Genomic DNA, 57,671 nt, shown 5'->3' with positions numbered 1-57,671 from the left:
CACCTCGGATAAGAGCTTCACCATCTGGTCTATTTGCTACAATTGCCCCAAACAAATAGTTCGGATAATCGGTAAATGCTTGGACAAATGTCTGTTGTGGCTGCCTGTCTTTCTGACCGTCGGAATAATGAACTTGAGGATTTCCCGGGCCAGTTAAGACGTATTGCTATACTGTACCGAGAGCCGCCATTGGGGTAAGATATCCACTGAACTGCTGCAGAGCTAGCTCAGATTTTTCCCACAGCGATGCACTAGGTAATGAAGATGCGTATTTCACATCGTCAACAAACGTTTGAGCAGAACCTTTATCTTCTGGAACGACCAAAAATCCAAGCGGATTATCGATTTTTGGGGCATCGTCGCTTGGTGCCGAGTAAAGGGTGTATCCTTTTCCGCTTGTTGCAGACGCAATACCCGCGGAATTGTCAGAGTATGATATACTTGAGTTTGGGTTGATAACAAAATTACCCTTCCAGTCCTGCAGGAATGTGGCGGGCACAAACCCACCTCGAATATTTTTTACATAAAAAATTGTATTGTCAGACATGATTTACTCCAGAATCAAGATTTACAAGCGCGAGTTTGAATAAGCTTGTGGTTTTTCCGGATTATTGTAATGTTATCTTTTGCAAAGCTTCTTTTTCGAAACTCTAAATCCGATTTTTTAATTCCATCGCTCATTATAGAAAGTTGATATTCGCATTCATCAAATATATCGAATTTTATCAAGACAGTGCATATGTCATCGTTGCAAATTTCTTGTGTTTCTTTACTTAGTTCTGTCACATACTTGCACCCATTTAGGCCACAAATTGGCGCAATGTCGTAATTGTATAAAAATAACCATAAATTGCTCGACACGCCGATTTTTGAGTCTTGTGTGCTTATGGCGATTGAGACACACGCAATAGTAAGCAGTAATACGTTTATCTTACGGACTGCTCCTCCACGGAACAAATTCATTGCCAACCTGTAAGTCGAATACAATACAATTACTATAGAAGCGATAAAGTTGATACAAAAAACAATAACAGAATTAATGGATGACGGTGAAATGTGACCTGACAGCAACGATAAAGTCAAATTGAAAGCTAAAATAGCGAAAATTCCGGCGCGAATTGCAATGCAACGCAACATATTAGAATTATCCGCACGAGCGCCAAGCGTTTTATTGCTGCCAGCATCGACATTCTGAGAATTCACCTCTCCCTCCCGGCTTCCTGTACAGCCTGCACGACGGGCGAGAGCAAATACTCCAGTACCCGCCGCTCACCGGTCCGGATCCCCGCCGACACCCGCATTCCCGGGCGGATCGGCTCATGCCGCCCATCCACCAGCAGCAAGTCCCGGTCGAGGGTGACCTTGGCCGGATAGGCGAGATCCGCGGCGGCCGCCGTCGCCATCGCTGCTGCGGTGGAGCCTGGCGTCACGCCGTTCGGCCCCGCGCTCGCTGCGTCCCGCCCGAGCTTGCGGACGCGTCCCTTCACCAGCCCGTACCGTGTGAAAGGAAAGGCTTCGAGCTTCACCTCGACCGGTTGGCCCTCCGCCACGAAGCCGATATCGTCGTTGAGCACCTGGGCGTCGATCTCGACTCCGGCCCCATCCGGCACCACCGTCATCAGCACGTCCGCCGTCGTTACCACCGCGCCGGGCGTATGCACCTTCACGCCCTGCACCGCGCCGGAGACCGGCGCTCGCAGCCTCCGGCAGCTCTCGCGTTGGCGCGTCTTGGTGATGTCGTGGTCGAGCCCCGCGAGTTTCTGCAGCGCTTTGGTCCGCCGGTCCGTCGCGTCCGCGAGGAAGGCTGCCCGCATCTCGGCGAGCTTGGCCTCCAGCGAGCGAGCCTCCGCCTCGATCTGGCGGCGCGTGCCTTCCGCGGCCTTCAGGTCGGCGCGCTTCTCGACGAGCTGTTGCTCGGCATCGAGCACCGGAGGACGCGCACCGTACTGCTTGTCGTAGAGGCCCTTCAGGGTGGTGTAGCGCTCCTGCAGAAGCGGGAGCAGTACCCGCGCCCGCTCGACCTGCGCCTCGTTCGCCTCCAGGCCCGCGCGCTTCTGTGCAAGATCGGCTTCGATCCCCGCGACCGCTGCGAGGTGTCGCTCGATCTCCCGCTCGGCCTGTTGCCGGTTCTGGGCGGCGAGCGCCGGATCGACATCCGGCAGAACCCGGAACGGCTCGGCCGGATCGCGGGTGGCCAACACCCGCGCGACCTCAGCATCGAGCCCGGCCTGGGCTCGGTTGTAGAGCAATGTGCCGAGATCGGCCTGGGCCTCCGTCGGGTTGAGATCGACGAGGAGTTGCCCCTCGTCGACATGGTCCCCCTCCTCGACCCGGATGGCCCGGATCATCGCGGTCTCCAGCGGCTGCACCACCTTGACCTGACCCAGCGGCACCACCTTGCCCAAGGCCACCGCCACGGTGTCGACATGGGCGAGGTAGGACCAGGCCACCGTGCCGGCGATGAGCGCGCGGAGGGACAGCGCGGTCCAGCGCAGGGCTGGGGACGCGGGCGTCTCGACGATCTCCAGGGCTGCCTGGCAGGAACGCCCTTTCCTGCGCCGTCAATCGCGGGGCGGAATGCGGGACCAGCGGGTCGATCCGCCGGCCGAACCGTCCACGGATGACTTGGCCACCCCGGGCAAACCCGGTGCGGCGCGGGCGGTCGGGCGGGTTGGCGTCCGACGCGGGATGGAGGGGCACAGGATCGACCATTGCTCAGCCCGCCGCCTGTCGCACGAGGCCGGCATAGATGCCGCCCTGCTGGACCAAGGCCTCGTGCGTCCCCGCCTCGGCGAGCTCGCCCTTATCCATCACCAGGATGCGGTTGGCGCCGCGGACCGTCGAAAGCCGGTGCGCCTCGATCAGGACCGTTCGGTTCTGACAGATCGACCGCATGTTGGCCTGGATGATCCGCTCGCTCTCATAATCAAGCGCGGATGTCGCCTCATCGAAGATGAGGACGCGGGGGTTCGTCATCAGCGCCCGTGCGATGGCGATGCGCTGGCGCTGGCCGCCGGAGAGATTGGCCCCACGCTCCTCCAGCACCGTGTCGTAGCCCTGCGGCAGTTCGGTGATGAACTCATGCGCGCCGGCGAGCTGCGCCGCTCGGATCACTGGCTCGAGCGGCGCGGCCGGGTCCGCCAACGCGATGTTCTCCCGGATGGTACGGGCGAACAGGACGTTCTCCTGCGGCACCACCCCGATCTGCCGGCGCAGCCACGATGGATCGAGCAGGCCGACATCGATGCCGTCGACGAGCACGCGTCCGCGCTCCGAGAGGTAAAGGCGCTGCAGCAGCTTGGTCAGGGTCGATTTGCCGGAACCCGAGCGGCCGACGATGCCGACCACCTCGCCGGGACGGATCTCCACATCGAGGCCACGGAGGATCTCAGGTCCCCCTGGCCTGTAACGGAAGCCCACGCGCTCGAAGCGGATATGGCCCCGCAAGGGCGGCGGGCACTGCTTGATGCCCTCGCTGCCGGGCTCGACCGGCGTGTTCAGGATGTCGCCGAGGCGGTCGATCGACAGGCGAAATTGCTGGAAGTCCTGCCACAACTGGGCGAGCCGCAGGACCGGGCCGCTGATCTGGCCGGCGAGCATGTTGAAGGCCACGAACTCGCCGATGGTCAGGCTGCCGCCGATCACCGCCTGCGCCCCGAACCACAGGAGCGCCGCACTCGTGAGCTTACCGGTCAGCCCGACAAGATGGGATCCGGCCGCGCCGAGGGTTACACAGCGGAGCGCAGCGCCGATATAGCCGGCAAGCTGCTCCTCGTAGCGCGCGCGCACCTGAGGCTCGACCGCCATCGCCTTGAGGGTCTGGATGCCGCCGAGGCTCTCGACCAGCATCGACTGGTTGGCCGCCCCGCGCTGGAACTTCTCCTGCACGCGCGCCTTCAGCACCGGCGTCATCGACAGCGAAATCACCGCGTAGACTGGGATCGAGGCGGCGACGACGAGAGTGAGGGTCGTCGAATACCACGTCATTACCCCAAGAAAGGCGAGACCGAAGACCACGTCGATCACCAGCGTCAGCGCCGACGAGGTGATGAAGTTGCGTACATTCTTCAACTCGTGAACTCGCGCGACGGTTTGACCGGTGGCGCGGCTCTCGAAGTAACCGATCGGCAGGGCGACGAGGTGGCGAAACAACTGTGCGCGGAGGACTGCATCCATGCGGCTCGTGGTGTGCGCAAAGACATAGGTCCGCAGCCAATTCAAGGTTGCATCTGCGAAATTGACGGCGAGCAGCCCGACGACGAGCACTTGAAGCGTCGTCAACCCGCGATGCACAAGGACCTTGTCGATCACCACCTGAGTGAACAGCGGCGCCACGAGTGCCAAAAGCTGGATGAAGATCGAGAAGACCAGGATTTCAGCGAGGACTTTCCGAAAGCGCCGGATTACCGGGAGAAACCACGCCAGGCCGAACTTGACGGCGTCTGAGCCGGACCGGTCCCGGCGGACGGCGAACAGCACCTCGCCCGTCCAGTTCTTCGCAAGTTGCTCCAGTGACCAATGTGTCGGGCCACTCCCGTCTTCGCCCACGAAGACGCCGCCATCGCACCGACGCCCGATGACGAAGAAATTGCCGTCGGGCCGGCGAGCAATGAAGGGGAGAGAGAGGGCGCCGATCCGTTTCACGGACGAACGACAGAGCTTCGCCTTGTAGCCGTGCGCCCGGGCCACTCGGAGGAGGTCATCGGGCTCGCTGAGGTGGCCTGGGCGCACATACTCGCGTGCAGCACGCTCGACATCGAGCGCCTCGCCTGACAGTCCGAAGACAAGGGCAAGACTGCGCAAACCAGTATCCGCAGCCGGCAGACCCGGAGCGCTCGATAACACAGATTCCCCCTAAAAGTCGGTGAAAGTCGCGGAACTACCTGCGTAGTGCGGACCTTTTTGCCTCTTTAAGCGAAGATTAGTTATTCCGCGGAAGCATCGTCAACGAAATTCAAAGCATGCTAATCCCCGGCGTCGCGCTATGATATAAATCGTTTTATAAACGGCACAACCTGAGATGCGAGCCACTTGGACACGTCCTATCTCGCTGCTGCACCCTCGGTGACGGCCATCAACCAAATCGAGCGACATGACAGGCAGACTATTTTGGAGAGGAGCGTCCCATCCGACCGGAGCCGCCCGCGATCGCGTCGAGCGCGGCCGGCATGCTCGTTTGTGCTGATCCGGCTCAGTCTCGTTTGGTGTCTGGGCCCGTTGAGCGGGGAATGCGGCCATCTCTCAGGGCTGAGTTAGATGTCAGGCCAGAGCGGATCTTGCAGAACCCGTCTCACGCGGTCATCGCAGAGCTGGCGCAGAAAGTTGAGAAAGATGGGCCGGAAGATTCCGTTGTGCCCGTCGATGACCTCGGCCGAAGCCCTGACCACCCAGAAGGGGTTGTCCGGATGGCCGGCGACGTGCCGCAGGCTGGCTCCCGAGGTGTAGTCACGGGACCATCCATTCGGCAACGCCCCGTTCGTGCGGTAGCGCTTGTTGAACGCTTCGAATGCGGCGTCCTCCTCGGCGGCCGAGGGGTGCCAATTCCCGTTGATGGTCTTTTGCAGCTTCGCGTTCGCACCCTTCGGCGCCGTCAGCTCGTGCGTGATAAGCCAGGGGAGGTGCCCAATTGTGTTGAGGTTCGCCTGCCGCTGTGCGCCTGCGGGCAGTTTGGGATAGAGCACTGGCCGTGCATCCGGAGGTACATCCGGATAGACTTCGCGCCGGATGGACTGGAAACGCGATCCGAACCATCGGCCAAGTTCGAACGGAGGATGGCAAGTCCATCGGAGCCTCCGAAGCGAGGATGAAGCATAAGTTCGGTCCGGCAAGACACCCGGCATAAGCCTCGACCGAAGAGATCTCCCGGGCTACGCGCCGACAGTTTTCGGGCGAGAAGAAGATCCGCATCGTTCTGGAGAGTCGGCACAGTGAGGACAGCATCACCGATGCCGTGTTGGCGCGAGAACATCCCAGATCGATGTAATTCGGCTTACTTACGGAGCTCCTAGAAGCTGGCAAGAAGCGGCTGGCCGGTAGCACGGCCTGGGCGACTACTGCAGACGAGGTCGATGACTTGCGCCGCAGCGCGGGCTCGTCGAAAAAAGTCGTGGCCACCTTCGTCGAGCCCGCAAATTATTTCCGTGTTCACGAGAGCCTAAGGCAATGACATCCCAGTCGACGTCTCCATCTGCCGCGTCGAGGCTATCTTGCGAAGACAGCCGCAGATCGAACGCCAGACCTTCATCGATCGCCGCTTGTGCGACAGTACGCAGGCTACCTGACGTTTCGACCCAATTGGACCAGTGCCCCCGTTCCTGAGAACTTCAACCGGTCTCAAATTCTCTGACGACAGAGAGACTTGCGGGCGGCCGCATCCATCATCAATACCGCCTCAGTCGTCGGCTGTCATCTGCCGCGTATGCTGATCGACTGCGCGACCACCAAAGTCGGCATCGTCGCTTTGTCGAAAGCCCTGGCCGTAATGGCATGGTCGAACATCGCGAGGTCTACCCACCGCGCGTTCGTTCTATGCTTATTGTGACATCGAAGAGGTCACGATGAAGGAAGCAAGGCATGCCTTACTTCGGTTCTATATTCAGCTTTTTCCAAGCAATTAGTCGGCGCATGAACTTCCTTGAAACAATTTGATCGCATGTGTGGCGGCGATCAGGAGTCGCGCGTGAATGGCCACCCACAATTCACCCATCGCGCGGCCAGGAACACTGGTCCAGCATTGGCTCGATAGCCGCCGTCCCGGGCTCCCCCTGCCGAGTTACGAGAGAGTGGTTCTTGGGCGCCTGGGACGCCTCGCCGATCGCTGCGCCCTCGTGAACACGCGTGCGGACAGGGCCGAGACCATCATCTGGGCAGGTCCAGATTTTGGCGAATGGCTTCAGGATGGCCGCGCTGGTCTTTCTGTAGCGGATCTGCCGGATGAAACCCGCGAGCCCATCGAGACGATCGTCAACGCCGCTCTCGGCACCGGGGAGCCGGCCGTCGCCCACAGCCATCGCATGGCAGACGGCATCGTGATTTCGGATCGTCTGACTGGTGTCCCGCTCGCGCGAGAACGGTCCCACGAGCGCGTCGTTCTCCTCCACCTCGACCCGCAGGCCGAGCGAACCGAACTGGCCCGGGCCCTGTTTGGCGCGACCGAACTCGGGATGATGGCCCTCGCCCGTTTGCGGGATGCGGCCGGTCTTGTGACGGACTTCAAGATCGTTGCCCTGAACGACGGCGCCGCCCGGATGTTTCGGCAGCCCGCCGCCTCGCTCCAGTGGCGGCGGCTCGGGGAGGTGATTCCCGCGCGACCTGGGATCGATCCGGTCCGTCGTCTGGCGGAAGCGCTGGCGGCCTCGGACCGGGCCACCTATGAGATGAGCTACACGCGCTCAGATTCCATGGTCCTGCACCTCAAGGTCGAGGCCGGCGCGATGGGTGACCTCGTCGCCCTGACAGTGACCGACGTCGGCGACATCAAGCAGCGGGAGGCCTCGTTCCGCCTGCTGTTCGATCACAACCCAATGCCCATGTGGCTCGTCAATCCGGAGAGCGGGCGTTTCGCGGCGGTCAACGAGGCCGCCCTGGACCATTTCGGTCACGAACGGGACACCTTGCTCTCGCTCCGGCTTGCGGATGTGTCCGTGCCGGAAGCCGGCTCGATTCGGGAGGATGCGGCGTTGCGACGGCAGCGCCGGTCCGATGGCAGCCTCATCGAGGTGAACCTGTTTGAGCGGGCGATGGTGTTCGAGGGCCGTGCCGTACAACTCGGCGCGGCCGTCGATGTGACCGAGAGCCGGCGCAGCGCTGCCCGCATCGCCCATATGGCCCATCACGACGCGTTGACGGGGCTTCCCAATCGCCTTCGTTTCGCCGAGCGCCTCACGGAAGCGCTCGACCGACATCGTCGCGGCCACGGCTCGTTTTTCCTCCTGTGCCTGGACCTCGACAAGTTCAAGATCATCAACGACACCCTCGGCCATCCCGTGGGCGATGCGCTGCTGTGCGAGGCGGCGACGCGGCTCGGGGGGTGCTTCCGCGAGGAGGATTGCGTCGCCCGCCTGGGCGGCGATGAGTTCGCCGTCCTCGTGGCGCGGCCCGCGCGGCACGAGTTGATCCACGCTCTGGCCGACCGGATCATCGGCGAGATGGGGCGCTGCTTCTCCATCAGCGGCCATGATTGCCATATCGGAACCAGCATCGGCGTCGCCTGCATGGGGCAGGACGGGGAGGACCCGGATACGCTGCTGCGCAATGCCGACCTCGCCCTCTATCGGGCCAAATCCATGGGCGGCAACACGTTCTCGTGCTTCAAGCCGGAGATGGACGCTTGGGTACAGGCGCGGCGGAAGCGGGAGAACGATCTACGGGAAGCCCTCGTCCGCGGCGAGTTTGCGCTCGCCTACCAGCCGCAGATCGACTCGGCCACCGACAAGATCTGCGGATTCGAGGCCCTGCTGCGCTGGCACCATCCCGCCGACGGGTTGGTGCCGCCCACCGACTTCATCCCCCTTGCCGAGGAGACGGGCCTGATCAACCCCATCGGGGCCTGGGTCCTGCGGCAGGCTTGCAACGAGGCCGCCGGCTGGCCCGGCGCACTGCGCATCGCCGTGAACCTCTCGCCGATTCAGTTCCGCACCCGCGACCTCGTCGGCAGTGTCCAGAGCGCGCTGATGGCCTCCGGCCTCCCGCCCGAGCGCCTTGAGCTGGAGATCACCGAGGGTGTCCTCCTCGCCGACAATGAGGCCAACCTCGCGACCCTGCACGAACTCCGTGCCCTCGGCGTGCGGATCGCCATGGACGATTTCGGCACGGGCTACTCGTCACTCAGCTACCTGCGCAGCTTTCCCTTCGACAAGATCAAGATCGACCGCTCCTTCGTCAGCCAAGTCGGGGAGAGCCTCCACTGCACCGCCATCGTCCGGGCTGTCACGGGCCTCGCGGCGAGCCTCGGCATCGTCACCACCGCCGAGGGGGTCGAGACCGCTGCCCAGCTGGCGCATCTGCGGGCCGAGGGGTGCAACGAGGTCCAGGGTTTCCTGTTCAGCCGGCCGGTCGAGGCCAGCCAGGTTCTCGAACTCCTGTCCCAGGCCGAGTCTCAACCCCTCCCCACGGCGGCGTGACGCGCCCGCCGGAACACGGCGACGGAGACGCGCTCACGGCTCGGGTCTCCTGGCACAACTCTCGATGACGGACTGCCTCCCGGTGAAGCGCTGTGCAGGCGTCAGGCTCCGTCAGCGGGGAAGTCGGTCGCCAAGCTCGTCGCGCGCCACGTCTCGATCTCCGACAGGGTGGCCCGGAGCTTTGCCTCGACGGCGTCGACGCCCCACGCGCCGAGGACGAGATGGCGGGGCGGCTTGCTCTCCTGGGTCAGCGCTATCATCGCATCACCGGCCCTGACGGGATCACCCACCTGCGTGCCGCTCTTCTCGGCGGTATTCCGGAGGCGCGCCCCCGCGGTTTCGGCGTAATCTGCGATACGGCTTTGGGTCTGCTTCAGGGAGCGGCCGGCCCAATCGGTGCGAAACGGGCCTGGCTCGACGCAGGTGACCTTGATGCCGAGCGGCTCGACTTCGCTCGCCAAGGCATCCGACCAACCCTCGACGGCATGTTTGGTGGCCGCGTAGTAGCCGGAGCCGGGGAAGCCGACGAAGCCCGCAACCGAGGAGATGTTGAGGATGTGCCCGGAGCGGGCCTGACGCATGTGCGGCAGCACCGCGCGCGTCAGATCGAACAGCCCGAAGACGTTGGCTTCGAATTGCGCACGGATCTCGGCGTCGACGCCCTCCTCCACCGAGGACTGATAGCCGTAGCCCGCATTGTTCACGAGGACATCGATCCGGCCGAACCGGGCTGTCGTCGCCTGCACCGCAGCGTCGACCTGATCGTGCCGTGTGACATCCAGCGGCAGGGTAAGGACGCGGTCTTCTCCTGCCTCTGCCAGCGGCGCGATGGCCGCCACATCGCGGGCCGTCGCCACGACCCGCCAGCCGCGGGCCAGCACGCGCTCGGCCAAGGCGCGGCCGAAGCCAGTAGAACAGCCGGTGATGAACCAAACGGGGCTGGACGACGAATCCATGACCTGTCCTTGCGCGAGGGTAGACTGCAGAGCCGGACTGGGGTGGCATGGTCTCGGCCTGAGGCCACAAGCTCCGTCCGCTGAACCCTAGGTGGAGCGCGCGCCCCGGAAGACGAGGTCCCCGCGGGGATCGGGCAGCGCGTTCGCGCGGGTCAGGGTTTCGACCCGATCAGCACGAGAGGGTGACGTCGGAGCGACTTGAGGGAGGGCGTGGATCTTGCTCGTCCGACCCCCGCACATCCTTTGACACGCTCAGGATGTGCGACCGATGGCCAGCGTTTTCGCCCCCTCGGCCGCCATGGGCCGACCGGGCGGCCCGGACATCGCTCGTATCGAGGGCCGCTGCATCGCCAGCCCACCCGGCATTGGCCAGCGACTAGTCTCGGACGACTTTTGGCTCGGGCTTGGCGGATCGCGTGAGGCTGCGCACGATCCGAGGCGGCCGACCCGCCTTCTCTGCGATCTCGGCTTCCTGCTGTTCGATCAGCTGACGGGCAGGCTCATCGCCATCAAGCCCGCCGAGGATCTCCATCGGAATGCGCCGGTTGGATGTCCGACTCCCATCCTCGAAGACGACATCGAACAGGATCGTGCCCCGTTCCTGCGGGGTCGATTTCGCACGCTTGGCCATGCGGGTGCTGATAAGCCGCCTGCCCGGCGAGCGCTAGGCCGATCTGCCAGAAGAGCCGTGTGACATCTCACCGTCGACCTGACCGTGTGCCCCGGCGAGCGCTGATAGCCCGGCCTCGCAGCCGGGGCGAGCCGCGAGTCTAAATGCGAGACCATCGCCCCGTCCGCGCAGCCTGCGAGCTGCAGCCATTAAGGTTGTTCGATCGTTCACCACATTCGCAATCCTACGTTTCGCAAATCTCCGCGCTGCGGATATTACGACAACCTGAGATGTCAAAGTTAACTGTCGCTATGGATTTTGAGCATACTGTGACTTGCGGAATACCTGCGGAGAACGGGTCGTGAGAATTTGGCGGAGCACGCATCAAGAAAAATTATCGGCAAATATTCGACTGGAATTGCTCAAAAATTTCCTCAGCAGCTTGCCGCAAGCCGTCGGCATCAGCGCGACGACGACCATCGGTGCGGTGGTGCTTGCGCACCGGTCCGGCACGGCTGCCGATGTCAGCATGGCTGTCGCTTTTGCCATGATTGGTTTCTGGCGAGTGATGGTTTTGATGTGCTATCGGCGCCGCAGAAGCACTGCCCTGACCCTCGCCTCGCTCGCCCCGTGGTACCGTTGGCATGCCGGCGGTCTGGTGGCCCAAGCTGCCACTCTGGGTATCCAAAGTTTCAATGCCTTCACCGGCGGGGATACTGCCGCCGCGCTCCTGGCTTTGGGCTTCGTGATGGCATTCTGCGCCGGCGCCTGCGCGCGATTGTCGATGGTGCCTTGGGTCCCGATTACGACCGGGCTCCTGATGTTCGTTCCGACGATCTATGGCGCTTTGGGCAATTCAGAACTCCCCATAAACCTCGCGGGTGTCTTCCTTATCTGCTTCGTCCCGGTATTCGTTGAAGCGACCTTGTATCTCCATCGCCTCGTTCTCGATCGGCTGCTCGCAGTCCAGGACGCCACGCATAGGGCAAGTCACGACGGGCTCACCGGATTGGCCAATCGCACGTTCTTCCATCAGCATCTGGATCTCGCCTGCCATCGGCAGACAACATCGGCGCACCAGTTCATGGTTTTTTATCTGGATCTCGATGGTTTCAAGACAATTAACGATCAGCTCGGGCATGCCGCCGGTGATCTTGTTCTTGTCGAAGTCGCAGATCGGTTGCGTTTGTCGACCGGCACGGGCGACCTCGTCTCCCGCCTGGGAGGGGACGAGTTTGCGATCCTCCTCGATGCCGAGCCGCACGGGTCGGCGGCGAGAGATCTGGAAGATCGCCTGACGCGGGATATTGCCGCCCCGATCCGCCTTCCGATGGGTGTCGTCACGGTTGGCGTCTCGATCGGCGTGGCCCGTTCGTCCACGCATGCGACGACCGCGAGCGAGATCCTGGTTGCTGCCGACCAAGCGATGTACACCGCCAAAGCCAGGGGTAAGGAGTATCGCCAGGCAACGCCACCGGCCTTCGAATATTCAAAGGTTGCGTGATCGAGGTCCCCCTGCTGCCTCCAGCGACTTTTGATTTGGTGTCCGTCGCCTCACCGTGAGCAGGGTCACGGCAACGCCCACGGCCTCTCCACAAAGAGGATCGACGCGACGTTTAGCAACGCTCACAACGCTGGCGTCGATGGTAGACCTCGTCCGAAATCCGCCCCCCGAGGGGGAGCGGGTGGTGTCTTCCAACTGAGCTTCGGCGGAGACTTGGTCAGACCCGCTCGATCTCCAAGTAACCGATCGTGCCGGCGGCATCTTCCGTGTAGCGCGAAGTCCGGATTGCCGCAGGGTCGATCTCCTGCGCGAAACCCTCGATCTCGGCGGGGGTGCGGTAGAGCAGATACCAATCCATGAAGACTTCCATGTAGGCCTCCTCGCGGACGCCCCACAGGAAGTTCGGGATCACGAGCCTGCCTCCCTCGCGCAGGTGATCGAACAGCACCCGCGTGAGGCGGGCCGCCACCCTCGCATCGAGGTAATCGTACAGGCCGGCGGCATAGACGAGGTCGAACCGCCCCAGGTCGGTCCGGCCGGCCAGGATCTGCCGGACGGTCGCCTGCCGCGCCTCGATCACCGGTGAGACTGAACCGCGATAGCCCTCGACGACGGCCAAGCTTTCGGCGTCCTGATCGACGGCGAGCAGCCGCCCGACGCGCCCTCCCCTCAGGGCGATGCACAGTTCCGCCTCGCGAAGATGGCCGCAGGCGACGGAGAGGATCGCGGGCATCTCCCGGCGCGCGGCGGCCTCATCGATCTTCGCGGCGAGGATTGTGCGGCGGTGACGGACGGCCTCGCACGCCGTCACGTTGACGGTGAAGCCCATGACCGTCCGCCCGGCCTCCGTCGCCGCTTCCTGGGCCGGCCTCGCCGCGGGGTGGCGATAGACGAAGTCGATCAACCCGGCATCGCCCGGGTATCCGCGCGGCTTCTTGAAGGAATGACTGGTAAACGGGCATTCGTGGACCAGCCCAGCGATAGCATGTCCCCGTGCAGCGGGAAGCACGGCATTGTGCCAAGTCCGCTCGCTGAAAGTTCCCTTCAACAGACTCAAGAGATCGATCAGAGTATCCGTCATCGCGGTGTAGTCGCCGGGCGAAGCAAGACCGGCGACGTTGGTCAAGGACCGCTGAACGTCCTCGGCTACGACAGGATAAAGTGATTCCGGAACCGCGACAGGTAACCGGACTTCGCCGACCGGCCGCGGAGTGTCTTTTAAAGATCTGAATGTGCTTAGGAGGTCATTCTCCAGAAACAGCGAAAGTCCGCCGCTGGCCATCTTCAGCATCCCCGCGCACCAACGCACGGAAAAGCCCGGGGGTGCAATGGTTAAGCTTAACGAGCGGTTAACGCTTGTCCAGGGGGCTATGTAATCTTTCCCCGTGTCCATCGTGATTGACGATGCGGCCGCGACGGGTCCGAGGGTGCAGCCCCGGGCCCATCGCCATCAACCTCCGATCAACCCTAATTCGAGCTTGTTTCCTAACGCGGATGCGAAGGTGATTCGCCGGTCTTGAAGTCTGCGGCACCGCAACACAACGGATGACTGCTGTTTGTGAAACAATTCCGCCAGTAGACGCCCTTCAGACGATGGGAACAAGCTGATATTAATTCTATTAGGAGTTTGGGAAATCGGCCCTGCTACCAACTGGGGTGAGGTGCCAAAACGATGACGACCGAAACGCTAGATCTGCTCGACCGGGAACTCGATAAACGTTGGTTCGAACGCCGCTCACCCCAGCTCGATGCGGCCTTCAAAGTTCAACATTCCCGGGCCTTGCGCAACGAACTCAGCCGGGCGTGCCAACTTGTCGGCCTGTTGTACGTCGCGTTCGGAGCAATGGATGCCCTGCTGATCGACGACATGCTTCCCTACATCTTGCCGGCCCGCCTCGCCGTGGGTGTGCTCTATGTGTTGGCGATCGAGATTCAGGTTCGGCGCGGCGTCGAAACGCGAATCCTCGAGTTCCAATGCGCCATCGGGATCGTTCTGGGCTTCGCCGTTTGGCTGTTCCTCGCCTCGAAGAGTGCGGAAACCAAAGCGACCCTGTACTATGCCGGGTACGGGCTGATCTTCATGCTGGTCGCCAACCTGTTTTTCAATCTCAGCTTCGAATTTGCGCTCCTCTCGTCGGGCTTGATCGCCGCGACTTTCCTGGTCTGGGCGGTCGCGTTCGTCGGCGACCCGACCTACATCATCTGCTTCGGATCTCTCTACCTATTCAGCTTCATGCTGACGGTATTTCTCAACTTCAAGTATAATCGCGAGCGCTACCGCGTCCACCTGAATGCGTGCCGGGCAGAGCTTCGGCAGCAGGAGATCGTGAAGCGAGGCGAGGAACTCATTCGGCTATCGACGACGGACGCGCTGACCGGACTTGCGAACCGCCGGGCGATCGACGACCGCCTGCGCGACCTGTGGCTCGACAGCAAGGCGACGGGTCAAGCGTTCGGCATCGTCTTGATCGATGTGGACTACTTCAAGTCATACAATGACCGATATGGGCATCAGCAGGGCGATCGCTGTCTGACCGCCGTGAGCCAGGCGATGCGGAACGTGGCCGAGCCCCGGCGCTATACCCTCGGGCGCTTCGGCGGCGAGGAGTTCGCGGCCCTCTTCCGCGCCGAGTCCACCGAGCAGGTCGCCGCCTTCGCCGAGGAAATCCGGCGGACCGTCGAGGGTCTTCAGATCGCCCATGCGGCGCGGCGGGACCATCTCTCGGGCATCACCGTCAGCATCGGCGCGGCGTTCTCCGGGGATGTGGCCGGCGACAAGCCTGAACGGACGGTCACCGCGGCCGATGTCGCGCTCTATGCGGCGAAGGAAGAGGGACGCAACCGCGTCCGCACCTTCGATCGACGGATGCTCGAATCCGATGCGGGCGATACGCTCACGGCCGAGATGCTGCGGTCGGCGGTCACGGACCAGCGGATCTCGGCGGTCTTCCAGCCCATCGTTGACGTGACGTCGGGGATGATCTGGGGGGCCGAGGCCCTGATGCGCCTCAAGGATCCCCAGGGGCGGCCCCTGTCGCCGGAAACCTTCATCCCCGTGGCCGAGCGGACAGGGGTCATCCTGGAGCTCGGTGAATGGATGCTGCACGAGGCGTGCAATCTGCTGGCCAACGAACCCGCGCTTCCGGTCGTCAGCGTGAACGTGTCCTCGCGGCAGATCGAGGATCCGAACTTCGTCGGGACCGTCGCGAAGATCGTCCGCGCGGCCGGGATCGCCCCCTCCCGCCTGGCCCTCGAAATCACGGAGGGCGGGGAAATCAGTGGAAACCCCCGCGTCGCGCTCCTGATGGATGAGCTGGCGGCGATCGGGATTCGCGTCTGGCTCGACGATTTCGGGACGGGTTTCGCCGGCTTGACCTGCCTCAGCGAACTGCGGTTCGACATGGTCAAGATCGATCGGTTCTTCGTTCAGAGTTGCGACACGCCGCGGGGCGCGAAGCTCCTGAAGAACATCATCGATCTGGTTGGCAGTTGCGCGCAGAAGACCATCGTCGAGGGCGTCGAGGAAGCCCATCAGGTCGAACTCGTCGCCTCCTTCGGCGTCGACCTGTTCCAGGGGTACCATCTCGGGCGCCCGATGCCGAAGCACGAGCTCGTCTCGCGGCTGGCCAACTAACCCGCGGTCGCGTGACCGCGCCTTGCATCCGCGACGGGCGTCAATTCCCCCGACGGGCGACGGTATCGCCATCGAGGGCGAGCATCGCACGATTGACCTGCTCGGCGATCTCGACGCAGGACCCGGCGACCCGGTCGCTCAGGCGGCCGTCGAGGAACAGGCTCGCGAGGCCGTGGGTCAACGACCAGCAGCCGAGGATCAGCGCCTCGTGCGGCTTGTCGGGATAGGCACGGGCTACCGTCGACGAGAGAACGGCATAGGTGGCGTCGCGTGCCGCACGCAGACCCTGGTCGCCGGAGCAACACTGCGATCCGAACATCAGCCGGAACAGGGCCGGGTGATCCACGGCGTAGGAGACGTAGGCGACACCGATGGCCACGAGCCGCTCCCGGGGGTCTTCGCCAGACGCCGCCCTCCGCATGGCAGCGGCGAGATGCTCGAAGCCGTGCCGGGCGACAGCAGCCATGAGTGCGGATTTATCGGAGAAGTATCGGTAAGGCGCCATGGCGGAGACGCCGACACGGCGGGCGACCCCCCGCAGGGACAAGGCGTCCACGCCCTCCTCGGCCAGGAGTTCCAGGGCCGCATCGATCAGAGCCGGACCGAGATCGCCGCGCTGGCGCTGGACCGGTTCGGCTTGGCTCATCGCGTTTCCCCCCGCCGGCCGCGCTGCTTCACCGCGCGGGCCTGGCGGGTCATTCCTGTCACGGGCGGAGCCGGCGGGCGAGGTCACGTTCCGCCGCGCCCCTGACACCGCAGCGGATCATTGACCCGTATAGCCAAGCGGATTGATCGGGCTGAGAAGGCCCGGGCCGCGGCGGCCCCAATTCGCCTAATCACCCGCCAGCCCGAAATCCTGGCTTGGGGTCCTCCCGATGCTGCCCGTGGTCCGAAGCGAGGTGACGGCCTCTGTCCCGACGGCCCGGGCCGGGCGATGGGACGTGTGATGCGGAGCGGCGGACGCGATGAGCGTGCCGGCGAAGACGAAGCCGATGGCGAGGACGGTGGTGCGCGTGGGAGCCTCCTTCGAACGACGGCCGACCCAGCGGGTCCGCTCCCGTTCGCTTACAATGTAAGCTAGAAGCCACGACTTATGTACAGTGTATAGTTAGGCGATGTGCGGTGCCGCACGCGCGTGCCCTGACCAAACAATGAGTGCGAAATTCGGAGGAGTTTTTGAACGCTGATCGTCATTGCGAGCGCAGCGAAGCAATCCAGGGCAACGGGACGCCTCAGGACGTGGCGGATCCCTGGATTGCTTCGCTTTGCTCGCAATGACGGGAGGGTGTCGTCGATGGTGGAGAAACCTCGTCTCCGCCGGAGGATCTTGTCCAGAGGCTGCTAGCGACGGCTGCGCGTCAGGCGTTGCACGACCCGCCAGTAATGGACCGGCATGAGACGCTCGATTACGGAGACGATGGTTGCGTCGGACCCGACGAGGACGCGGCGGCGTCGATGCTCGACCGCGCGGACGATGATCTCGCCGGCCTGCGCCGGGGGCAGCCTGAGAAGCTTGTTGGTCGCCCGGCGACCCTGCTCGCCCTCGTCGGCCGAGATGCTCGAGGGTAGGCGGGCCGAGTTGGCGATGGAAGTCGCCACGCCGCCGGGATGGACGACGGTGACACCCACCGGGCCGTCCTCCAGCTCATGGGCGAGGGCTTGCGAAAAGCCCCTGACGGCGAACTTGCTCGCGGAATAAGCCGTCTGGCTCGGCGGCGCGATGAGGCCGTACAGGCTCGACAGGTTGACGATCCGTGCCTCAGGCCGCTCCAGCAGCATCGGCAGGAAGGCGCGGGTCATCCGCACGACACCCCAGAAGTTGATATCCAGCAACCACTCGAAATCGGACTCGCTCACCTGCAGGAAGGTACCCCCGAGGGCCACCCCCGCATTATTGACGAGGAGATCGAGGCTGCCGTGCTCCGCCGCCACGACGGCGGGAAATGCCGCCACCGCCTCCCGGTCCGCGACGTCGAGGCGATGCTGGGAGACGCGCAGGCCCTGGGGCAGCAGCCGCGCGGTCTCGGCGAGGCCCGCCTCGTTCACGTCGGCCAGGGCGAGATGGCAGCCGCGGCGGGCGAAGGAGACCGCGATGGCCCGGCCGATGCCGCTGCCGGCGCCGGTGATGAGGGCGGTCCGCCCCTGGAGGTCGAACATGGCTCGGTGTCCCTCAAGCAACGCGGGAGGCGGGCGCCTCGCCGCCGTCAGGCTGCGCGGCGGGCGTCGTGGCTCCGGCCGCCGAACTCCATCGTCCCGTCGTCGAGCCGGCCGAAGCGAAGATTGGCGAGGTCGAGCACGTAGTTCTGGTGGAGCTTCCAGGGACGCGAGGCGCCCTGTTTGGGCATGAGATGCCGGGCCCGCTCGATGTAGCCGGAGGTGAACCCGATCATGGGCTCCTCGCCGACGGCATCGCCCCGGCGGGGGACGCACCACGTCTCGCCCTTGGCTTCCATCCGGTTGAGGAGGCGGCAGACGTACCCCGCCGTCAGCTCGCATTTCAGCGTCCAGGAGGCGTTGGTATAGCCGAGCGCCAGGGCGAAGTTGGGCACCCCGCTGAACATCATGCCCTTGTAGAAGTAGGCTCCCGCCGGATCGAATGCCGTGCCGTCGATCGTGAGGTGCACGCCGCCCATCATCTTGATCTTCAGCCCCGTGGCGGAGACGACGATGTCGGCGGGCAGGGTCTTGCCGGACGCCAGCCGCAGCCCGGTGGCGGTGAAGGTCTCGATCGTGTCGGTCGCGACCGAGGCTTGGCCCGCCCGGATCGCCTTGAACAGATCGCCGTCCGGCACGAGGCAGAGGCGCTGGTCCCACGGCTTGTAGCGCGGCGTGAAATGGGTGCCGACATCGTAGCCCGTGCCGAGCTGCGCCTGGATGCCGCCGAGGATCCGGCGGGTCATGGCCTCCGGCTTCCGGCGGGCGAACTGGTAGAAGAAGATGGTGAGTCCGATGTTCTTCCACCGGGCGAGGCGGTGGGCGAGGGCAGCCGGGAGACGTCGCTTCAGCCAGTGGGCGATGCGGTCCTTCGCCGGCAGCGCGACGATATAGGTGGGCGAGCGCTGGAGCATCGTCACATGCGCCGCGGTCTTCGCCATCGCCGGCACCAGGGTGACGGCGGTGGCGCCGCTGCCGATCACCACGACACGCTTGCCCGCGTAATCGAGATCGTCCGGCCAAGCCTGCGGGTGGACGATCCGGCCGGAGAATTCGGCGGCGCCCGGCCATTCCGGCGCGTATCCGCCCTCGTAATCGTAGTACCCGGCGCAGGCGTAGAGGAAGCGACAGGTGTAGGTGAGACGACGGCGCTCCGGCCCGGCCTCGACCTCCACGGTCCAGCGCGCGTCAGGCGTGCTCCAGGCCGCGGAGACCACGCGCTGCCCGAAGCGCATCCTGCGATCGATGCCGAACGCGGATGCCGTGTCCCGGAGATACGTCAGGATCGAGGCGGCGTCGGCGATCGACTTGTCCTCGGTCCAGGGCCGGAAGCTGAAGCCGAACGTATAGAGGTCCGAATCCGAGCGCAGGCCAGGGTAGCGGAACAGGTCCCAGGTCCCGCCCAGCGAGTCCCGGGCTTCGAGGATCGCGTAGCTCTTGCCGGGACAGCGGGTCTTGAGGGCGTAGCCCGCGCTGATCCCCGAGATACCGGCACCGATCACCAGGACGTCGAGATGCTCCACCGGGGATCCGATCCCGTCCTGCGCCGTGACCGCTCGGTCTTCCGCCGTCCGCATCGCAAGGCCCCCCGTGATCGCCACCCCATGTCTAAGGTGAACACCTTAAGTCGGTCAACAGGTAATCACCTTAATTGAGCGCAGGGCGACGAGCCGCTAAGGTCGGCACAGGGTGTGGGGTTCTGGACGGGATGGGGATGGCCGAGGCGGGCGGCACGGCGCGGCCGACGGCGCGCTCCACGGCGAAGCCCAGGCCCCCCCGCAGGACGCGCGCCGTGATCCTGGATGCCTGCCGTGTCCTCTTCAACGAGCGCGGTCCGGGGACCGTGACGACGGCCGAGATCGCCGGGGCGGTCGGCATCAACGAGGGCAACCTCTACTATCATTTTCAGCGCAAGGAGCAGGTGCTGGAGGCGCTGTTCGCCGAGTTCGAGCAGGCGTTGCGGGCCACGGCCACGGCCTACGCCGCCAGCGACGACGGCCCGGCGCGCTACCGTGCGTACCTCATGGGCTGGTTCCGCACGATGTGGGAATGGCGCTTCTTCTACCGGGATGGCGGTGTGGTCTTCCGCCTCGCGCCGCAGCTTCGCCCGCGCCTGAAGGTCCTCAGCGACGAGGGACAGGCCCTGACCCGCCAGGCCCTGGAGGCGATGCGGCGGGCCGGGCTCGTCGCCATCCCGGACGACGGGCTCGACCCGCTGGTGATCAACGCCTGGATCGTCTCCGCCTACTGGATCGATTACCTCCGCTCGCGGCGGGGCATCGACGAGGTGACGCCTGCCCATATCGATTGGGGCGCACAGCAGGTGCTGAACCTGTTCCAGCCCTACCTGACGCCGCAGGGCCGGGCCGCCGCCGAGATCGGCCCTCCCCGGGGGGCCTGAGAGGGGCGGGATTCACGGTGAGGTTGTCGGTGAGCGCCGCCGTCAGGTTGCCGCTGCCGTCTCGACAAAGGTCGTCAGGAAGCTCTGGCACAGGGTCGTCGAGGCGGCCTGAGGCACGAGGGGAGTCGCGGCAGCCGAGGCCGAGGGATCGAGACCGTCCGGGCCGTCATCGCGATCCCGCGCGACGGTTGAGGGCCGTCGTGGGGAGAAGCGCCATCAGGGACTGCAACGGCGCACTGGCCTCGCCGGACCAGACGAGATGCGTGTGGTTGACGCGCAGGTGCGGTGGCAGCGGATGGCGCTCGATGGCCGTGCTCAATACCGCATGATCCAGCACCTCCGCCGGCACGATGGCAGCCCCCGTCCCGGCGGCCACGCAGGCGACGATCGCGTGATACGAACTCATCTCCAGAACGCGCCGGGGCGATGCGTCTCCTTCCGCGAGCCACTCGATGAGGCGCTGGCGGTAGGAACAGCCATGCGGGAACGCCACGACGGTGCGCCCGCCCAGCTCGACCGCTTGGCGGACGGTCGGCGTCCCCTTGGCGGTGATCAGAACCAGTTCCTCGTCGAAGGCCGGCACCGAGGACAGGCTCCCTCGCTCGAACGGTTCGGACACGAAGGCCGCTTCGACCTCGAACCCCTCCAGCAGGCGCAGCATCGCGCGGGTCGTGCCGGTTTGCAGTTCGATGACGACGTTGGGGTTCTGCGCATGGAATGCCGACAGGATCGGCGGCAACCGTGCACCGGCCGCGCTCTCCAGGGAGCCGAGCCGCAGAACGCCGCGCACGACGCCGCTGCGCACCTCCTCCTCGGCGGCATCGGCCATCCGCAGCAACGTCTCGGCATGGCCGAGAAGGGTCCGCCCCGCATCGGTGAGGGCGAGGTTGCGCCCTTCCCGGCGGAAGAGGGCCACCCCTAGCCGTTCCTCGAACTGCTTGATCCGCGTCGTGACGTTGGAGGGCACACGGTGCAACAGGGTCGCCGCCCGCGTGACCCCGCCTTCCCGCACCACGCTGCGGAAGATGTGCAGGTCGTCGAGGTCCATCGTTCTCATATTGAGAAGCGTACGTCAGATTTATTCATTTTCCAAGAACGACCAAGTCCTGTCCTATGGGCCCACCTCATGCGCACGATCGGCCCCGTTCCCATGCCACCCAGCCGCCCACTCTGGCCCGTCATATTCAGCGGCCTCGTTGCCCTTGCCATCGCCATGGGGATCGGCCGGTTCGCCTTCACGCCGCTGATGCCGCTGATGATCCGCGACGGCACCCTCGATGCGACCGTCGGCACGGAATGGGCAGCCGCCAACTATGGGGGATATCTCGTCGGCGCCCTGACGGCCTCGTGGTTCGCCGGCAATCCGCGGGGCGGGCTGGTGCTGAGCTTGATCGGCGTCGCGCTCACGACCCTGGCCATGGCGGCCGCCGATGCCTTCCCCACTCTCCTCATCGGGGGCCTGCTCCGCGGGGCGGCGGGCATCTTCAGCGCCTGGGCGCTGGTCTGTGCCAGCAGCTGGTGTCTGGCCGAACTCGCCCGGCGCGGGGCCGGACGCCTGGGCGGGTGGATCTACACGGGCGTGGGCATCGGCATCGCGTTGGCCGGCCTGCTGGCTTGGCTCGGCGGGCGGCAACCGGCGGACCGGCTGTGGCTCGAACTGGGGCTGATCGCCAGTGCCGGCGGGCTGCTGGTCTGGGCCCAGGCCCGTGGGCAACACCCATCGCCCGCCGCGGTCGAGGAGCGCGAGGCCGCGGGCGTCGCCCCGAGGGACGAGAGCGGTCAGTCGGCCCTCATCCTCTGCTATGGAACCTTCGGGTTCGGATACATCGTGCCGGCGACATTCCTGCCGGCCATGGCCCGCGCGCTGGCTCCGGATCCTCTGGTGTTCGGGCTGGCGTGGCCCCTCTTCGGCCTCGCCGCTGCCGTCTCGGTCGCGACCGTGGCGCGCTGGCTGCCGGGCATACCCCGCCGCCGCCTCTGGGCGCTGTCGCAGGGCCTCATGGCGCTCGGGACGGCGTTGCCCCTGGTCGTTCAGGCCCTGTGGGCCGTCGCGGCATCGGCAGTGTTCGTGGGGGGCACGTTCATGGTGGCCACCATGGCGGGCCTGCAACTCGCCCGTGAGGCTCGCCCCGACAATCCGACACCGCTGCTGGCGCGGATGACCGCTGCTTTCGCGGCCGGACAGATTGCCGGCCCGCTGCTGGTGCGCATCCTCGGATCGGGTCGCTGGGGCGGGTGGGACGCCCTCGGTTGGACCGGCGCCATCGCCACACTGCTTCTGATTATGACGGCGCTTTGGCTCTGGCGCGATACAAAACCTTCCCCAGAAAGCCTCAAACTCGTCTAGAGGCCCCCTTATAAATTCCGATGTACTCCCGTTATTGTCAATGACGGCGAAGCAATTCAGAATAGCCGGATGCCCCAGGTTGGGGCGGATCCCTATATTGCTTCGCTCCGCTCACCGTGGCGGGTTTGGCAATCGGCGACGGTCATGGGCGGCGCCTCTCGGCGGGGCCCGGCACCGTCGGCTCCCGCGATCGCCGGAGATCGGAACGATGTGCGACGACGAGAGAGTAAAAGGCTACTTGCTCGAGGCGGATCAGCATATCTGCGGCGCAGAGAACCTTCTGCGTGACCTCTCGGATGCCGGGCCGACGGACATGCGGCAAATGCGGGCGGCCCTGTATCTCAAGGCCATGAGACGCCTGCGCCGCCTCATTGAGGTGCACCAGACGCTCCCCTGGAACCAAGCCGCCACCTCCGCCCCCGGCATTGGGACCGACCCGGGGCGCAGGGCGCGATGGCCGATCCCGTGGCGAGCCAAAGTCGCTCCCGATCAGACGAGCCGCATCGGCTCTGAAGGGTAGAGAGGTATCGGGGGGTCTACAGCCTTCACGCGGGCCGCCGGAGATCCCCGCACCCGGCATGCGCTCCCCTCCCTTCGACGGCACACACTCTCGGGAATGGCGGGGCACCACTCGCTTCGGAAGCGTCCGCCTCGACAAAAATAGGGTACCCCCCTATACGTCTCTCCGAGAGGTTGTCGCATGGCCCACACGATCAAGGAAAAGGCCAAGCTCCTGGCCCGGGTTCGGCGGATCAGGGGGCAGGCGGAGGCCGTCGAGCGGGCTCTGGAGGCCGAACTCGGCTGCGGCGACATCCTGATGCTGGTCGCCTCGATGCGCGGGGCCATCAATGGCCTGACCGCCGAGCTGATCGAAGATCACATCCGCCACCACGTCGTGAACCCGGATGCGGATCCGGACGCCGACCGCGCCCGGGGCGCGGCCGAGCTGATCGACGTGGTGCGGACCTACCTCAAGTAACGGGACGCCATGACACCGTTCGCCGACCTGCTTCAGCAGGGCACCGCCCATGCCTGGCTGTTCGTCCCGAGCGCGATCCTGCTCGGCGCCCTTCACGGCATGGAGCCCGGTCATTCGAAGACGATGATGGCCGCTTTCATCATCGCCGTGCGGGGCACGGTGATGCAGGCTGTCCTGCTCGGGCTGGCGGCGACGCTGTCACACACGGCCGTGGTGTGGATCATCGCCTTGGGCGGCCAGTGGCTCGGGCGGGAATGGGGCGGCGAGGCTGCCGAGCCGTATTTCCAGCTCGCCTCGGCCGTCGTCATCGTTGCCATCGCCCTCTGGATGGCGTGGCGCACGTGGCGCGAGCAACACCACGGGCATCACCACCACCACCACGATGAGATGAGGCAGGTCGCCACCGGGCGCGGCGTGCTTGCCGTGGAGGTGTGGGAGGACGGGTCGCCGCCCCGGTGGCGCGTGCGCGCCGCTGACGGGCCCCTCCCCGAAGCCGCGGACCTGACCGTGGAGACCCTGCGACCGGATGGGAGCGGGCAAACCTTCGCCGTCCTTCGCGAAGGCGACGGGTTGGTGAGCCGGGACGAGATCCCCGAACCCCACACCTTCACGGCCCGCCTGCACCTGACCGGGGCGGGCGGCAGCGAGATCCACGACCTTGTCTTCGCGGAGCACGACCACGGGCCCAACCCCATGAACCTCGGTGACGAGGACGACGCTCATGCCCGCGCCCATGCGGAGGACATCCGGCGCCGCTTCGATGGGCGCACGGTGACGACAGGCCAGATCGTGCTGTTCGGTCTGACGGGCGGCCTGATCCCCTGTCCGGCGGCCATCACCGTCCTGCTGCTGTGCATTCAGCTCAAGCAGTTCAGCCTCGGATTCGCGCTGGTCGTGTGCTTCAGCATCGGCTTGGCACTCACGATGGTCTCGGCCGGGGTTCTGGCGGCGCTGAGCGTGCGCCATGTGTCGACGCGTTGGTCGGGCTTTGGCGCCTTCGCCCGCAGGGCACCCTACGCGTCCGCGGCGCTCATCGTCCTGGTGGGCCTCTACACGAGCTGGCTCGGCTGGACGGGCCTCCGGCACGAGGCTCGGGACCATACCGCGTCCTCCGGTCCCATCCTCCGACCTTGAGGGAAGCCGCGCGCGAGCATTTCCCGCAAAGTGGACGCCGGTTCGGCACTATAAAATGCGGCAAAAATAATAGCGTAGAGCGTTTTCGAAAATCATTCGATCGCGTACTTTCCGTCTTTGCGAGCGGAGCGAAGCAATCCAGGGCAGCGGGACATCTCAGAACTGAGCGGATCCCTGGATTGCTTCGCCCCACCCGCAATGACCGTGGTGCTGACGTGATCCAAGTGTCCCGGAAGAAGCTCTAGCGCCGGGTCACGAGGACGATTGCGCCACTCGGCAGGGACTGCCCATCGCCACTGAAATCCTGCCTGCAACTTGGCTTTCCGAAGGTCTGCGCCCAGGGCAAGGTGATGATCTCAGCGGCCTCGCGGGGCTCCTCGCGGCGCATCCGGGCGGCGCGGCGCTGGGCGAAACCGATCCACCGCTTGATCAAAGGGCCCCGGCTCCGGCGCTCGCCCGGAACCTCCGATCCGCGCCCCTCCCGGGCCCAAGGCGGCCCCTTCGCCATCCACATCATACGAGCCCCCAACACCGGTCGGGGTTTCTGAGGCTTTGCTATTGATCATGCGATAGTCGCACGTCCCAATGTCTTAAGCCGGTGTCCCAAATCGTCGGGTCAGATGTCCAATTTGAGAACCCAATCGTAGAAATCGTCCCAGTCGCCCTCAGGCAGACCGGTGGGTAAGTCGGGCCCGACGGCACGGACGGGCCGGACGCCGCCGGCCTTCACGTCCTTGGGACTGACGCCGAACTCGGCCCGGAACGCCTGCGTGAAGCTCGCCGGGCTCGCGTAGCCGTAGCGGTAGGCGATCTCGGAGACCCTGATCCCGTCGTGGGCCGCCCCCGTCAGGTCGCGATAGGCCCGGGAGAGCCTCCGGCGGCGGATATGCTCGGCGACGCCGCCCAGGGGGGCGAACAGGCGGTACAGCCCGCTGCGGGATAGGCCGAAGCGCCGGCAGAGGTCCTCCACGCCGAGGTCCGGCGACCCAATCTGCGCGTCGATGTAACGGCGGATGTTCAGGAAGACCGGCGCCCGCTCGATCGGGCGGGCCAGCCCGTCCGCGGCCCCGGCCGTGCGTGCGCCCATCGCAAGAAGGATCGCGGTCGCCTGGGCCGCGGCCCGGGATTCCTCCGCGTTGCAGAGGGGGGCGCTCGTGCCCAGCGCCTTGAGATGCTCGCTGACCAGGGCCCCGAAGGGCGTGGCGGCCCGAAGGATCGTGCCATGAGCCCCGTCCAGGCCGAAACCGCCGTCCGGAAACAGGGCCCGGGGCATGATGACCGTGATGGCCCGGTAATCGGTCGATCGGAGGGACAGGGGCTGCGATAGGTCGAGGAGGCACACGTCGCCGGGGGCCATCACCGCCTCGCGCCCGGCGATCTCGACCTGCGCATGCCCGTCCATCCGGATCTTGGCCGCGATGTGATCGACGCCCATCCGCGCGACGAGACCCGACGCCCGCTGCATGCGCAGTTCCGACGCCGCGGTGAAGCCCAGGATCGCGTTGCCGAGGTGATAGACCTCCGACCGGCCGCGAAAATCCGACATGTCCTCCTTCCGGATCTGGACATCCCAGAACGGCGCCACCGCCTCCCGCCACACCGAGATCGACCGCGGACCAAGGGTCGACCCTTCCAGACGCAGATTGGGTCCACGCACACTCATCACGAACCCGGTCGTCGCTCCCTCAGGGCGGCAAAGTCCCCACACGCCTCGTCAAGGTTGTGTAACCGAAAACGCTCGTGAGCAATACAGTTTTCGCCGTTTTTATTGCGTTAGATGACAATCTTCGATCATTCATATCCCCCGCAGCTAGCCTGCCGACCCCTAACAGGGGTGCCGAGACTTCAGATTTGATGGTTTGGCACGCATTTCGCTGGTACGGGGCGGGTTCATGAAGTGTCCGGGGGAGCAACTGCGCTCCAACAGCGCGGGTCAGGGCGCGCAGCTTAAGATCCGTCAGCGGATCGATGAGGAGAGCAAGATCCCGCGACAAAATTTGCTACTTAGAAAATTGCTTTTCGGCATTGAATACCGTGTTTTTTGCTTTATTTTCTGATCTTGAGGGCGTCACGAGTACAGAAAATGACCAGCCAGGAAAAGCACCAGACTATCGAACTGATTGAGATGACCGGCGAAATTGTCGCCGCCTACGTCTCGCACAATCATGTCGCCGTGGGCGATCTGCCGGCGCTCATCGCGAGCGTCCATGCGTCCCTCGGCGGTTTCGGCACGAACGACCCGGTCGGCAAGCCCGAAGAAGAGACGGGAAGACCGACGGCGGCCCAGATCCGCAAGTCGGTGCGTCCCGACGGGATCGTCAGCTTCATCGACGGCAAAGCCTACAAGACCCTGAAGCGGCACCTGACCTCCCACGGGCTCAACCCGGACAGCTACAGGGAGCGCTACGGACTTCCGGCCGATTATCCGATGGTCGCGAGTTCCTACAGCGAGAAGCGCTCGAGCCTCGCCAAGTCGCTGGGTCTCGGCCGGGGTGGCGAGCGGGACTCAGAGCGGGCGGAGGCTCCGGCAGCAGCCCGGGGGCGGCAGAAGGTGGCCTGATCCGCCGATGACGCGGAACCGGGACGCCGCTGCAGCCGCCGACGCGGGCCCGTCATCATGACGGCCCCGCAGGACGCTGCCGCAAAGGATCTGACGATCTACTACGACGGCGGGTGCCCCCTCTGCCGGGCGGAGATCGACCATTACCGCCACTGCGCGGGTAGCGACCGGCTCGACTTCGTCGATGTCGGCCGCGACGCGCGCGCGCCGGACCTTGGGGCCGGCCTCCCCCGCGAGGCTGCCCTGGCCCGTTTCCACGTGCGCGATGCGGACGGGCAACTCGTGTCCGGCGCCGCGGCCTTTGCACGCCTCTGGCGCACCCTGCCGGGCTGGCGCTGGCTCGGGCGTGTCCTCGACCTTCGCGTCTTCGGCCTGCGCCCTCTGATGCCGGTCGCGGAGGCGGCTTACCGCCTGTCGCTTCCGCTTCGTCCGCGGCTGGCGCGCCTGATCGCCCGGCGCCGGACCTGACCCGGGCGGTCAGCCCTGGCGATCGCGCGCCGGCGCCGACGATCGCTCCAGGCTTGAGCCAGGCTAGACTGTTCGGATTCTTCATACTCCCTGCGTCGATTTATGGCTTTTCTTGCCCCGATGTCCCTAGACACGGGCTGGAGCGCGGGCTTTAATCGAAATCAATCCAGGGCGCGTCGTGGTTCGACGCGCTGGCGGCAACGTCCGCACGGGAGGAACCATGAGTTTTGCAGACAGGCGCCAGCCCGTCGGCGGGCAAACTCTTAGGCGGGGGCCGCGTCGATCTTGCGGATGGGCTCCGCCAGTCGGCCTGCGCCGGTGCCGCGGCCTCTCGCCCTGTCGGCAACGCCGTCCCCTAGCCACCGGATGCCGTGAGAGCGGTGACTTACGAAGCCTCGCGGCCGAGACATCGGCACGACCGCCCTTGTCTTGCCTCTTGCACCGCGACACTTCGAAAGTACGTGCGAATCAGCACGATTACTGGCATACTTAATTTTTGTTATCTTCCCCCTGCCTATCCCCACCCGCCGACAAGGTCAGTCGGCGGAAAGACAGCTTGTCGTTCACGAGGCGTAAACGCATCTCCGATAAATTCGTGCTGATAGTTGCTTTGTTCGCTGTTTTGAAAAAATGTGATTAATCGAATGAACATTTGTGTTACAGCGAACTACGTAGATGGTGCCGCGCCACCGCGGCGGGCGGACCTTCTGACGATTTCCGACCCTGAACGTGCCCGGCAGAGCAACCCGGTCCGAGAGCGGCCGGCCGACGGAGGCGGACGATGACCACGTTCGAGACCCTGACGCTCTTCGCCGCGTTCGGGGCCATCTGCGCCTATTACGTGACCGTCGTGGGCTTCGGCCTGACCGCGGTGGCGGTCGTCCTCGCGCTGGGCCTCCTCGGCGCGGTCGGCGGGCACCAGTTCGGGCTGGGTCTGCTGGCGTACGCCTTCGTGACCATGCAGGTCGGCTATGTCGGCGGGATCATGATATTGGCCCTCGCGCGCCATGTCCGCCGCCTGTCCACCAAGGACACGCGCCGGATCGAGGGTGAGCCGCACATCAACCAGGAGTGAGGGCACCCCGATTGCGGAGGCCGGGCGGCAGCGCGCAGATCCCGACGGGGCCGGCCACGCCACAGGAGATGGCGACGCCGGCCATCCTGAACCGCCTCGACCTCAAGACCCTCCGGCTCTTCGCGGCCATCTGCGAGGACGGGACGCTGAATGGCGCGGCACGGCGGGCCGCCATCGCCCCGTCGGCGGTGAGCAAGCGCCTCGCGGAGCTGGAGCGGGCGCTTGGCTGCCAACTGCTCGCCCGCGGCCCCAAGGGGATGCGCCCGACCCCGGCGGGCGAGACCCTCCTGCATCACACCCGGCGGATGCTGGCCAGCGCCGAGCAGATCAGCCTCGAACTCGCCGAGCATGCCCGCGGCGTGCGGGGTTTCGTCCGGGTGCTGGCGAACCTCTCGGCCATCGTCCAGTTCCTGCCGGACGATCTTCAGGCGTTCCTGGCCGCGCAGGGTGAGATCCGCGTGGATCTGGAGGAGCGCCCGAGCACCGGCGTGGTGACCGGGGTCGAGGACGGGGCGGCCGATCTCGGCATCTGCGCCGGGGGCACCGACACGCGCTCCCTGGACGCCTATCCCTATCGCCGCGACCGCCTCGTCCTCGTCGTGCCGGCCGGACATCCCCTGGCCGGGCGGGACTCGGTGTCCCTGGCCGAGACCCTCGATCACGACCATGTCGGGATGCACCGGGAAAGCTCGATCTACACGGCCCTGCGCGACGAGGCCCGGCGCCTCGGGCGCCCCCTGAAGCTGCGGATCCACGTGCCGAGCTTCGACGCCATCTGCCGGATGACGCAGGCGGGGATGGGACTCGGCGTCGTGCCGGAGGGCGTCCACGCCCTCCTCGGTCCCCAGATGAACGTCGCCGCCGTCCCCCTCAGCGACCCGTTCGCCCAGCGCACTCTGCTCCTCGTCGTGCGCCCCGGCGCCCTCACCCCCGCGCCGGCCCTGCTGTTCGCCCATCTGCGCGCGGCGGGGTGAGAGGAGCCACATCCCGTCATTGCGAGCGCAGCGAAGCAATGACGGACACCGGCGGGTGGCCGTTCTCTCCCGGAGAACGCAGCCTGACGCATCGCGTTTAGGCCCCACCGGTCGAACGCAGTATTCTTCCATCAAAGAACAAGGAGGGAGCGCTCATGCCAAGCTCATCGCCGGCTCCGGCCCAGGGTCCGCTCAGCGGCATCCGAGTCCTCGAACTCGGACAGCTCATCGCGGCACCGTTCGCCACCAAGATCCTCGGCGAGTTCGGCGCCGAGGTCATCAAGGTCGAGCCGCCGAACGACGGCGACCCCCTGCGGAAGTGGCGCAAGATGCACGAGGGCACCTCGCTCTGGTGGTACCTGCAATCCCGCAACAAGAAATCGATCGCGATCAATCTGAAATCGCCGGACGGTCTCGCCGTGGTCAAGGACCTCGTGCGCAGCGCCGACGTGGTCGTCGAGAACTTCCGCCCCGGCGGCCTGGAGAAGCTCGGGCTGGGCTGGGACGTTCTGTCGGCGCTGAACCCGAAGCTGGTGATGGTCCGCATCTCCGGCTACGGCCAGACCGGCCCCTACCGCGACCGGCCTGGCTTCGGCGCCATCGGCGAGTCGATGGGCGGCATCCGCTTCACCACCGGCAGCCCGGACAGCCCCCCCGCCCGGGTCGGCGTCAGCATCGGCGACACGCTGGCCTCGCTCCACGGGGTGATCGGCGCCCTGATGGCCCTGCTGCACGTCAAGACCGCCGGGGGCGCTGGCCAGGTGATCGACGTCTCGCTCGTGGAGAGCGTGTTCAACGTCATGGAGAGCCTCGTCCCGGAATACGACCTGCTGGGCGAGGTCCGCACCCGCACCGGCGGCGCGCTGCCCGGCATCACGCCCTCCAACACCTATCCTACCAAGGATGGCGGGTTCGTCGTCATCGCCGGCAACTCGGACCCGATCTTCCGCCGCCTGATGACGGCCATCGGCCGCCCGGATCTCGCCGAGGACCCGTCGCTGCGCGGCAATGACGGCCGCAGCGCCGTGGCGGCGATGCTTGACGGGGTGATCGCCGACTGGACCAAGGCGCGCAGCGTGGACGAGGCCCTGGACGTCCTCGACGCCGCCGACGTGCCGGCGGGGCGGATCTACTCGGTCGCCGACATCGTCGCCGATCCGCATTACGCCGCCCGGGACATGATCCTCGATGCCGAGCTGCCCGGCGGCACGATGGTCAAGATGCCAGGCATCGTGCCCAAGCTCTCCGGCACGCCGGGCTCGGTGCGCTGGCAAGGGCCGGCGCTCGGCGCCCACACCGACGACGTCCTGGCCGATCTCGGCCGCGATCCCGAGACGATCGCGCGCCTGCGCCGCGAGGGAGCCGTCCAATGACCGGCGATGCGATGCTGATCCAGGAGGTCGCCACCCGCGACGGGTTCCAGATCGAGCCGGTCTTCGTGGAGACGGCCGACAAGGTCGCCCTGATCGACGCCCTCGCCGCCACGGGCTTTTCGCGGATCGAGGTCTCGTCCTTCGTCTCGCCCAAAGCCGTCCCCGCCCTGGCGGACGCCGCCGAGGTGTTTGCCGGGATCAAGAGGCGGCCGGGCACGGTCTACGTCGCCCTGGTGCCCAACCCCAAGGGGGCCGAGCGGGCCCTGGCGGCGAAGGTCGATGAGGTGAACCTCGTCGCCTCCGTCAGCGAGACCCACAACCGCGCCAATATGGGCATGACCCCCGCCGCCTCGATCGAGGGCTTCGGCCGGATCATGGAGACGCTGAAGGGCTCAGGGCTGTCCACCAACGCCACGGTGGCCACGGCCTTCGGCTGCCCCTTCGAGGGCGACCAGCCGGCGGACAAGGTGCTGGCGCAGGTGGAGCGCTACCTCGCCCTCGGGATCGAGGGGGTGACGCTCGCCGACACGACCGGCATGGCCAACCCCCGGCAGGTCGAGGCGCTGGTCGCCCGGGCGCTCGCCCTGGTGCCGGCCGGGCGCCTGACGCTCCACTTCCACAACACCCGAGGGCTCGGCCTCGCCAACGTGCTCGCCGCCTACGGAGCCGGCGCCCGCCGGTTCGACGCGGCGCTCGGCGGCCTCGGCGGTTGCCCCTTCGCACCGGGGGCCACGGGCAACATCTGCACCGAGGATCTCGCCAACATGGCGGAGGAGATGGGCATCGCGACGGGCCTCGACCTCGAAGCTCTGATCGGCCTCTCCCGCGATCTGCCCCGCCTCGTCGGGCACGACGTGCCGGGGCAGGTCGCCAAGGCCGGACGCCCTTCCGACCTGCACCCGATCCCGCAGGCCGCCTGAGGCGCCAGGGGGTGTTCGAATTGGCATGTTGCTACCGTTGACCCCTCTTGCCCTCATCCTGAGGTGCCGGCGCGAAGCGGCGGCCTCGAAGGAGGGTTCCAGGGATCGCGCGACTTCTGGAGCCCTCCTTCGAGGCCGCTGACGCGGCACCTCAGGATGAGGGTTTTGAGGAGGAGATGCGGCCCTGATGCAACTCGATCTGTTCCGGCTCTAGCCGACCGCAAAACCCCTTACCGCCGGACGCCGCCATCAGAAGCGGCGCCGGACGGCCCGTGGGCGCAGGCCGCCCAACCCCTTGGAGGACACACCCATGAGCGCCGTCACCACCAGCCCGCTGACGGGCGTGGCCGAAGTCACCGAGAGCAGCGTGGTCCGCAAGGCCGCATGGCGGCTGATGCCGCTGATCATGATCTGCTACATGTTCGCGTTCTTCGACCGCATCAACATCAGCTTCGCGAAGTTCCAGCTCCAGAGCGATCTCGGCTTCAGCAACGTCGCCTACGGGCTCGGGGCGAGCATGTTCGTGATCGGCTACGTGATCTTCGAGGTGCCCTCGAACCTGTTCCTCTACAAGGTCGGGGCCCGGCGCTGGATCGCCCGGATCATGATCTCCTGGGGCATCGCCACGGCGCTGATGGTGTTCATTGCCACCGAGTGGCAGTTCTACGCCCTCCGCTTCGTCATCGGCGCGATGGAGGCGGGCTTCGCACCGGGCATCCTCTACTACCTGACCCTGTGGTTCCCGGCCTCGTTCCGCGGGCGGGTGACGTCGTTCCTGTTCGTGGCCTCGGCCTTCTCCGGCATTTTCGGCGCCCCCGTGGCGGGGCTGATCCTCGGCGGCCTCAACGGCACGGCGGGGCTCGCCGGCTGGCAGTGGCTGTTCCTGGCCGGCGGCCTGCCCTGCCTCGTCCTCGGCGTGCTGGTGTTCCTTCGCCTCGACGACCGGATCGAGGACGCCAACTGGCTGACGGCCGAGGAGAAAGGCGTCCTGTCCTCGACGATCGCCCACCACAACCGCGGGATCGGCGATCACTCCCTGTGGGGCGCGATCCGGCAGCCGGGCTTCCTGCTGATCGCCCTCGTCTACTTTCTCCTGCAGGTCGGCTCCTACGGCCTCAACTTCTGGGGGCCGGACCTCATTAAGACCGCCACCGGCGGCACGGCGGCCTCCGTGGGCTTCCTCACCGCGGTGCCTTACATCTGCGGCGCCATCAGCATGGTGGTGATCGGACGCCTGTCCGACGCCTCCGGGGACCGCCCGAAATTCGTCGCCGGCCTCGCCGTCGCGGCGGCCATCGGCTTCTTCGCCGCTGGCCTGTTCGACAAGCAGATCGTGCCCCTGATGATCGCCCTGGCGCTGGTCGGTTCCGGCATCGTGGCCTCGATCCCCACCTTCTGGACCCTGCCGGCCAAGCTCGTGACCGGCGTCGGCGCGGCGGGGGGCATCGCCCTCATCAACACGCTGGGCCAGTTCGGCGGCATCGTCAGCCCGGTGGCGGTGGGGTGGGTGAAGGACCTGACCGGCTCGACCACCCCCGCCCTCTACGGCATCGGCACCCTCTGCCTCGTCGCCGCGGCGCTCCTGCTGTTCGCGCCCCCCGCCAGCCTGCGCCGCAACGACCGGGGCGTCTGAACCGGGGGCGGCCCCCGATGCGGCGGACGGGCCACACGGCAAACCCAACCGGACCGCCGGCATCCCGGTGCGATTGACCCTTCCCCGCCGCGATGGGATGACGGCGGTGACGGTTCCCCTCGGGGATCAAAAGGGAACGCGGTGGGGGCTTCCGGCCCGATGCCGCGGCTGCCCCCGCAACTGTAAGCGGCGAGCCCGGCACCACTGCGTCACTGGATGGGTCCATCCGGGAAGACGGTGCGAGGGCGGTGACCCGTGAGCCAGGAGACCTGCCGTCAGCCGTGGTCACACGCGGAACGCGCCGGGCGGGGTGTCCTGGCGGGTGTCGAAGCGCAGGGCCGATGGCTCGGCGGGGAGACCTCATCCGCGGTGACGTGCCACTGTCGCCGTCGAGGCCCCCGTGTCCTGCCGTCCGCGTTTCGCGTCCCTCCCCGCCTTCGTTATCTCCTCCAGTCTTGGCCTGACGGCCTTCCCCGGCATCGCCCCAGCCCAGGGCGGATCCAACCCGACCGAGACGACACTCGACGAGATTTCGGTCACCTCCGAGAAGACCGATGCCGTCGCGCAGACCGCCCCCGCCGCGAGCGCGGGCTATGCCGGCGGCGTGAGCGGCATCGGCGGCCAGCTGCTGACCGTGGATTCCGCCAGCGCAGGGTTCATCACCGGCGCGCAGATCAACAACCGTCCGGTGACGCGGCCCGGGGAGGTGCTGGAGGAAGTACCCGGCCTCATCGTCACGCAGCATTCCGGAGAGGGCAAGGCCAACCAGTTCTTCCTCCGCGGCTTCAACCTCGACCACGGCACCGACATCGCTTTGTTCCTCGACGGCATGCCGCTCAACATGCGCACCCATGCCCACGGCCAGGGCTATGCCGACATCAACTTCCTGATCCCGGAACTCGTGGGCGGCGTGGAGTTCCACAAGGGCCCCTACTTCGTCCGTGACGGCGACTTCGCCTCGGCCGGGTCGGTGCGGATCGACTACCTCGACAGCGTCCCGAAGAACCTCGCCCTCACCTCCATCGGCTCGTTCGGCTACCGGCGCGCCCTGTCCATCGCCTCGGCGCCCCTCGCCGGGGGCAACCTGCTGGTCGCGGCCGATGCCCAGGTCTACGACGGGCCATGGGTCGTCCCTGACGCCCTGCGCAAGATCAGCACGGTGGCCCGCTACAGCCAGGGCACTGCGCTCGACGGGTTCTCGGTCACCGGCATGGCCTATGCCGCCCGTTGGACGGCGACCAACCAGATCCCCGAGCGCGCCGTCGTCTCGGGGCTGATCGACCGGTACGGAACCCTGAACCCCACGGATGGCGGCGACACGTCCCGCTTCTCCGTTTCGGGCAAGTTCAGCGCCACCGACACCACGGGGGTGACCCGGGCCTCGGCCTACGTGGTCCGCTCGCAGCTCAACCTCTTCAACGACTTCACCTACTTCCTGAACGACCCGGTCAACGGCGACCAGTTCCACCAGCTGGACCAGCGGATCATCGGCGGTGGCGAGGCCTTGCACATCTTCCAGGGCGACCTGTTCGGCCGTCCGATGGAGAACGAGATCGGCGTGCAGACCCGCACCGACACGATCCGGGTCGGCCTGTTCGACACGACGAACCGGCAATACCGCTCCGGCATCCTCGACGACCGGGTGCTGGAGACGAGCGGCGCCTTCTACTTCGACAACCGGGTGCGATGGACGGAGTGGCTGCGCACCGCCATCGGCTTCCGTGCCGACGGCTACTATGCCAGCGTCGCCTCCGACACCCCGGCAAATTCGGGCAGGGCCCGGGACGGCATCGTGAACCCGAAGCTCGGCCTCACCCTCGGGCCGTGGTTCGACACGGAGCTGTTCGTCAACTACGGCGGCGGCTTCCATTCGAACGACGTGCGCGGCGTCACCGCCACGGTCGATCCGGCGAGCGCGCTGTTCACCACCACGCGCGCGCCCTTCCTCGTCCCGTCCACGGGCTACGAGGTCGGCCTGCGCAACCGGTCCATCGCCGGGCTGGAGACGAGCGTGGCCCTGTTCCGGCTCGATTTCGCCTCCGAGAACCTGTTCCAGGGCGACACCGGCACCACGGAACCGAGCCGGCCGACCCGGCGCTTCGGCGTGGAATGGACCAACCGCTATGCGGTGACGCCCTTCCTGTCCCTGGAGGGCGACCTGACGATCACCAACGCCCGCTTCTCGGATGCCGACCCCGTCGGCAACCGGGTGCCGGAGGCCCCCACGACCATCGCCTCCGCGGGCATCACCTTCGGCGAGCCGCTGGGCTGGTTCGGGTCCCTGCGCTTCAGGTACTTCGGGCCGCGCCCCCTGATCGAGGACAACTCGATCCGCTCCCGCCCGACCGCCCTGCTCAACGGCCGGGTCGGCTACGCCTTCGAGAACGGGGTCAGCGTGTCCCTCGACATCCTGAACCTGACGAACAGCAAGTCGGACCAGATCACCTATGCCTACGTCTCCCGACTTCCCGGCGAGCCGGCCGAGGGGCTGATCGACCGGGTGTTCCATCCCGTCGAGCCCACCGCCGTGCGGCTGACCGTGGCCGGCCGGTTCTGACGCGACCGGTCCGGAGCCCCAGGCGCGGCGGACGGCCCCTCAGGCCGCCTCCGCCGTGCCGGGACGGGTCTCGACGAGGGTCCCGCCGTGCACCGTGAGCACCCGGTCGGCATAGGGCAGGACGTGACGGCTATGGGTCACGAAGACCTTCGCCGCCGGAAAGCGCAGGAGCGCCTGCACCAGCTCGGCCTCGGAGGCCGGGTCGAGGTTGGCCGTCACCTCGTCGAGGAGCAGGAGCCGCGGGCGGCGGCAGAGGGCGCGGGCCAGGATCAGGCGCCGCCTCTGCCCGGTGGAGAGAAGGGGGCTCTCGGCGGAAAGCAGGGTCGCGAAGCCCTGCGGCAGGCCATGGACCGCATCGAGCAGGCCCACTTGATCGAGGGCCGCCTCGATCTGCGCCTGACTGATGTCGGGCGAGTAGAGGGCGACGTTCTCGGCCACCGTCCCGGCGAAGAGCTGGTCGTCGGCGAAGACGCAACCGATATTCGCCCGGTACTCGTGCACGCCGAAGGCATCGATCGGGCGGCCATCCACGAGGAGCCGTCCGCGCCGGACCGGATGCAGGCTCGCCAGGATGCGCAGCAGGGAGGACTTGCCGCAGCCTGAAGGACCGATGATCGCCAGGGTCTCGTGACGGGCGATGTCGATCGTGAGGTTCACCTCGGCGATGAGGGGGGCGTCGTTGGCGGCAAACTGCACGGCGAGGCCCTCCAGGGCGACGCTGTGACGGATCACCCGGGCGATGTGCACGCCCTCGCTCGCGGGTTCGGGCGTCTCGTCGAGCACGTCGTCGAGGCGGCCGAAATGCACCCGCATCACGGACAGTTGCAGAAAGCTCATGATGAGCGCGTTCATCGTGGTGAAGAAGGCGGCGCGCAGGGCGAAGAAGGCGTAGAGCACGCCCACCGAGAGCGTGCTCTTCATCACGTCGGTGACGCCCATGTAGAGTGTCGCCACCGTCCCCAGCGCGAAGATCAGGTGGAGATACAGGTCAGCGTCGATCGACAGCTTCTTGGAGCGGTAGCCGAAATTGGCGAAGCGGGTGAAGCTTTCAAGCCATTTCAGGGCGAAGAAGCCGCCAGTGTTGCTCGCCTTAAGACCGGCGATCTGTTTGAGGCCGTCCAGAAGCCGCGCCTGTTCCTCCGAACGCGATTCCAGGGACAGGGTCGTGGCCCGGGCGATCTCGGGATAGGTCGCGAAGCGCACCAGCACCGCCACGACCAGGGTCAGCACCGAGACCCCCGCCATGGCCGGCGCATAGTAATACATCATGCCCACCAGCAGCACGGACATGATCCCGTCGGCGATGGAGGAGACGAAACCCGTGACGAGGAAGGTCTTGATCTGATCGACCGAGGTGAGCCGCGTGACGAAATCGCCGGGATGACGGGATTCGAAGAAGCCGAGCGGCAGGCGCAAGGCATGGCCGATGATGTTGCGGGTGAAATGGATCTCGAACATCGTCGCCGCGCGCAGGGTGACGAGGTCCCGCAGCCACCGCGACACCGCCTCGAAGGCGGTGAACAGCAGGAGACCGACGATCACCACCGTGAGCAGGTCGAGGTCGTATTGCGGGATTACCGTATCGATGGCCGTCTGCAGGAAGACGGGGGTCGCCAGGGCGAAGAGGGTGGCCGCCAGGGACATCACAGCGATCAGGCCGACCGTGTGCTCGATGCCGCGGCAGGAGCGGTAGACGCTCCAGAACAGCGATTTCCGTGAGGCCCGGACGGCCTTGAAGTCGATCCGCGGCTCGAATTCCAGCGCGACGCCCGCGAAATAGCGCTCCATGTCTTCCCGGGCATAGAGGCGCGGGCCGAAGGCCGGATCGTGGACGTGATAGGTGCCGCGCACCACCTTCTCGAGCACGACGAAGTGGTTGCCGTTCCAGTGCAGGATCGACGGACCCTTGAGCCCGGCGAGTTCCTCCACCTGCGAGACCGCGAGCCCCTGGGCGTCGAGGCCGATCTGTCCGGCGACCTCAACGATCTCGGCGAAGGTCATGCCCCGGCGGGAGGGGGGGAACAGCGCCCGCAGATAGGGAAGGTCCAGGTCGTGACGGTGGGCGTTGGCCACCATCGCGAGGCAGGCCAGCCCGCACTCCATCGTCTCGCTCTGGAGCACGGGGCGGACGGCCCGGGTGTGGAGTCGCGAAGCGAACATCGGCGTTCGTCCCCAGCCCTTCTCACCGCCCGCGCAGGGCGCGGATCGGATCGAGCATCCAGTCGATCAGCCGCCGACGCTCGACGACGATGTCCGCCGAGAGGGTCGAGCCGACGCGGATCGGGACGCGCTCGCCATAGGCATCGACATCGGGCCGGTCGGGCGTGATCTCGATGCGGTAGGCCGATTGGCGGACCACCGGGCGCGGATCGAGCCCGGGATCGTCCTTGGCCTCCCCCGGCGCCCGGATGGCGGCCTCGGAGATCGAGCTGATCGTGCCGTGATAGATGCCGAAGGTCTTGAACGGGAAGGCATCGTATTTGAGGATCACCCGCTGGCCGACCTTGGCGAGGCCCACCGCCCGGGCGGGCGCCTCGACCACGACGAGGGGCGCCGCCCCGGGATCGCCGACCGCTGCCAGGAACTGCCCGGCCGCCACCGAGTCGCCGACCTTGCCGGCCAGGGCCAGCACCGCGCCTGCACCCTGGGCCTGGACCTCCAGGGCCGATTCGGTGCGTAGGGCGGCGAGCCGGCTGTCGGTCGCCTCGATCTGGTTCTGGGCGGAGACCTTCTGCGTCTCCCGGGCTGCGACGAGTTGCCGGAAGTCGCGCTTGCGCTCGGCGTCCAGGCGGAGCTGCTCCATACGCCGGAGGCGCAGATCCGAGGTCAGGCGGTCGTACTCGAAGGTGGTGCGCTCGTGCGATTCGAGCAGATCGCGGGTGGCGTCGCCCTGGCGGACATAGGCCGCCACACGCTTGACCGTGGCGCGGCTGCGCTCGGCGGCGGCCTCGCTGCGGCGGATCTGATCGGCGAGGCCGGCATAGTAGGCCGCCTGATCGGCCTCGATCTTCGCCTGCTGGCGGGTCGCCTCGTCGATGAAGGCGGTGGAACGCGCCACCTCCTCCGCCAGCGTCTTGCGGGTGAGGAGCAGGTTGCGGGTCTCGGCCTCCACGGCCGATTCGCCCCCTGCGGTCGCGGTCCCGATGCGCAGGGCGAAGAGGGGCTGGCCGACCTTCACCGCCTCGCCCTGGCGCACGGCAACGCGGGTGATGACGCCTGCCCGCGGCGCGTCGATGCGGGCGAATCCCCCCGTGGTGGCCACGATCCCGCGGACGCTCTCGGTCTGGGCGAAGCGGCCGTACCAGAGACCCGCGGAGACCGCCGCCACCACAGCGGCGACGAGGATCGCCGCGAAGGTCGCGCTGCGGTTCTGGCGCAGGTCGATGGTTTGCAGGATGCGGGCGCTCGGCAGGGCCGAAGCCGGCCGCTCCTCCCCGGCCCCTTCGCCATCCCCCCGGGCGGTGTCCGGCGCTGTGTCTCGGGCAGCCTGAGGGGCAGGCTCGTCGCCAGAACCCGGGGGCTCGATGCTACCTTCCGCGCGCCCGTAGCGAGGCATCGGCCTTTCTTCCAACGTCATGCGTTTGCTCCGCTCATGGCGTTGTGCGAGGTCTCGGCATCGTGCAGGTACTCGTCGAGGCGCGGCCACATGAACCATTGTTCAGGGGCCCGCAGGATCGAGCGTTCGATGTGGCGCCGGACGATGTCGGCGACCTGCCGCCGGGTGTCCGGCGCGTTGTCGGCCACCTCGAAGGGCCGCCCCGCATGGATGACGTCGCCGCCGAGCGACGAGGTGATGGCCAGCGGCAGCACCGTCGCCTCCGTGAGCCGGGCCAGTTGGTCGATGCCGAGGGCGAGCTGGACCGGCCGGCCGAACAGCGTCGTCTGGAAGGGCGCCCCGTAGCTCGCCGGCAGGTCGATGAAGCTCACGATGGTCGCCCCGGCACGGGCGAAGCGGATGGCGCCGAGGAAATCCTGCCGGTTGCGCACGTTGAGGAAGCGCATGTCCACGCCGAGTTCGCCGATCCGCCGCATCACGGCGGTCTCGACGGGCCGGTCCTCCCGGGCGCGCAGGATCAGCATGGGCCGCCCCGGAAAGAACCGGTCGATCAGGGCAGCGAAGGGGAGTGCGAAGCAGCCCATATGGAGGGGCGCTAGGAGCACGGGCTTCGCCCCCGCGGCGACGCTTGCGATCAGACCCGCATCGGGGATCGCGACGGAGCGCATGTCCGCCCGGATGGCCCGGTGCGACCGCCGCAGCAGCGCCAGCCATTCGAGCTGAACGAGGCGGTCGGCGAACAGTGCCTCCGCATCGAGGCGCCGGGCCTCCGCCCGGGACAGCCGCAAGATGCCCTCGAAGACCGGCGCGAGGCCGAGGGTCGCCTTCCCGCGCAAGATGCGCCGGGCCGGCCACACCGTCCTGAAACCGTGTCGCCGGACCGGAAGGGGCAGGGATGCCGCCAGGAGGCGCGAAGGTGGGATCTCGCTCATCACGCCGCCCGGATCCGCCCGGCGGGGGTGGGCCGACGGGACTGTGCCCGACGGCCCGATTCGATCCGGTTTACGAACAGCAGGAGTTGCAGCTCTTCGGCGCGGGGGCGCAGGGAGCGGGCTTGCAGGGCGGCGGAGCGCAGGGGGCGCAGCCGCCGGAAACGGACTTCAGGGTCGCGAGGTCGAGCTTCTTCATCAGGTGCCTCCTGCTGGAAACGGCGCGGCGTTCCGCCTGCCGTCGGGCCACGGGCGGGCCGCAGCTGGAGGTTAGGTTTACAAAGATTTACCAGCAAGCGTAGAAAACTACGGATATCCACTGAAAAAGCCTAAATGCAGTCACGTAGCATGGCTAAATTACAGCATAAAATAATTAATGGTGCATAAAACGCCTTATGCCCCTAGGCACCAATAACGCATATCGACCCAACGAGAAGAACGGAAGTCGGCGATGGACTGCCATCCAGGTATCGATCGCGGGGGCTGCAGCGGAATGAACCCACGAGATATCATCGAGAGCGCTGAAATCGTGTCATCACAGGGGATCATTTGCGCGCTCCTCTCGGGTTCGCCGCCCGAACTCTCCTACGGCGGTGCGGCGGAGGGACTCGACGCCGTCTTGGAGCCGGCTTTCGTCTTCGTGGGCCGGTTCGGAACAGGGTCCGGCGCCGAATCGATCGGCGGGCCGGAGCGCGTCCTCGGGCCGGCGCCGTGATCCGCGTGCTCACCGCGATCACCGGGCTCCTCGCCCTCCTCTATCTGGCGGCGACCGGTGTCCTGTACGCCCGTCAGCGGGACATCCTGTTCCGGCCGGAGCCGCTCGATTGGCCCCCGGAGGCCCTGGATCTGGACGGTGTCGCGGTCCACCGGATCCAGACCGAGGACGGCGAACATCTGGTGGCGTGGTACGCCCGCGGGACGGGCCGGCGGCTCATCCTCTTCCTGCACGGGACCGGCGGCTCCCTGACCCGGCGAGCCGAGCGGATACGCCAGCTTTCGGCCTTCGGCTCCGTCCTGGCCATCGACTATCGCGGGTTCGGGGGCTCCAGCGGCACCCCGTCCGAAGCGGGGCTCGGGCGCGATGCCGAGGCGGCCTACCGCTTCGCGCTGGGGGCAGGTTTCGCCCCCGGCGACATCGTTGTCCTTGGGGAATCCCTCGGCTCGGGGCTCGCCCTCCGGCTCGCCGCCCGCCACCCCGTCGGCGGGGTGGTGCTCGCGGCCGCCTATGCCTCGATCCGGGCCGTGGCCGCCGAGCGATACTGGATGTTCCCGGTGGCGTGGACCCTGAAGGACCCCTTCGACGTCACCCCCGACCTCCGTCGCGTCGTGGCGCCGATCCTCGTCCTTCACGGTACGGATGACCGGGTCGTCCCCCTCCACCATGCGGAAACTCTCGTCGGAGGCGCCGGGCCGAACCTCACCTTCGTCCGGGTCCCCGCCGGATCGCACATGATCCTATCCGACCCCGCGGGGGCGGAGTCCCTTGCCTTGTGGCTCTCCCGCCTCCCCGCAGCGCCACCCAAGGCGGAGGCCCACAGCCCCTGAAAGGTTTCGTGTCGTGGACGGTTCGGCCGGCCGATAGCCAATGATGGTTTTTGGCTTGAGGCTGCACAACGCTTCAGTGTTCGTATGGCTTGCAGCAGCCTCAAACCGTTCATTGAGCGATGGTTTAGCCGTTCAAGGCTTCACTGGCGATTAACCACGCCGGATTACTGCTAAACCGCGTATACGGCATCACAAGGAGCAGGATTGCCCGGATGAAACCGGATCATCCCGGAGGCGGGTTCGGCAGGCCACGAAACGCCACCCGATCCGCCGCCAAACCCGCGCCGCTCCGGACAGTCCTGACCGCAGCAGGGCTCGCCGCTGCCGGCCTCCTCGGTGCCGCCGAAGCGGGGGCCGACGCGCAATCCCTCTCCGAGACCATGCACTGGGCCCTGCGGTCGAGCTTCGACAAGAAGGCCGACGACGAGCGGCAGGCCGCGGCCGAGGCGCGGATGCTGAGCAGCTACGAGGCGTTCCTGCCCGAAGCGGCCTACGTCATCAATCACCGCCTCGACAGCACGATCCGCTACAAGCCCGATGTCTACACGGATCCTTCGAATCCGACCGGCACCGATACCGTGGGCCGGCGGCAGCCGAGCGGCGACGGCTTCCAGCTGACCCTGCCGCTCTTCGATGGGTTCCGGCGCTCCAACACCCTGGAGGCAGCCCGGAGCGCGGTCGCCGCGGGGCGCGGCCTGCAGGACGTGAAGACCCAGCAGATCCTCCTGGAAACCGCGAGCGCCTATTTGGCCGTGTTGCGCGACCGGGCGGTCGTCCGCCTGCGGGAGGCGGCCATCGCGGACGTGGCGAAGGTGGCCCGCAGCGTCGCGGCCCGCCGGGAGGTTCACGATGCCACCAATGCGGAGCTGGCGCTCGCCGAATCCCGGGTGATCGCGGCCCAGGCCGCCCTCGAACAGGCGCGGGCGAACCTGCTCGCCTCCGACGCCGAACTCGAACGGCTCGCCGGGCCCGACGCCAACCCGAGCGCACTGCCGGATGTCCCCAACCGGCTCCTGCCGAAGTCCCTGGACGAACTCCGCGCCGTGTTGCTCGGCGAGAGCCCCAGGCTCATTGCGGCCCGGCTCGACGCGGAATCCGCCGATTACCTCGCAAAGGCCGCCTATGCCCGCTTCTCGCCGCAGTTGAACCTTCAGTTCAATCACACGCGCCGGGGCTGGGTCTCGAACACGCCCTACAAGGTCGTCGACACGACGACCATGCTGCAGGCCGTCGTGCCCCTCTACCAGCCGGGCGAGTTCGGCGACCTCGCGAGGGACCAAGCGCTGGCCCGCCAGAAATCCTACGAGACCCTCGATCTCGAGCGCCGGGTGGTGGCCGAGGCGACGGTGGCCTTCACACAGCGCCGCTCTTCCCTGCAGCAGGTGGCCCAGGCGTCCGAGCGGGTGCGCAAGCTCATCCGCGCCGTGCAGGGCCGCCAGATGGAGCTTCGCCTCGGGACCATGACGATCCTGGACACACTCAACACCGTCGGCGAACTGGCCGATGCGCGGATCGCCAAGATCAATCTGGAATATTCGCGGGACCGGGCGACCTACGCCCTCGCCGCCGCGATGAACCGCCTGCGGGTCTGACCGCCTGCGGGGTGCGCCACGCGGTGAGGCGCGGCGCACCCCGACATGGCGAACGCGTCAGTACTTCCGCACGAGGGGCGCCGGGGCGGGGGCGGGCGGGGCACCGAAGGCATAGCGGAAGCCGACGGACACGATGTCGACGCTCGAATCGACTACCCCGGCGAAGGCGATATTGCCGACGTTGTAGTCACGCCCGAGGCCCGCCAGGATCCGCGACTTATCGAGGAAGAGGTGGGAATAGGCGACGTTGAGGGTCAGCTGCTCATTCCAGCGGTAGCTCGCGCCGACGTTCAGGCTGTAACGGTCGCCGTCGGGCAGGCGCACGGAGCGGTTGGTGAAGTCGATCGGCGAGGTCTCGTAGCCGAAGCCGGCCCGGAGGGTCAGGGCGGCATTCACGTCGTACTCGCCGCCGATGGAGTAGAGGAACCCGTCCTTGTACCGCAGAGGCAGGTCGTTGACCGGCACGCCGAGCGTCTTCGAGACGATCCCGATATCGCCGAGCCTCGACCAGTTGTCCCATTCGAAGCCGAGGGAGACCCGGGCGACCGGGCTCACCGCCTGAGTCAGGCCGACGCTGAGCTTGTCCGGGGTGTTCAGGCTGGCGCGCACCTGCCCCGCCACGAGGGCCAGGGCCACGAGGGGCACGCCGATGGAGCCGTCGATGTCGTGGTGGACCGAGGAGCGGTAGCCGACGCCGAACGCAGTGCCTTCCCACGGCGTGATGGTGGCGCCCGCCGTGAAGCCCACCCCCCAGGATTCGCCCTTCAGGAACGAGCTCGGATAGGTCTGCGGCAGGATGCCGGGGATCGGCAGGGCCTGCCGAAGGGTCAGCCGGAAATACTCGATGTTCGGCCCGGCGCCGACCGAAAGCCACTCGTTGACCTTGAAACCGACCACCGGGTTGATGGCGAGGGAGAAGATCCGCGACGACCGGCCATAGACCTCTCCGGACCACACCTGGTTCGGCTTGGTGGTCAGGCCGAACGGCGCATCCGTGGCAATGCCGAGCCAGAGGCGGTCGTTGATCTGGTAGGAGCTGGCGCCCGCCGGCAGGACCGCGCCCTGGCCGATCTCGCCCGAAGCGCCGAGCCGCGCGAAGGCCGGGTTGGTGCCCGTCGTCGGCGTGATGGTGGCGGAGGGACCGAGATAGGTCAGATTCTGCTCGGTAACGAACCCGGGCCGCATCGTGATGACGGCCGGGTTCCAGAACATCGACGACACACCGCCCGAGCCGGCCGCCGCGCCGGCGTAGCCCAGGCCCTGCGCTTCCGTGCTCTGCTCCCGGAGCCCGAACGCGCCCGCGAAGGCTGCCGTCCCGCAAGACAACGTCGCCGCCAAGGCTGCCGCCCCGATCCGGGCGCCACGCATCGTCCTCATCCCCATCCCTCCCCAAGATAAGCTTTGGATTCGCCTATTTTTAAGGCTTGTTGTTATGAATTTATTAAACTGATCGGAGCCCCGAGGCCAAAAAATTTCCGGCTCGAAGCATTCGCGTACCGGAACGACACAGACGGACAGTCAGTCCACTTCGCTGATCGACAGCCTTCCCTATAGGTCAAGACGCTGCCGAAAGCGGCACAAAAATGCAAGCTGGAAAGGCCACGCTCGGAACCGAGCCCACGCCGGAGGGCATGGGCTGTGGCATTTTCACGTCAGCCGGACCGGAGCGCCCCCCCTTGCGCAGACCTCACGTATCAGGATAGAAGTTGACGTATACGTTAAGTGAGATCGCAGGAACGAAGGCCCCACGTGAGGGCCGCCCGGCGGAGGGAGGGGGAAGGTGGCTGCTCATCGCACCCTAAAGCGCGGTTTCATGGCGCGCGCTCCGGCGTTGACGCTTCGCGCGCTCCGGGCATACGGTGGCTTCAAACTAGAGAAGGCCACCTGTGTCCGATACGCTGTACACAGTGACCCAGCTCGCCAACGACCTTGGTGTGACGGCGAGAACAGTCCGTTTTTACGAGGACAAGGCGCTCCTCAATCCGCGGCGGGCCGGCAACAACCGGGTGTATACGCACCGGGACCGGGCGCGGCTGATCCTGATTCTGCGCGGCAAGCGGCTCGGCTTCACCCTACGAGAGATCAAGGAATACCTCGACCTCTACGATGCCGACCCGACCCGGCAGGAGCAGATGCGCGCCCTGCTGAAGCGGGTGCAGGCCCGGCTCGACAGCCTGGTCGAGCAGGAAAAGGCCTTGGCAGAGACGATGGCCGAGTTACGCACTATTGCGCAGCAGACCGAGGCGGCCCTGGCGGCCCTCCCCGCCTCCGAGGCCCCGTCGAAGGTGCGCCGGGCGCGGTAGCGGTCCGCGGGGTTTCCTACCCGTCATCGCGCGCAAAGCGCAACGACCCAGGGCAGCAGGACACGCCACACCCTGGCAGACCCGGCATCAATCCCACCCATCCCCCTCATCCTGAGGTGCCGCTTCAGCGGCCTCGAAGGAGGGCTCCAGGATCCGCGCGCCGGCTGGAAGCCTCCTTCGAGGCTGCTTCGCAGCACCTCAGGATGAGGGCGGGAATGGACTCTTTCCGCATCCCCTACCCCCACACCCGTTCCGTGAGGACAGCATGACCGACGTGGTTATCGCGGGCTATGCCCGCTCGCCGTTCACCCCCGCCAAGAAGGGGGCGCTGGCCCGGGTCCGGCCGGACGACCTCGCCGCGCAGGTGGTGCGCAAGCTCGTCGCCGATGCCGGCATTCCCTCCGGGGACATCGAGGACCTGATCGTCGGCTGCGCCTTCCCCGAGGGCGAGCAGGGCTTCAACGTCGCCCGGCTGATCGGCCTGCTCGCGGACCTCGACCTCAGCGTCGGCGGCGTGACCGTGAACCGCTTCTGCGGCTCCTCCATGCAGTCGGTCCACATCGCCGCCGGGCAGATCATGCTCGGGGCCGGCGAGGCCTTCCTCTGTGCCGGCGTCGAGAGCATGAGCCGGGTGCCGATGATGGGTTTCAACCCGATGCCCAACCCGGCGCTGCACGAGACGCGCCCCGGCGCCTATATCGGCATGGGCGACACCGCCGAGAACGTCGCGCGCCGCTGGCAGATCACCCGCGCCGACCAGGAGGCCTTCGCCGTGGCGAGCCACCGCAAAGCCGCCGCCGCGCAGGCCGAGGGGCGGTTCACCGCCGAGATCGTGCCGATCGCCACCAAGGGCGGCACCGTCGGGGCCGACGGCTGCATCCGCGCCGATGCCAGCGCGGAAGGGCTCGCCGGGCTGAAGCCGGCCTTCCAGCAGGAGGGCACCGTCACCGCCGGCACCTCCTCGCCGCTCACCGACGGCGCCTCCGCCGTGCTGGTGTGCAGCGACGCCTATGCCCGCCGCGCCGGCCTGACGCCGCTGGCCCGGGTCGCGGCCATCGGCCTCTCGGGTTGCGAACCGGAGATCATGGGCATCGGCCCCGTCGCCGCCTCGAAGAAGGCGATGGCCCGGGCCGGCATCACCGCCGACGCGCTCGGCGTCGTCGAGCTGAACGAGGCTTTCGCCGCCCAGGCCATCGCCTGCATCCGCGACCTCGGCCTGCGGGAGGAGACCGTCAACATCGACGGCGGCGCCATCGCGCTCGGCCACCCGCTCGGTGCCACCGGCGCGCGCATCGTCGGCAAGGCCGCCGCCCTGCTCGCCCGCGAGGGCGGCCGCTACGCGCTGGCCACCCAGTGCATCGGCGGCGGCCAGGGCATCGCCACCCTTCTGGAGCGCATCTGATGATCGGGATCCGCAAAGTCGCCGTCATCGGCGCCGGGGTCATGGGCTCCGGCATCGCCGCCCACGTCGCCAACGCCGGCGTGCCGGTGCTCCTGATGGACATCGTCCCCGAGGGCGCCGCAGACCGGGACGGCCTCGCCAGGGGCGCCATCGCCAAGATGCTGAAGACGGAGCCCGCCGCCTTCATGTCGCCCCGGGCCGCCAAGCTCGTCGAGGCGTGCAACGTCGAAGACCATCTCGACCGGTTGGCGGACGTCGATTGGATCATCGAGGTGGTGATCGAGCGCCTCGACGCGAAGCAGGCCCTCTACAGGCGCATCGACGCGGTGCGCCGGCCAGGCACGGCGGTTTCGTCCAACACCTCGACCATTCCGCTCGACGCGCTGATCCAGGGGATGCCGGAAGCCTTCGCGAAGGACTTTCTGATCACCCACTTCTTCAACCCGCCGCGCTACATGCGGCTGCTCGAAGTCGTCACCGGCCCGAAGACCGATCCGGCGCTCGCCGCGACGGTGACGGATTTCGCCGACCGCAAGCTCGGCAAGAGCGTCGTCGCCTGCAAGGACCGGCCGGGCTTCATCGCCAACCGGCTCGGCATCTTCTGGATCCAGAACGCCATCGCGGCGGCCGATGACCTCGGCGTGCCGGTGGAGGAGGCGGACGCCGTGATGGGCCGCCCCTTCGGTATCCCCAAGACCGGCGTTTTCGGCCTCGTGGATCTGGTGGGGCTCGACCTGATCCCCCACACCACCAAGAGCCTGCGGGCGGCCCTGCCGGCGGAGGACGCGTTCCACGCGACCTACCGCGAGATGCCGTTGGTCACGAAGCTGATCGCGGAGGGCTATACCGGCCGCAAGGGCAAGGGCGGGTTCTACCGCCTGAACCGCACGAACGGGCAGAAGTCCAAGGAGGCCGTCGACCTCAAGACCGGCGCCTACCGGCCCTCCGCCAAGGCGGACCTACCCGAGTTGAAGGAGGCGAAGGGCCCCCGTGCGGTGCTCGACCTCAAGGGCCGCATCGGCGCCTACGCCTGGACGGTGATCGGCCCGACGCTCGCCTACGCCGCCGGGCTCGTGGGCGAGGCGAGCGACGAGATCGCCGCCATCGATGAGGCCATGCGCCTCGGCTACAACTGGAAGTGGGGTCCGTTCGAGCTGATCGACAAGATCGGCGGCGCCTACGTGGCCGAGCGGCTGGCGAAGGATGGATACTCCGTCCCGCCGATCCTGGCCGGTCTGAACGGCCGGAGCTTCTACCGCGTCGAGAACGACGAGCGGCAGGTCCTTACGACCGAGGGCGACTACAAAAAAATCGTGCGCCCCGAGGGCGTGCTGCGGCTGGAGGACATCAAGCTTTCTGCCAAGCCGCTGCTCAAGAACGGCTCGGCCGCCCTGTGGGACATCGGCGACGGTGTGGTGTGCTTCGAGTTCACCTCGCAGGCGAACGCCCTCGATGAGCAGATCATGGTCCTGCTCGGCAAGACCATCAAGCTCGTGAAGTCCCAATACAAGGCGCTCGTCGTCTACAACGAGGGCTCGAACTTCTCAGTCGGCGCGAATCTCGGCCTCGCCCTGTTCGCCGCCAACATCGCCGCCTGGGGCGAGATCGAGAAATTGGTTTCCCTCGGCCAGCAGACCTACAGCCAACTGAAATACGCCCCGTTCCCGGTGGTCAGCGCGCCCGCCGGCATGGCGCTCGGCGGCGGCTGCGAGATCCTCCTGCACAGCGATGCGGTGCAGGCCCATGCCGAGACCTATATCGGCCTCGTGGAAGCCGGGGTCGGCCTCGTGCCGGGCTGGGGCGGCTGCAAGGAGATGCTGGCCCGCTGGCAGAGCGCGCCCAAGCTGCCGAAGGGCCCGATGCCCGCCGCCGCCAAGGTGTTCGAGACGATCTCGACCGCCACCGTCGCCAAGTCGGCGGAGGAGGCCCGCGACCTCCTGTTCCTGCGCGAGAGCGACGGCATCACCATGAACCGCGACCGGCTTCTCGCCGACGCCAAGGCCAAGGCCCTGTCCCTGGTGGAGGGCTATGAACCGCGCAAGCCTGTCTCCCTCACCCTCCCGGGCCCCGCCGGCGCCCTCGCCATGCGGATGGCGGCGGAGGGCTTTGCCCGGCGGGGCATCGCCACCACGCACGACCTCGTGGTGGCGGGGGAACTCGCCACCGTCCTGTCCGGGGGCGAGGCGGACATCCTCGACACCGTCGAGGAAGACGCGATCCTCGACCTCGAGCGGGACAGCTTCATGCGCCTCGTGCGGACGGAGGCGACCCTCGACCGGTTCGAGAGCGTGATCGAAACCGGCCGCCCGGTGAGGAACTGACGCGATGCAGACCTACAAGGCTCCCCTGCGCGACATGCGCTTCGTGCTGAACGAACTGCACGGCAGTGCCGAGGCCCTGCCGGGCCACGAGGACTTCACCCCCGACATCGCCGACGCCATCCTGGAAGAGGCGTCGAAATTCTGCACCGAGCGTCTGCTGCCGCTGAACGCCTCGGGCGACGAGGAAGGCTGCCGCCTGGAGAACGGCGTGGTGCGCACGCCGAAGGGCTTTCCGGAAGCCTACAAGGCGTTCCGGGAAGGCGGTTGGACCGCCATGGGCGCGGACCCGGCCTATGGCGGCCAGGGCCTGCCGGCGGGCATCAACAAGCTGGTCGAGGAGATGATCTGCTCGACCAACCTGTCCTTCGGACTCTATCCCGGCCTCAGCCACGGCGCCTATCAGGCGATCGAAGGCCACGCCTCGGAGGAGCTGAAGGCGGCCTACCTGCCCAAGCTCGTGGACGGGACGTGGTCGGGCACGATGTGCCTGACGGAAGCCCATTGCGGCACCGATCTCGGCCTCCTGCGGACCAAGGCCGTGCCGCAGGGCGACGGCTCTTTTGCGATCACCGGGTCGAAGATCTTCATCTCGGCCGGCGACCACGACCTCACGGAGAATATCGTCCACCTGGTCCTGGCAAAGCTCCCCGACGCGCCGAAGGGCGTGAAGGGTATCAGCCTGTTCCTGGTGCCGAAGTACCTGCCCCGGGCGGACGGCACGCCGGGCGAGCGCAACGGCGTCACCTGTAGCGCCCTCGAACATAAGATGGGCATCAAGGCCTCGGCCACCTGCCAGCTCTCCTTCGACGACGCCAAGGGCTGGCTCGTCGGCGAGCCGCACAAGGGCATGCGCGCGATGTTCACGATGATGAACAGCGAGCGCCTGTCGGTCGGCATCCAGGGGCTCGGCGCGGGGGAAGCCGCCTACCAGGGCGCCGTCGCCTACGCGAAGGAGCGGCTCCAGGGCCGGTCCCTCGTCGGGACCAAGCGGCCGGACCTGCCCGCCGACCCGATCATCGTCCACCCGGACGTCCGGCGGATGCTGATGACGATCCGGGCCTACAACGAGGGCTGCCGGGCGCTGGGCGCCTGGGTCGCCCGCAGCCTCGACGTGATGGAGCACCATCCCGACCCGGCCGAGCGGCGCCGGGCGGAGGATTTCTCCGCGCTGATGACGCCGATCGTGAAGGCGCTCTTCACCGATCTCGGCTACGAGGCAGCGAGCATCGGCATGCAGGTCTATGGCGGCCACGGCTTCATCCGCGACCACGGCATGGAGCAGTATGTCCGCGATGCCCGGATCTCGATGATCTACGAAGGCACCAACGGCATTCAGGCCCTCGACCTCGTCGGCCGCAAGCTCCCGGCCCACGCCGGACGCTACCTGAGGAGCTTCTTCCACCCGGTCCTCGCCGGCCTGGACGAAGCCCTGGAGGACGAGGCCCTGTCGCCCCTGGCCCAGCCGCTCGCCAAGGCGTTCGGCGCGCTCCAGCTCGCCACCGCCCACATCGCCCAGCGGGGGATGAAGGACCCGGAGGAGGCGGGCGCCGCCGCCACCGAGTACCTGCGCCTGTTCGGGCTGGTGGCGCTGGGCTTCATGTGGCTGCGCTCGGCCAAGGTAGCCCACACGGCCCTGGCCGCTGGCACGGGCGAGCGGGACTTCTACGAGGCGAAGCTCACCACCGCCCGCTTCTACATGGAGCGCATCCTGCCCCAGGTGGCGGGCCTGCTGGCGGCGGTGAAATCGGGCAAGGGCGCGATGATGGCGCTGGACGAGGCGATGTTCTGAGAGGGCAGGCCTGAAACCTTCTCCGTCATTGCGAACGCAGTGAAGCAATCCAGGGACGCGGGCCGTTGCCGAGCGTGGCGCCGGCCCTGGATGGCTTCGCTCTCGCTCGCAATGACGATGAGCCGAGACGAGAGTGGAGTGAAACGAATGGCGGAACTCGGGCAACTGGTCGACGCGATCGAGGAGCGGTCGGACGCCCTGAACAGCCTCGGCTACCGGGTGCGGTTCGACCTCACCGACGGCGGCAGCATCCTCGTGGACGCCACCGGCGGCAAGGTGGACGTCTCCACCGTGGAGGGCGGCGAGGCCGATACGGTGATGAAGCTCAGCTCCGACAACCTGCTCAAGCTGGTGCAGGGCAAGCTCAACCCGATGATCGCCTTCTCCACCGGCCGGCTGAAGGTCCAGGGCTCGCAGGGTGTGGCGATGAAGCTCGCCGGGCTGTTGGACGGATAGAGCCGTCGATTCTTCCCTTCCTCCGCCTCATCCTGAGGTGCCGCGAAGCGGCCTCGAAGGAGGGCTCCAGGAAACGCGTGAGACCTGGAGCCCTCCTTCGAGGCCGTCGCATTGCGACGGCACCTCAGGATGAGGGAGAGGATGGGAATCGAGGTTGGGCGTCGCAGGGGGACTCCCCGGCGCAACTCAGTCAAGGTCGGTTCTAGACCCGCGCCCAGTCCCGCAGATCCGCGACGAACAGGTCGGGGACCTCCATCGCCGCGAAATGGCCGCCGCGGGGCATGTCCCGCCAGCGGGTCACCGCGTAGCCGCGCTCCACCCATTCCCGCGGCGGCGGGGCGGTGCGCGGATCGGGATAGGCGGCGAAGGCGGTGGGGACCGCGACGCGGGCACCCTTGGGCATCGTCCGGGCCCCTTCGGCCCGGGCGCCGGCATAATACCACGTGGCCGTCTCGAAGGAGTCGGTGAGGAGGTAGAACAGGGCGTTGGTGAGCAGCCTGTCGAGGGGGAAGACCTCCTCGAACGGGCGCTCGCGCAGGTCCGCCCAATCGTGGAAGCGCTCGACGAGCCATGCCAGCTGGGCCACCGGTTCGGCGGCCATGGCGTAAGCGAGCGAAAGGGGCTTCGTGCCCTGGAGGTCGGCATAGGCGCCGAGGCGGCTCTGGGCATCGTGGGCGGCCTTGCGCCACGCCTTCTCCGCCACGCTCTCCGGCTCAGCACCGGGCTGCACGAGCAGGTAGTTGAGATGGAGCGCCTGCAGGCTCGCCCCGTGGTCGAGGGCGAGCCACGCCGTCACGCCCGCCCCCCAATCGCCCCCCTGCGCCCGGTAGCGGGCATAGCCGAGCTCCTCCCGCATCAGCCGGTCGAACAGCCGCGCCGTGGTCCTGGGACCGATCGGCGCCTTGGGCTTGCCGGAGAAGCCGAAGCCCGGAAGCGCGGGCACGACCACGTCGAAGGCGTCCTCCGCCCGCCCGCCGTGCCGGGAGGGGAAGGCCAGGGGCTCGATGACCTCCCAGAATTCGTAGACCGAGCCGGGCCAGCCGTGCGTGAGGAGAAGCGGGCGCCGCCCCTCCGCCTCGCCGACGACATGCACCACGTGAATGTCGAGATCCTCGATCCGCGCCAGGAACTGCGGGAAACGATTCAGCTCGGCCGCCGCGGCGTCGTGATCGAACCCGTCGAGCCAGTGGGCGCAGAGCCCGGCCAGGAAGTCTGGATCGCAGCCGTAGCGCCAGCCGGCCCCCTCGGGCAGGCGCGGCATCCGGGTGGTCCGGATCTTGTCCCGCAGCCACGCGAGCCTGTCCGCATCCCAGGCGATGGTGAAGGGGCGCATGGTGTCTCCCTGTGCTGTCGCCCGGCACACCCGCTCGCGAGGACGGGATGGCCACCGGGTGCCTCATACAAATCGGGAGGGCGCCGTTGGGTTCGCGGGTCGTACCGATCCGGCCACGGTTTCGCCGAAGGGCGATCCCATGGAAGCCGCCTTGCACCCGCGTGAGCCCTGCCGTGCCCTACCCCCTCCCCCGCCTGCTCGCCGCCCTCGCCTTTACGGGCCTTGCGACCGTGGCCCAGGCCGAGCCCGTGCTCCAGACGATGGATGCGGCCAACACCCGCTTCTCGCCGCTGACCCAGATCGATGCGGGCAACGTCTCGCGCCTCAAGGTCGCCTGGACCTTCTCCACCGGGGTACTGCGGGGCCATGAGGGTGCGCCGATCGTGGTCGGCTCGGTGATGTACGTCCACACGCCCTTCCCGAACACGGTCTACGCCCTCGACCTCGCCCACGAGGGCAAGATCCTCTGGCGTTACAGCCCGCGGCAGGATCCCGGCGTCATCGCGGTGATGTGCTGCGACACGGTCCATCGCGGCCTCGCCTATGCGGACGGCCGGCTGTTCCTGCAGCAGGCGGATACGACCCTCGTCGCCCTCGACCCGGCGGACGGCAAGGTGCTCTGGTCGGTGCGGAACGGCGATCCCGGCCGGGGCGAGACCAACACCGCCACCGTCCTTCCGGTGAAGGGCAAGGTGATCGTCGGCCTCTCGGGCGGTGAATACGGCGCCCGCTGCCACGTCACCGCCTACGATCAGGCCACCGGCAAGCGAATCTGGCGCGCCTACGCCGTGGGTCCGGACGACGACATCCTGTTCGATCCGGAGACCACCACCGCCCTCGGCAAGCCGGTCGGCCGGGATTCGTCCCTGAAGACCTGGGAGGGCGACCAGTGGACAATCGGCGGGGGATGCGCCTGGGGGTGGTACGCCTACGACCCCGACCTGAACCTCGTCTATTATGGGACCAGCAACCCCTCGACCTGGAATCCGGCCCAGCGCCCCGGCGACAATGCCTGGGCCGAGGCGATCATCGCCCGCGACGCCGACACCGGGATCGCCCGCTGGGTCTACCAGATGACGCCCCACGACCAGTGGGACTTCGACGGGGTCAACGAGATGATCCTGACCGAGCAGGAGATCGCAGGCACCCGCCGCAAGGTGCTCACGCATTTCGACCGCAACGGCTTCGGCTACACCCTCGACCGCGCCACGGGCGCCCTGCTCGTGGCGGAGAAGTTCGATCCCAGCGTCAACTGGGCGCGCCGGATCGAACAAGATCCGGCCCGGCCCGGATACGGGCGGCCGGTGCTCGACACCCGGTTCGCCCCCGAGGAGCGCGGGGAGGAAGAGACCACCACCGGCATCTGCCCCGGAGCCCTCGGCACCAAGAACCAGCAGCCCGCGGCCTACTCGCCGACGACCGGCCTGTTCTACGTGCCCACCAACCACATGTGCATGGATTACGAGCCGTTCCGCGTCCGCTACGTGCCCGGCCAGCCCTATGTTGGCGCCACCCTGACCCTGCATCCGCCGGCCGGAGACACGCATACCGGCGCCTTCATCGCCTGGGACGGCGCGAGGGGACGGATCGTCTGGTCGAAGCCGGAGCCCTTCTCCGTCTGGTCCGGGGCGCTGGCGACCGCGGGGGGCGTCGTCTTTTACGGGACCCTGGAGGGCACCCTGAAGGCCGTGGATGCCCGCGACGGACGCGACCTCTACCGGTTCAAGACGCCCTCCGGCATCGTCGGCAACGTCACCACCTACACGTTCGCGGGCCGGCAATATGTAGCGGTCCTCTCGGGGGTCGGCGGATGGGCCGGGATCGGCCTCGCGGCCGGCCTGACGGACCCCGCCGACGGGTCCGGTGCGGTGGGCGGCTACGCGGCCCTGTCGCAGTACACCGCCACCGGGGGGCAACTCACGGTGTTCACCCTGCGGGATTAGCCCCCTGCTCTCCCGGGTTCCCGCGCACATAGCCGTGGGAGATCTGCCGCCCCCGCTCGCGGAGGGCCGAGTCGGCGGCGGCGAGGTCGCGCAGGGCATCCTCGACGACGTGGACCAGGGCCGCCCAGCCGTCCCGGTGGTGCACCCGGTAATAGGCCAGCGCGATGGTCTCCGCCTCCGTCGGCGTCCAGGCCGTCGCTGTCGATTCGCTCGCTGCCCCTCGCATCCCGCTCAACCTCCGCTAGAACATATCAAGAACAAAGCGGAGCAGGCGATTCGGTTCAAGGGGTCTGGGACAGAAGGCCCGAATCCCGGTGGACCGCTGTGGATCGAGGGGTAAAAGGCGAGTGCCGACGAGGCTTTACCGGTTCCATTGCGTCGGCCCGGGCGGCGATGCGATCTTCGATCTCCGGGGACGGCGCCTGCCGACCCTGGCTCAGGTGAGGGCCCATGCCGACCGGGTCGCCCTCGCCCACATGGAGGCGGGTGAGGCCGATTGGACCCGGTGGTTCGTCGATGTCCACGACGACAGGGGACGACGGACCCTCGTGCGCGCCTTCACAGCCGTCCGGCTACGGCCGGACCCGCTCCCCCGCGATGCCTGACCGGCCTGGCGGGGGCTTCGGATACGGGCCAGCGCAAGAGCAAGCCGCCCGGCGCCACGATTTTGAGGCAGGGCAATGCTGTTGATTTGGAACGTCTTTTTCGATCAGCCCAGCGGTCGCCTGCCCGGATCGGCCACCATCTCGCCTCAGTTCGGAGGCCGGTGTATCCCCGCCGACACAGTCATCCGGACCGTCTTCCGTTATAAATCAACCCGATCGGGACAGACTTCTGGGGATTGCCAAGTTATGAAGAGCCTCGTTACCTCGCTGGCCATGTTCACGGCGCTCACCGCCGCCGCGACCGCCGCCGACCTTCCGCGCCGCGCCCCGCCGCCGGTCTTCACGCCGGTGCCGGTCTTCACCTGGACGGGCTTCTACGCCGGTTTCAACGCCGGTTACGGCTTCGACGCCTCGTCGTCCTCCACCCCGACCGTGATCGGCGTGTCGCCGCAGAACAACCTGTTCGCCGCCGGCAACGTGCCCACCACCGGCGTCATCGCCTTCTCGAACACCCGCAACAACGAAGGCTTCGTTGGCGGTGGTCAGATCGGCTACAACTACCAGTTCACCCCGGGTTCGGGCGTGGTCGTCGGTATCGAAGCTGACGCCCAGTACGTCGACTTCGGCGCCCAGCGGAACCGCTTCTCCTTCGCTGCCCCGGCCGGCTCGACCCTGGTCCCCGGCGCCCTGGTGTACAACCCGAACGGCCTGTCGGGCCTCGACTACTTCGGCACCGTGCGCGGCCGCCTCGGCTACGCCTTCGACCGCACCCTCGTCTACGCCACGGGCGGCTTCGCCTACGGCTCCGGCGGCGGCCGTCAGTTCGGCACCGGCGTGTCCTCGAACGACTTCCAGACCGGCTACGCTGTCGGCGGCGGCATCGAGTACGCTCTCCCGACCGACTCGTTCCTGAACTTCTTCCGCTCCTCGGCCGTCACGCTGAAGGTCGAAGGCCTGTACGTGAACCTCGACCAGAGCCGGAACAACGCTGGCGCCTTCGCCAACAACAACTTCGGCACCCAGATCTCCACGACCACCCCGGGCGTGACCCTGGTTTCCGGCCCGGCCAACCTCCGCCGCAACACCACCGAGTTCGCCGTCGTCCGCGCCGGCGTGAACTACAAGTTCGGCACCTACTAAGATCCGACAACAACCCGGACCGACCCCGACTTGATCGGGCCGGTCTGAACTAGGGCACGGGGTTCTTCCCCGTGCCCTTTTTCGTTTCTGGCCTCGGCTGCCCCGGAGGGTACCCGCCCTGGAGCCGGAGAAACGATTGCGTGAGGGCCCATCTCCGCGGCGAGCCACGGCGATTGTCAGCCTATTTGTAGGAGTATAAAACCATCCTGTCCGGAACAGCCGTCGACGCACGGCATCGGGGAGGATGGTGCATGCAGGGCTGGAAAGCAGCGGTTCTCGGCGCCTGCACGGTTGCGGCGGCGGTGGGGGAAGCCAGCCGGGCACCGTTCGGAACACTGCCGGACGGTCGCCCCGTC

48 protein-coding genes and 1 riboswitch (1 of these 49 only partly in view) are annotated in these 57,671 nt (G+C 67.0%); of the genes, 28 read left to right on the top strand and 20 right to left on the bottom strand.

Annotated elements, in window-relative coordinates; translation table 11 throughout:
- Positions 1–166: 166 nt before the first annotated feature.
- The 5 genes from MFF22_RS18540 to MFF22_RS18520 form a co-directional block, all read right to left on the bottom strand.
- Entirely contained in the window at positions 167–547 is a 381-nt protein-coding gene (locus tag MFF22_RS18540; protein ID WP_238250693.1) for a hypothetical protein, read from the bottom strand.
- Between the two features lie 14 nt (positions 548–561).
- The gene (locus MFF22_RS18535) at positions 562–1,203 is read right to left on the bottom strand and encodes a hypothetical protein (RefSeq protein ID WP_238250691.1); all 642 of its coding nucleotides are present in this window, start codon (positions 1,201–1,203) and stop codon (positions 562–564) included.
- Entirely contained in the window at positions 1,200–2,450 is a 1,251-nt protein-coding gene (locus MFF22_RS18530; protein WP_238250689.1) for an HlyD family type I secretion periplasmic adaptor subunit, read from the bottom strand. Before MFF22_RS18530 ends, MFF22_RS18535 begins: the two co-directional genes overlap by 4 nt.
- Positions 2,451–2,715: 265 nt before the next feature.
- Positions 2,716–4,803: a type I secretion system permease/ATPase gene (locus MFF22_RS18525; protein WP_238250688.1), complete on the bottom strand. Its 2,088-nt coding sequence runs from the start codon at positions 4,801–4,803 to the stop codon at positions 2,716–2,718.
- Between the two features lie 449 nt (positions 4,804–5,252).
- Positions 5,253–5,681, bottom strand: coding sequence for a hypothetical protein (locus tag MFF22_RS18520; protein WP_238250686.1), 429 nt, complete (start codon positions 5,679–5,681; stop codon positions 5,253–5,255).
- A gap of 1,002 nt (positions 5,682–6,683) precedes the next feature.
- Here MFF22_RS18520 and MFF22_RS18510 point away from each other — a divergent pair.
- Positions 6,684–9,122, top strand: a complete 2,439-nt coding sequence (locus MFF22_RS18510) for a putative bifunctional diguanylate cyclase/phosphodiesterase (RefSeq protein ID WP_238250684.1) — start codon at positions 6,684–6,686, stop codon at positions 9,120–9,122.
- Positions 9,123–9,223: 101 nt separating this feature from the next.
- Here MFF22_RS18510 and MFF22_RS18505 read toward each other — a convergent pair whose 3' ends face one another.
- Both MFF22_RS18505 and MFF22_RS18495 read right to left on the bottom strand, forming a co-directional pair.
- Positions 9,224–10,078 carry an oxidoreductase gene (locus MFF22_RS18505; protein WP_238250682.1) on the bottom strand — a complete coding sequence of 285 codons (855 nt, stop codon included), beginning with the start codon at positions 10,076–10,078 and terminating at the stop codon, positions 9,224–9,226.
- Between the two features lie 376 nt (positions 10,079–10,454).
- On the bottom strand, positions 10,455–10,709 hold the full coding sequence (locus MFF22_RS18495; protein ID WP_238250680.1) for a hypothetical protein: 255 nt from the start codon (positions 10,707–10,709) through the stop codon (positions 10,455–10,457).
- 340 nt (positions 10,710–11,049) lie between these two features.
- On the opposite strand from MFF22_RS18495, the gene MFF22_RS18490 reads away from it, so the two are divergent.
- Positions 11,050–12,192, top strand: coding sequence for a GGDEF domain-containing protein (locus tag MFF22_RS18490; RefSeq protein ID WP_238250679.1), 1,143 nt, complete (start codon positions 11,050–11,052; stop codon positions 12,190–12,192).
- A 217-nt stretch (positions 12,193–12,409) separates the two neighbouring features.
- Here the strand turns inward: MFF22_RS18490 and MFF22_RS18485 are convergent, their stop codons facing one another.
- Positions 12,410–13,318: a class I SAM-dependent methyltransferase gene (locus MFF22_RS18485; protein ID WP_238250677.1), complete on the bottom strand. Its 909-nt coding sequence runs from the start codon at positions 13,316–13,318 to the stop codon at positions 12,410–12,412.
- A 546-nt stretch (positions 13,319–13,864) separates the two neighbouring features.
- Here MFF22_RS18485 and MFF22_RS18480 point away from each other — a divergent pair.
- Positions 13,865–15,826 (top strand): putative bifunctional diguanylate cyclase/phosphodiesterase, encoded by a 1,962-nt coding sequence (locus tag MFF22_RS18480; RefSeq protein WP_238250675.1) that lies wholly within the window; start codon positions 13,865–13,867, stop codon positions 15,824–15,826.
- A gap of 40 nt (positions 15,827–15,866) precedes the next feature.
- Here the strand turns inward: MFF22_RS18480 and MFF22_RS18475 are convergent, their stop codons facing one another.
- The 3 genes from MFF22_RS18475 to MFF22_RS18465 all read right to left on the bottom strand — a co-directional run bounded on the left by MFF22_RS18475 (position 15,867) and on the right by MFF22_RS18465 (position 19,557).
- Complete coding sequence (locus MFF22_RS18475) at positions 15,867–16,472, bottom strand: TetR/AcrR family transcriptional regulator (RefSeq protein ID WP_238250667.1); 606 nt, start codon at positions 16,470–16,472, stop codon at positions 15,867–15,869.
- Between the two features lie 695 nt (positions 16,473–17,167).
- Positions 17,168–17,983, bottom strand: a complete 816-nt coding sequence (locus MFF22_RS18470; RefSeq protein ID WP_238250665.1) for an SDR family NAD(P)-dependent oxidoreductase — start codon at positions 17,981–17,983, stop codon at positions 17,168–17,170.
- Between the two features lie 47 nt (positions 17,984–18,030).
- Positions 18,031–19,557, bottom strand: a complete 1,527-nt coding sequence (locus MFF22_RS18465; protein WP_238250663.1) for a flavin-containing monooxygenase — start codon at positions 19,555–19,557, stop codon at positions 18,031–18,033.
- A 215-nt stretch (positions 19,558–19,772) separates the two neighbouring features.
- On the opposite strand from MFF22_RS18465, the gene MFF22_RS18460 reads away from it, so the two are divergent.
- Entirely contained in the window at positions 19,773–20,381 is a 609-nt protein-coding gene (locus MFF22_RS18460) for a TetR/AcrR family transcriptional regulator (protein ID WP_238250661.1), read from the top strand.
- A gap of 166 nt (positions 20,382–20,547) precedes the next feature.
- Here the strand turns inward: MFF22_RS18460 and MFF22_RS18455 are convergent, their stop codons facing one another.
- Positions 20,548–21,429, bottom strand: a complete 882-nt coding sequence (locus MFF22_RS18455; protein ID WP_238250658.1) for a LysR substrate-binding domain-containing protein — start codon at positions 21,427–21,429, stop codon at positions 20,548–20,550.
- A gap of 102 nt (positions 21,430–21,531) precedes the next feature.
- On the opposite strand from MFF22_RS18455, the gene MFF22_RS18450 reads away from it, so the two are divergent.
- From MFF22_RS18450 to MFF22_RS18435, 4 genes are all read left to right on the top strand, one after another.
- Positions 21,532–22,728 (top strand): YbfB/YjiJ family MFS transporter, encoded by a 1,197-nt coding sequence (locus MFF22_RS18450; protein ID WP_238250656.1) that lies wholly within the window; start codon positions 21,532–21,534, stop codon positions 22,726–22,728.
- Positions 22,729–22,936: 208 nt separating this feature from the next.
- Positions 22,937–23,248 carry a hypothetical protein gene (locus MFF22_RS18445; RefSeq protein WP_238250647.1) on the top strand — a complete coding sequence of 104 codons (312 nt, stop codon included), beginning with the start codon at positions 22,937–22,939 and terminating at the stop codon, positions 23,246–23,248.
- A gap of 180 nt (positions 23,249–23,428) precedes the next feature.
- Entirely contained in the window at positions 23,429–23,707 is a 279-nt protein-coding gene (locus MFF22_RS18440; protein WP_238250645.1) for a metal/formaldehyde-sensitive transcriptional repressor, read from the top strand.
- 9 nt (positions 23,708–23,716) lie between these two features.
- Positions 23,717–24,841, top strand: a complete 1,125-nt coding sequence (locus MFF22_RS18435) for a nickel/cobalt efflux transporter (RefSeq protein WP_238250643.1) — start codon at positions 23,717–23,719, stop codon at positions 24,839–24,841.
- A 241-nt stretch (positions 24,842–25,082) separates the two neighbouring features.
- On the opposite strand, the gene MFF22_RS18430 is transcribed toward MFF22_RS18435, so the two are convergent.
- Both MFF22_RS18430 and MFF22_RS18425 read right to left on the bottom strand, forming a co-directional pair.
- The gene (locus tag MFF22_RS18430; RefSeq protein ID WP_238250641.1) at positions 25,083–25,274 is read right to left on the bottom strand and encodes a hypothetical protein; all 192 of its coding nucleotides are present in this window, start codon (positions 25,272–25,274) and stop codon (positions 25,083–25,085) included.
- 183 nt (positions 25,275–25,457) lie between these two features.
- Entirely contained in the window at positions 25,458–26,504 is a 1,047-nt protein-coding gene (locus MFF22_RS18425; protein WP_238250639.1) for a helix-turn-helix domain-containing protein, read from the bottom strand.
- Positions 26,505–26,924: 420 nt separating this feature from the next.
- On the opposite strand from MFF22_RS18425, the gene MFF22_RS18420 reads away from it, so the two are divergent.
- From MFF22_RS18420 to MFF22_RS18385, 8 genes are all read left to right on the top strand, one after another.
- A complete protein-coding gene (locus tag MFF22_RS18420; protein WP_238250637.1) occupies positions 26,925–27,401 on the top strand; it encodes a Ros/MucR family transcriptional regulator in 477 nt (158 codons plus the stop codon).
- Between the two features lie 57 nt (positions 27,402–27,458).
- A complete protein-coding gene (locus MFF22_RS18415; RefSeq protein ID WP_238250610.1) occupies positions 27,459–27,869 on the top strand; it encodes a thiol-disulfide oxidoreductase DCC family protein in 411 nt (136 codons plus the stop codon).
- Between the two features lie 781 nt (positions 27,870–28,650).
- Positions 28,651–28,944, top strand: coding sequence for a hypothetical protein (locus MFF22_RS18410; RefSeq protein WP_238250608.1), 294 nt, complete (start codon positions 28,651–28,653; stop codon positions 28,942–28,944).
- Positions 28,945–28,955: 11 nt separating this feature from the next.
- A complete protein-coding gene (locus MFF22_RS18405; protein WP_306424686.1) occupies positions 28,956–29,918 on the top strand; it encodes a LysR family transcriptional regulator in 963 nt (320 codons plus the stop codon).
- A gap of 155 nt (positions 29,919–30,073) precedes the next feature.
- The gene (locus MFF22_RS18400) at positions 30,074–31,291 is read left to right on the top strand and encodes a CaiB/BaiF CoA transferase family protein (RefSeq protein WP_238250606.1); all 1,218 of its coding nucleotides are present in this window, start codon (positions 30,074–30,076) and stop codon (positions 31,289–31,291) included.
- Positions 31,288–32,211, top strand: coding sequence for a hydroxymethylglutaryl-CoA lyase (locus tag MFF22_RS18395; RefSeq protein ID WP_238250603.1), 924 nt, complete (start codon positions 31,288–31,290; stop codon positions 32,209–32,211). Before MFF22_RS18400 ends, MFF22_RS18395 begins: the two co-directional genes overlap by 4 nt.
- A 310-nt stretch (positions 32,212–32,521) precedes the next feature.
- On the top strand, positions 32,522–33,844 hold the full coding sequence (locus tag MFF22_RS18390) for an MFS transporter (protein WP_238250601.1): 1,323 nt from the start codon (positions 32,522–32,524) through the stop codon (positions 33,842–33,844).
- 93 nt (positions 33,845–33,937) lie between these two features.
- Positions 33,938–34,135: riboswitch (cobalamin riboswitch) on the top strand.
- A 238-nt stretch (positions 34,136–34,373) separates the two neighbouring features.
- Positions 34,374–36,401, top strand: coding sequence for a TonB-dependent receptor (locus MFF22_RS18385; protein ID WP_238250698.1), 2,028 nt, complete (start codon positions 34,374–34,376; stop codon positions 36,399–36,401).
- A 39-nt stretch (positions 36,402–36,440) separates the two neighbouring features.
- Here MFF22_RS18385 and MFF22_RS18380 read toward each other — a convergent pair whose 3' ends face one another.
- From MFF22_RS18380 to MFF22_RS18370, 3 genes are read right to left on the bottom strand one after another with little or no spacing between them, the layout of a single operon-like run.
- Positions 36,441–38,561 (bottom strand): peptidase domain-containing ABC transporter, encoded by a 2,121-nt coding sequence (locus MFF22_RS18380; protein ID WP_238250599.1) that lies wholly within the window; start codon positions 38,559–38,561, stop codon positions 36,441–36,443.
- Between the two features lie 22 nt (positions 38,562–38,583).
- Positions 38,584–39,978, bottom strand: coding sequence for an HlyD family secretion protein (locus MFF22_RS18375; RefSeq protein WP_238250597.1), 1,395 nt, complete (start codon positions 39,976–39,978; stop codon positions 38,584–38,586).
- The gene (locus MFF22_RS18370; RefSeq protein WP_238250595.1) at positions 39,975–40,889 is read right to left on the bottom strand and encodes an LpxL/LpxP family acyltransferase; all 915 of its coding nucleotides are present in this window, start codon (positions 40,887–40,889) and stop codon (positions 39,975–39,977) included. The genes MFF22_RS18375 and MFF22_RS18370 overlap by 4 nt, the downstream gene beginning before the upstream one ends.
- Before the next feature lie 490 nt (positions 40,890–41,379).
- Here MFF22_RS18370 and MFF22_RS18365 point away from each other — a divergent pair, with 490 nt between their 5' ends.
- From MFF22_RS18365 to MFF22_RS18355, 3 genes are all read left to right on the top strand, one after another.
- On the top strand, positions 41,380–41,601 hold the full coding sequence (locus MFF22_RS18365) for a hypothetical protein (RefSeq protein ID WP_238250593.1): 222 nt from the start codon (positions 41,380–41,382) through the stop codon (positions 41,599–41,601).
- Complete coding sequence (locus MFF22_RS18360) at positions 41,598–42,431, top strand: alpha/beta hydrolase (protein WP_238250591.1); 834 nt, start codon at positions 41,598–41,600, stop codon at positions 42,429–42,431. Before MFF22_RS18365 ends, MFF22_RS18360 begins: the two co-directional genes overlap by 4 nt.
- Before the next feature lie 212 nt (positions 42,432–42,643).
- Positions 42,644–44,023 carry a TolC family protein gene (locus MFF22_RS18355; RefSeq protein ID WP_238250589.1) on the top strand — a complete coding sequence of 460 codons (1,380 nt, stop codon included), beginning with the start codon at positions 42,644–42,646 and terminating at the stop codon, positions 44,021–44,023.
- Between the two features lie 57 nt (positions 44,024–44,080).
- On the opposite strand, the gene MFF22_RS18350 is transcribed toward MFF22_RS18355, so the two are convergent.
- Entirely contained in the window at positions 44,081–45,400 is a 1,320-nt protein-coding gene (locus MFF22_RS18350) for an OmpP1/FadL family transporter (protein ID WP_238250579.1), read from the bottom strand.
- 509 nt (positions 45,401–45,909) lie between these two features.
- Between MFF22_RS18350 and MFF22_RS18345 the strand changes: the two genes are divergently transcribed.
- The 5 genes from MFF22_RS18345 to MFF22_RS18325 all read left to right on the top strand — a co-directional run bounded on the left by MFF22_RS18345 (position 45,910) and on the right by MFF22_RS18325 (position 52,294).
- Positions 45,910–46,326 carry a MerR family transcriptional regulator gene (locus tag MFF22_RS18345; protein WP_238250577.1) on the top strand — a complete coding sequence of 139 codons (417 nt, stop codon included), beginning with the start codon at positions 45,910–45,912 and terminating at the stop codon, positions 46,324–46,326.
- 265 nt (positions 46,327–46,591) lie between these two features.
- Positions 46,592–47,728 carry a thiolase family protein gene (locus MFF22_RS18340; protein WP_238250575.1) on the top strand — a complete coding sequence of 379 codons (1,137 nt, stop codon included), beginning with the start codon at positions 46,592–46,594 and terminating at the stop codon, positions 47,726–47,728.
- Positions 47,728–50,049 (top strand): 3-hydroxyacyl-CoA dehydrogenase/enoyl-CoA hydratase family protein, encoded by a 2,322-nt coding sequence (locus tag MFF22_RS18335; protein WP_238250567.1) that lies wholly within the window; start codon positions 47,728–47,730, stop codon positions 50,047–50,049. Before MFF22_RS18340 ends, MFF22_RS18335 begins: the two co-directional genes overlap by 1 nt.
- A gap of 4 nt (positions 50,050–50,053) precedes the next feature.
- The gene (locus MFF22_RS18330) at positions 50,054–51,838 is read left to right on the top strand and encodes an acyl-CoA dehydrogenase C-terminal domain-containing protein (protein WP_238250565.1); all 1,785 of its coding nucleotides are present in this window, start codon (positions 50,054–50,056) and stop codon (positions 51,836–51,838) included.
- Positions 51,839–51,985: 147 nt separating this feature from the next.
- On the top strand, positions 51,986–52,294 hold the full coding sequence (locus MFF22_RS18325; protein ID WP_238250563.1) for an SCP2 sterol-binding domain-containing protein: 309 nt from the start codon (positions 51,986–51,988) through the stop codon (positions 52,292–52,294).
- Positions 52,295–52,496: 202 nt separating this feature from the next.
- On the opposite strand, the gene MFF22_RS18320 is transcribed toward MFF22_RS18325, so the two are convergent.
- Positions 52,497–53,627, bottom strand: coding sequence for an epoxide hydrolase family protein (locus tag MFF22_RS18320; RefSeq protein ID WP_238250561.1), 1,131 nt, complete (start codon positions 53,625–53,627; stop codon positions 52,497–52,499).
- Positions 53,628–53,821: 194 nt separating this feature from the next.
- Here MFF22_RS18320 and MFF22_RS18315 point away from each other — a divergent pair, with 194 nt between their 5' ends.
- The gene (locus MFF22_RS18315) at positions 53,822–55,570 is read left to right on the top strand and encodes a methanol/ethanol family PQQ-dependent dehydrogenase (protein WP_238250696.1); all 1,749 of its coding nucleotides are present in this window, start codon (positions 53,822–53,824) and stop codon (positions 55,568–55,570) included.
- On the opposite strand, the gene MFF22_RS18310 is transcribed toward MFF22_RS18315, so the two are convergent.
- Positions 55,554–55,796, bottom strand: coding sequence for a hypothetical protein (locus tag MFF22_RS18310; RefSeq protein ID WP_238250559.1), 243 nt, complete (start codon positions 55,794–55,796; stop codon positions 55,554–55,556). The genes MFF22_RS18315 and MFF22_RS18310 overlap by 17 nt on opposite strands.
- Before the next feature lie 121 nt (positions 55,797–55,917).
- Here MFF22_RS18310 and MFF22_RS18305 point away from each other — a divergent pair, with 121 nt between their 5' ends.
- The 3 genes from MFF22_RS18305 to MFF22_RS18295 all read left to right on the top strand — a co-directional run.
- On the top strand, positions 55,918–56,175 hold the full coding sequence (locus tag MFF22_RS18305) for a DUF6894 family protein (RefSeq protein WP_238250557.1): 258 nt from the start codon (positions 55,918–55,920) through the stop codon (positions 56,173–56,175).
- A gap of 246 nt (positions 56,176–56,421) precedes the next feature.
- Positions 56,422–57,315 (top strand): outer membrane protein, encoded by an 894-nt coding sequence (locus tag MFF22_RS18300; protein ID WP_238250555.1) that lies wholly within the window; start codon positions 56,422–56,424, stop codon positions 57,313–57,315.
- Between the two features lie 251 nt (positions 57,316–57,566).
- Positions 57,567–57,671 carry the 5' portion of an aldose epimerase family protein gene (locus tag MFF22_RS18295; RefSeq protein ID WP_238250554.1) on the top strand. 1,038 nt of this gene lie beyond the right edge of the window, so the window shows 105 of its 1,143 coding nt (coding positions 1–105); the start codon lies at positions 57,567–57,569; its stop codon lies beyond the right edge, outside the window.

Source organism: Methylobacterium persicinum (genome assembly GCF_022179525.1).
In the GTDB taxonomy this organism is placed as follows: Bacteria; Pseudomonadota; Alphaproteobacteria; order Rhizobiales; family Beijerinckiaceae; genus Methylobacterium; species Methylobacterium persicinum.
The sequence above is the reverse complement of the archived record's forward strand: the minus strand, read 5'-3'. Positions and strand labels throughout refer to the sequence as shown.

Excerpts from the sequence above, each read along its gene's own strand:
- MFF22_RS18540 (WP_238250693.1), bottom strand. The coding sequence starts at position 547 with ATGTCTGACAATACAATTTTTTATGTAAAAAATATTCGAGGTGGGTTT.
- MFF22_RS18510 (WP_238250684.1), top strand. The coding sequence starts at position 6,684 with ATGGCCACCCACAATTCACCCATCGCGCGGCCAGGAACACTGGTCCAG.
- MFF22_RS18505 (WP_238250682.1), bottom strand. The coding sequence starts at position 10,078 with ATGGATTCGTCGTCCAGCCCCGTTTGGTTCATCACCGGCTGTTCTACT.
- MFF22_RS18495 (WP_238250680.1), bottom strand. The coding sequence starts at position 10,709 with ATGGCCAAGCGTGCGAAATCGACCCCGCAGGAACGGGGCACGATCCTG.
- MFF22_RS18480 (WP_238250675.1), top strand. The coding sequence starts at position 13,865 with ATGACGACCGAAACGCTAGATCTGCTCGACCGGGAACTCGATAAACGT.
- MFF22_RS18475 (WP_238250667.1), bottom strand. The coding sequence starts at position 16,472 with ATGAGCCAAGCCGAACCGGTCCAGCGCCAGCGCGGCGATCTCGGTCCG.
- MFF22_RS18470 (WP_238250665.1), bottom strand. The coding sequence starts at position 17,983 with ATGTTCGACCTCCAGGGGCGGACCGCCCTCATCACCGGCGCCGGCAGC.
- MFF22_RS18465 (WP_238250663.1), bottom strand. The coding sequence starts at position 19,557 with ATGCGGACGGCGGAAGACCGAGCGGTCACGGCGCAGGACGGGATCGGA.
- MFF22_RS18455 (WP_238250658.1), bottom strand. The coding sequence starts at position 21,429 with ATGGACCTCGACGACCTGCACATCTTCCGCAGCGTGGTGCGGGAAGGC.
- MFF22_RS18450 (WP_238250656.1), top strand. The coding sequence starts at position 21,532 with ATGCCACCCAGCCGCCCACTCTGGCCCGTCATATTCAGCGGCCTCGTT.
- MFF22_RS18445 (WP_238250647.1), top strand. The coding sequence starts at position 22,937 with ATGTGCGACGACGAGAGAGTAAAAGGCTACTTGCTCGAGGCGGATCAG.
- MFF22_RS18440 (WP_238250645.1), top strand. The coding sequence starts at position 23,429 with ATGGCCCACACGATCAAGGAAAAGGCCAAGCTCCTGGCCCGGGTTCGG.
- MFF22_RS18435 (WP_238250643.1), top strand. The coding sequence starts at position 23,717 with ATGACACCGTTCGCCGACCTGCTTCAGCAGGGCACCGCCCATGCCTGG.
- MFF22_RS18425 (WP_238250639.1), bottom strand. The coding sequence starts at position 26,504 with ATGAGTGTGCGTGGACCCAATCTGCGTCTGGAAGGGTCGACCCTTGGT.
- MFF22_RS18420 (WP_238250637.1), top strand. The coding sequence starts at position 26,925 with ATGACCAGCCAGGAAAAGCACCAGACTATCGAACTGATTGAGATGACC.
- MFF22_RS18415 (WP_238250610.1), top strand. The coding sequence starts at position 27,459 with ATGACGGCCCCGCAGGACGCTGCCGCAAAGGATCTGACGATCTACTAC.
- MFF22_RS18410 (WP_238250608.1), top strand. The coding sequence starts at position 28,651 with ATGACCACGTTCGAGACCCTGACGCTCTTCGCCGCGTTCGGGGCCATC.
- MFF22_RS18400 (WP_238250606.1), top strand. The coding sequence starts at position 30,074 with ATGCCAAGCTCATCGCCGGCTCCGGCCCAGGGTCCGCTCAGCGGCATC.
- MFF22_RS18395 (WP_238250603.1), top strand. The coding sequence starts at position 31,288 with ATGACCGGCGATGCGATGCTGATCCAGGAGGTCGCCACCCGCGACGGG.
- MFF22_RS18390 (WP_238250601.1), top strand. The coding sequence starts at position 32,522 with ATGAGCGCCGTCACCACCAGCCCGCTGACGGGCGTGGCCGAAGTCACC.
- MFF22_RS18380 (WP_238250599.1), bottom strand. The coding sequence starts at position 38,561 with ATGTTCGCTTCGCGACTCCACACCCGGGCCGTCCGCCCCGTGCTCCAG.
- MFF22_RS18375 (WP_238250597.1), bottom strand. The coding sequence starts at position 39,978 with ATGACGTTGGAAGAAAGGCCGATGCCTCGCTACGGGCGCGCGGAAGGT.
- MFF22_RS18370 (WP_238250595.1), bottom strand. The coding sequence starts at position 40,889 with ATGAGCGAGATCCCACCTTCGCGCCTCCTGGCGGCATCCCTGCCCCTT.
- MFF22_RS18365 (WP_238250593.1), top strand. The coding sequence starts at position 41,380 with ATGAACCCACGAGATATCATCGAGAGCGCTGAAATCGTGTCATCACAG.
- MFF22_RS18355 (WP_238250589.1), top strand. The coding sequence starts at position 42,644 with ATGAAACCGGATCATCCCGGAGGCGGGTTCGGCAGGCCACGAAACGCC.
- MFF22_RS18350 (WP_238250579.1), bottom strand. The coding sequence starts at position 45,400 with ATGAGGACGATGCGTGGCGCCCGGATCGGGGCGGCAGCCTTGGCGGCG.
- MFF22_RS18340 (WP_238250575.1), top strand. The coding sequence starts at position 46,592 with ATGACCGACGTGGTTATCGCGGGCTATGCCCGCTCGCCGTTCACCCCC.
- MFF22_RS18335 (WP_238250567.1), top strand. The coding sequence starts at position 47,728 with ATGATCGGGATCCGCAAAGTCGCCGTCATCGGCGCCGGGGTCATGGGC.
- MFF22_RS18330 (WP_238250565.1), top strand. The coding sequence starts at position 50,054 with ATGCAGACCTACAAGGCTCCCCTGCGCGACATGCGCTTCGTGCTGAAC.
- MFF22_RS18325 (WP_238250563.1), top strand. The coding sequence starts at position 51,986 with ATGGCGGAACTCGGGCAACTGGTCGACGCGATCGAGGAGCGGTCGGAC.
- MFF22_RS18320 (WP_238250561.1), bottom strand. The coding sequence starts at position 53,627 with ATGCGCCCCTTCACCATCGCCTGGGATGCGGACAGGCTCGCGTGGCTG.
- MFF22_RS18310 (WP_238250559.1), bottom strand. The coding sequence starts at position 55,796 with ATGCGAGGGGCAGCGAGCGAATCGACAGCGACGGCCTGGACGCCGACG.
- MFF22_RS18300 (WP_238250555.1), top strand. The coding sequence starts at position 56,422 with ATGAAGAGCCTCGTTACCTCGCTGGCCATGTTCACGGCGCTCACCGCC.